Origin of the sequence: Arthrobacter sp. 7Tela_A1 (assembly GCF_049311065.1) — a bacterium.
Taxonomy (GTDB): Bacteria; Actinomycetota; Actinomycetes; order Actinomycetales; family Micrococcaceae; genus Arthrobacter_B.
Genome location: NZ_JAXIOO010000006.1, coordinates 57672 through 112919 on the forward strand (window position 1 = coordinate 57672; position 55248 = coordinate 112919).

The following is a 55248-nucleotide window of genomic DNA, read 5'->3' on the forward strand; positions in this document are numbered from 1 at the left end:
GTACATCAAGGCGAACGGCCTGAAGTACACCTTCCTGAGGAACTGCTTCTACCAGGACATCCTGCCGTCCTTCGCAGGGCGCGACGGCGTCATCCGCGGCCCCGCTGCCGACGGAAAGTTCGCACCGGTGGCCCGCAGCGACGTCGCCCGTTCCGCGGCCCGGATCCTCACTTCGCCGCGGGACCATGAGGACCGGATCTATACCCTCACCGGACCGCAGGCGATCACCATGGAACAGGTAGCCGAAATCCTGTCCCGTGTCACCGGAGAAGACATCACCTACCACGCCGAATCGCTGGATGAAGCAGTTGAGTCCAGGCGCCGTGCGGGAGCCAGTGACTGGCAGGCGGTGGCCTGGGCCACCAGCTATGCAGCCATAGCCACGGGTGAACTCGCGCAGATAAGTGACGACGTCGCCGTGCTCACCGGGGTGGCTCCGCTGAGCTTCGAGGACCATTTGCTGCAGGAAGGATAAAGTTCAGCGGCGGACTCTTCCCAACCGGCAAATGCGTGCCTAGGGTCGAAAATATGGCACACACACCCGGGGACCGCGTTGAGGATTTCCTGCGCGAATGCACTATTACCGGTTTGGACGAGTCCGACGCCACGCCTGCCGCGGACCTGTACGGGATGTACATCATCTGGTGCGAACAGGCCGGGCTCGAACCGGTTTCGACGACACTGTTCTCCCGCAGCGTCCAGGACAGCGGCATCCACCCTACGCGCCGCCGCCGCGAGAACGTGTACACGGGACTGCTGCCCACCGGGCCCATCCCCGTCCAGTACATCCTGGAGACCGACAAACCGCCGAGCCCCAACGGGATGAGTCTTTTCGGCGCCTAGCTTGTTGTTCCAGCGATAGAACGCGTGCTGTTGATAGCGTGGCAGGATGACCACCTATAACAGACTTGGCACTTCCGGCCTCACCGTTTCGACTGTCGGGCTCGGCTGCAACAACCTCGGCCGGTCAGGTACCGCCACCGAATCCCAGGAGGGAACCGACGCCGTCGTGCATGCCGCGGTGGACGCCGGCATTACCCTGTTCGATACTGCGGACACGTACGGCGCTGAGCCGGGCCTCAGCGAAATCCGGTTGGGCAAAGCCCTCGGATCGCGCCGGGCCGACGTCGTCGTCGCGACGAAGTTCGGCATGGACATGCAGGGGGCCAACGGGCCCGACTTCGGCGCACGCGGCTCCCGGCGCTACATCGTGACGGCGGCCGAGGCGTCCCTCCGCCGGCTGGGCACGGACTGGATCGACCTCTACCAGTTCCACACTCCGGACCCGCTCACGCCGATTGATGAAACCCTCGCCGCCCTGGATGACCTCGTGACCAGCGGCAAGGTGCGGTACATCGGGCACTCGAACCGCAGCGGCTGGCAGATTGCCGAAGCTGAGTTCACGGCACGGATCAAGGGAACGACGCGTTTTATCTCGGCACAGAACCACTACAACCTGCTGGACCGCCGGGCTGAGCTGGAAGTCACCCCTGCCGCAGAAGCCTATGGGCTGGGCGTGCTGCCGTACTTCCCGCTGGCCAACGGCCTGCTGACCGGCAAGTACAGCTCCGGCCAGGCCCCCGAAGGCAGCCGCCTGACCCACTCCCGCACCAACCTGCTGCAGAGCGCTGACTTTGACCAGCTGCGTGAGTTCGGCGACTTTGCCAGCGACCGCGGGCTGACCGAGGTCCAGGTTGCGTTCTCCTGGCTCGCTTCCCGTCCTTCGGTTTCTTCGGTCATTGCCGGGGCGACCAAGCCCGAGCAGGTGCAGCAGAACGCTGAAGCTGCGTCATGGGTGCCTTCGGAGAAGGACCTGGAAGAGCTGGACCGGATCTTCCCGCAGACGCCGAAGGTTGCTCTGTTCTAGTTCTTTGTCCCTGTCGCCTTGGGACGGCCGGTGGGTCCGGGACCGGGCCCGCCGGCCTCTTCTGTTGATGCCGCAGGCGCACTCTATACCGGGTCCGCAGCGTCGTTTGACGGGTTCCTCAGTCCGTGATTGGGCTTGGGTTCGGCGTGTCCCAGGACGGCCAGTGCAGCAGTCCCTGGGCCTCCAATTCAACGCTGAGGTCGACGGCAGCGGTGGTTGTCCATTCACTGACGGCTACCAGCGTTCCTGCCGAATACTCGCGCTGCTGCTCGAGAGGAAAGGGCGGGCGCCCGTAAGAGGCCAGTGAAAACCAGTTGAGGTATCCGACGGGAAACTTCCGAAGGAAGTGCTTCTCCAGCTGCACTCCCCGGTCCACCACCGCGGCCGTGACAGCGGTGGATCCCACGGCGGCGAATGCCGGTTGCCAGATGCCGATCAGCCCGCGGAACCATTCTGCCGCTTCTTCAGGGGTGCCGAGGCGGAACCCGTCGGGGAGTCGGAGCGAAATTCGGTTGTGTCCCGCACCTGCTTCAGCCGTGAACTCGAAGATTGTCCCGGTTTCGGGATCGTCGCCCTTATACAGGCTGTAGCGCGCCTCCAGCGTCCCGCACATTGATAGCCCGTCAGGGGCATCTTTTTGGCGCGGACTTTCGATCAGCGCTGCCAGTTCGACGGGATCCTCCGGAACGGGCTGCTGCCTCATCAACCCGGAGGTTCTCCCAGCGCGGATCAGCCACCGCGCCTCATCTGCCGGGAACCGGCCCCGGAGCAGCTGCAGGGTCGGCAGGATCCGGACAGCCACCTCAAGTGCGCTCTCTTGCCGGTTTCCCCAGTGCAGATCCGTCCACACCCACTCGCGCCCGCTGAGGGACAGGGCGTCTGCCACGGTCAAAGTCATGCGGCCCAACCTATCGGATGAATGCGGTTGCCGGCGGGACTGAGCCCCCCCCCACACGCTTGCGTCGTCGATGGCGCGGGGAGCACCTTGGACGAGTGGATTTGCCCGGGCCACTGGGGGCGGGTACCCGCCCCTGGGCCGTCCGGCTGTATTAGGGTGTGGGCTATGGGGGAACACCGGGAAATGCTGCTGGACCTGTCAGTGGAGAATTCCAGTGCTGACGAGCGCATGCGGGAAGTGCGGACGTGGTTCCGTGCCAACGGCTGGAGTTCCCCGGATCCGAACGCCTGTGACTACTTGTATTCCAAGCATCCTGCGGATGCCCTGGGGCCGCGCCTTCGGGAGCTGCTGCCCCCGATCAAACACTTTGCCATCTCCTTCGTTGCCGGGCACGAGCTGTATTTTCCTGGCGGCGGCCCCCTGGGGCCGGTGTGCCCGCAATGCGGCAACGAAAATGACTTTGACGACACGCTTCCCCTGGCCGTGGATTGGTTCGAGAGCCGGGTGGAACCCAGTCTCACCTGCCCCAACTGTGCCTGGCACGCGCTGTGGGGAGAGTGGGAGATCAGCTCCTCGCTCTCTGTATGCTCCTTTGCGGTAATTTTCGGTGACGTGTATCTGGAACCCGACATCAGAGCACTATCTGCCGACCTGAAGGACCAGCTGCAGGCCGAGCTGGGCGGCCGCTGGAAGCTGATGCATTTCTACGACTAGCATCTTGTGTCCGGCTTCGTGCCGCAGGTCGCTGGGCTCACGGTCGGTCTGCACGGCGAAGGCAGGCTAACGGTCCTTATGTTCGGCGCGGAAACCCTCGTTATCTGCGTTCAGGCCCTGCGCGAGGTTTGAATGGACCTCGGTGCGCGGGTCCGACCGGTCCTGGCTTCCGCTGCCGTCCGGTACCTGTTCTCCCAGGTTTTGCATGAGGTTGTCGGCGGCGTTCTCCAACGGATTCGAAGGTTCGCTTTTCGGATCCTTCTCATTCTTGTCGTCCACGAGTCCTCCTCAGTCTTTGACCATCAGCAAACTTACGGTTGTCATGTTAGTGGGAGTTGCCGCCGAAGGGGATGGGGTCCGTGCAAGCCATCATGCCTGCATCAGCCGCAGAACCGCGGCGCCGTCGCCGTCGAGCTCGCCTGCCCGGACCGGGCGGCCGGACACCGCCAGCAGGAGTGCCACGGCGGGTCCGCGTACCTCGTCTCCGGTGCCATGTTCGAAAGCCGCGTCGGACGCAATCAGCCGCAGCCCGTCCGCCAGCTCCCTGCCGCCGCCGACCTTCACCGACGTCTTTAGCTGATGCCGCAGCGCCGCGAGCACAGGCTCAGCGGGATACCGGCGGACAAGGTCCAGCGGCCGCCGGATGTCCTCCCCATGCACCACCGCCTCCACCAGGCGCGTGGCGGGAGGTGCCGGCGGGCCGCTGGTCCGGTGCTGAACGGAGCGAAAAGCCTCCAGGGTTTCAGCCGGGCTGTTTCCCCGGTGCTTCCGGACTCCGGCAGCGTTACTGCGGTCAAAGTCGAAGCGGGCCGTGATCATGCTGTGCAGGAATCCCGTCCGGGTGGTCAGGGCCGTGTCCACCAGATGTGCGAGGACGTCATGGACAGTCCACCCGGGACACAGTGACGGCGTGTGCCAGGCGTCGTCCGGCAGGCCATCGAGGTCTCTGAGAAGGGCGCGGCGTTCCTCGTGCACAGCCCGCCAGACGTCGGAGCTGCTTCGGGATGCCATATCCGGTACTCAATCAGCGCAGGAGCTGGTTGTACAGCCACCGGCACGATGTTCCGCGCAGCTCTGCATCGCCCAGGGCCACCCGCTTCACTGGACAGGACGTGCTCCAACGGGTCCTTCACAGGCTCCGACCTATCTGCTGGGGCGGTGATCACGCCGTTGGTGAAACCCGGGACCTATTCCGTGCCCGGGAGCATGTGTCCTGTTAGCGTCGATGGGTGAGCACTCAACCTGCTGTCAAGTCCGCTCCCAGCCCTGCCCCCGGTCCCTCCGGGAACGGCATGGTCCGTGTCCGGGGCGCCCAGGAAAACAACCTGCGCAGCGTAGACGTCGACATTCCCCGCGATGCAATCGTTGCCTTCACCGGCATCTCCGGTTCCGGCAAGTCCTCGCTGGCGTTCGGCACCATCTACGCAGAGGCACAGAAGCGGTACTTCGAATCGGTGGCACCCTATGCCCGCCGCCTGATTTCCCAGGGCCACAATCCCAAGGTGGAGGCCATTACAGGCCTGCCGCCCGCCGTCGCCCTCCAGCAGCGCCGCGGTACCGCCAGCTCACGCTCCACCGTGGGTACGCTGACCACGCTGTCCAACTCCATGCGGATGCTCTTTTCCCGCGGCGGCACCTATCCGGCCGATGCTGCGCCGGGCAGCCTGGACTCGGACGCCTTCTCGCCCAACACTGCCGCCGGGGCGTGTCGTGAATGTTCCGGCCTGGGCATCGCGCACACCGTGACCGAGGAATCCCTGGTCCCGGACCCGAACCTGAGCATCCGGGACGGCGCCATTGCTGCCTGGCCGGGTGCCTGGCAGGGCAAGAACCTGCGGGACATTCTGATCCATCTGGGTTACGACGTCGATGTGCCCTGGCGGAAGCTGCCGAAGAAAGACCGGGACTGGATCCTTTTCACCGAGGAACAGCCGGTGGTCACTATCACCCCGCAGCGCGACCGCGTGGCCAAGCCCTATAAGGGACGGTTCTGGAGCGCGCGCAGCTACGTGCTGCACACGTTGGCGGATTCGGGCAGCGCGAAGATGCGCGAACGGGTCTTGGAATACATGGTCTCCGGCCCGTGCCCGGTCTGTGGTGGAGCGGGCCTTCGCCCGGAGGCACTGGCTGTTACCTTCGCCGGCCGCAACATCGCCGAACTCAACGGAGCGACCCTGGGCGAGCTCGCGGAAATCATCCGGCCGACGGCGGAGCTCAAGGAAGCGGGTACCGCGTCCCGGTCCGCGGCCTCGAACGAGGACACCGAGGTTGCCGTCACCATCACCCGCGACCTGCTGTCCCGGCTCGAGATCCTGATCTCCCTGGGCCTGGGTTACCTCAGCCTGTCCCGCGCCACACCCACGCTCTCACCCGGCGAGATGCAGCGGCTGCGCATCGCCACCCAGCTGCGGTCCGGACTGTTCGGCGTCGTCTATGTCCTGGACGAACCCTCCGCGGGCCTGCACCCGGCGGATGCCGAGCCGCTGCTGGCCGTCCTGCAGGAACTCAAGGAGGCGGGGAACTCGGTGTTCGTCGTCGAGCACAACATGGACGTGGTGCGCAGGGCCGAGTGGATTGTCGACGTCGGTCCGCAGGCCGGCGACGGCGGCGGCACCGTCCTCTACAGCGGTCCGGTCGACGGGCTGGCCGAGGTGACGGAGAGCGCCACCCGGCCCTTCCTCTTCGGCGAAGCCGAGGAAACCAAGCCGGCCCGGCGCCGCGCTGAGCGCTGGCTCTCCCTGAAGGGCATCTCGCGGCACAACCTGCATGAACTCGACGCCGATATTCCGCTTGGCGTGCTGACCGCCGTCACCGGGGTATCCGGGTCCGGAAAGTCCACCCTGGTCAGCCAGGTTCTTGCCGAAGCCGTGGGTACCCAGGTCAACGGCGCACCGCCGGAAGAGGATGACGACGCCGGTGCGGGCGGTGACGATCCCAGGGTTCAGGTGCGCAGCATCAACGGACTTGAACATTTGGACCGCCTGGTGAAGGTGGACCAGCGTCCCATCGGCAGGACCCCGCGCTCGAACCTTGCCACCTATACGGGGCTGTTCGATGCGGTCCGGAAGCTCTATGCGGGCACGGATGAGGCTCGGGCACGCGGCTACACCGCCGGACGCTTCTCCTTCAACGTCACGGGCGGCCGCTGTGAAACCTGCCAGGGTGAGGGGTTCCTCGCCGTCGAACTCCTGTTCCTCCCCGGCACGTACGGCCCCTGCCCGCAGTGCCACGGAGCCCGCTACAACCAAGAAACGCTCGAAATCACCTACCGCGGAAAGTCCATCGCGGATGTGCTGGCCATGCGGGTGGAGACCGCGACTGAGTTCCTCTCTGATGTCCCGGCCGCGGTGCGCAGCCTGAACACCCTGCTCGACGTCGGCCTTGGCTACCTGCGCCTGGGCCAGCCCGCCACGGAACTCTCCGGCGGCGAAGCACAGCGGATCAAGCTGGCCACCGAGCTGCAGCGGGCACGCCGCGGCCACACGCTCTACCTGCTGGATGAGCCGACCACCGGCCTGCACCCGCAGGACGTGCAGCTGCTGCTTGCACAGTTGAACCGGCTGGTGGATGCGGGCAACACCGTCGTCGTGGTGGAGCACTCGATGAACGTGGTGGCGTCTGCTGACTGGGTGATCGACATGGGACCGGCAGGCGGCGACGACGGCGGCCGGATTATCTGTGCCGGGACCGCTGACGAGGTGGCTGCCTGTGAAGCCTCGCGGACGGCGCCGTACCTTGCTGCCGCGTTGAAGAGACTCTGACAGGGCGGTCGGAGGGTACGGAACGGCGGCTCGGCAATCGGTGTCAGCCGCCTAACCCAAACCCTGCTGCCGTCTAAATCGCAGGCAATACGGTGGGCACAATAACCTTCGGTGACTTGACGCTCTTTGGAGCGGGTTCCGCGAAACGTTTGGGGAGATAACGCTCCATTGCGGCTGTTTTTCCAGCGTTATCTCCACAAAGGTTAAATCCGGACGCTGCTTTCCAGCGTTATCTCCCCGAAGGTTGCGGGCTCGAGCGAAGGAGCGGAGCCCCACAAACGTGTGGTTGACAGCACGAACGGACCTGACGAGCATTGCGCTATGACCGAGCGGGAAGCACTGCCACTCCGTTTTGTCCTGGCGGCCCTGGGACTCTTGGCCCTGTTGTCGCAGACAGTGCTGCTGCCGAGCCTCGCGGGCGAGTACGCCGCAGCGTATCCGCAGATCGCGCACCTCGCCGTCCCGTACGCCATTGCGGCGGTTGCGGCGGTAGCCTGCCTTGGTGCGGCGCTGCTGGCAGCGTGGCGGATGCTCAGCATGGCGGTGGCAGAAGGCGAACTAACTCCCGGGACCCAACCACTGGATGTGAAAGGAAACAGCAGCATGGCCGCAATAAGCACCGGAACCACGGTGAACGAGGTAATGGACCAGTTGGCCTCCTTGGAGGACCCGAAGATGCGGGCGATCAACGAGAGACACGGTGATGACCACGGTGTGAACCTCGGCAAACTCCGCGCCGTCGCCAAGGAGCTGAAAACGCAGCCAGAGCTGTCCCGTCAGCTCTGGCATACCGGTGACACTGCGGCACGGCTGCTGTCGCTGTTGATCTGCCGGCCGAAGTCCTTCGACCAGGACGGGCTGGACTCAATGCTGCGGGAGTGCCGGAGCCCCAAGGTGATGGACTGGCTGGTGAATTACGTCGTCAGGAAGAGCCCGCACGCCGAAGACCTGCGCCGAGCCTGGTTCAGGGACCCGGATCCGGTGGTGGCCAGTGCCGGCTGGGCCCTGACCAGCGAGCGGGTCTCCAAGAGTCCTGAGGGCCTGGACCTGCCAGCCCTTTTGGACACGATCGAGGCGGAGATGCAGGACGCTCCGGACCGGCTGCAGTGGGCCATGAACACCTGCCTGGCCCAGACCGGCATCGCCCACCCCCAGTTCCGCTCCCGCGCCATGGCCATCGGTGAACGGCTCGAAGTGCTCAAGGACTATCCAACGCCGCCAAACTGTACGTCACCCTACGCACCCGTCTGGATTGCGGAGATGGTCCGCCGGCAGGCAGGGGAGTGAACCATGGGAAGGATTTCGCTTGACCTGTTTATGACCCTCGACGGCGTCTACCAGGGCCCTGGAGGCGCGGAAGAGGACACCTCGGACGGTTTCACCCTTGGCGGCTGGCAGGCTGCCTTCGCCGATGCTGAATCCGGCGCCGCGATCATGGCCGGCATTAACCAGATGGATGCGCTCCTGCTTGGCCGCAGGACCTACGACATCTTCGCCGGTTACTGGCCGCAGCGCGGAGACTCTAATCCGATTGCGGAGAAGTTCAACTCGATGGACAAATACGTTGTGTCCCGGACGCTGGACGAGGCCAGCTGGGAAGGAACAGCCGTCCTGTCCGCAGCTGAAGACGCAGCCGCTCTGAAGGACCGGCACGAGGACATCCATATCGTGGGCAGTGGCGCACTTGCCGGATCGCTCCTGGCGGCTGGAATCCTGGACCGGCTGAACCTCTTCCTGTATCCCGTCACGCTGGGTTCCGGGAAGCGCATTTTCGCGGACGGAGCCGGTGTCCCTGCGGCCTTCACACTCGCAGCCGCCCCGCAGTCTTTTTCCACCGGGGTGCTCCGCCTGGTCTATGACCGCAGCGGCTCCCCGGTAACAGGGCTCGACGCCGGTCAGTAGCGGCGGTAGTAACGGTTCCGGGCGGTCAGAATCAAGGCACCGATCGCCGCAGAAATCATCGATCCTACGATGACGCCGACCTTCATGTGGTCTGACGCGTCGCCGGCAGGATCGTAGGAGAGTTCACCTACCAACAGGGATACGGTGAAGCCGATGCCGGCGATGAAGGACATTCCAATCATGTCGATCCACGCCAGGGACTTGTCTATGGTGATCCCGCGGAGCCGCGTAATCAGGAACGTCCCACCGGTAATGCCGATCGCCTTGCCGAGGACCAGGCCCCCGATGATGCCCAGCGCGATGCTGTCTCCGAGGGACTCGAGCAGTCCGCTGAAGCCGCCCACTGTCACTCCGGCGGAGAAGAAGGCAAATACGGGCACAGCGACGGCGCTGGAGAACACGGACCACTTGTCCGCAAAGTGGGCCGCCAGGCCCTCGAAGAGCGGGGTGCCGTCTTCCCGGGTGCCGGCCGGAACCTTGGCGCGGCCCTTGGCAACAACGGGAACCATAAAGCCAAGCAGGACACCGGCCACCGTAGCGTGGATGCCGGAGGCATGGATCAGGGCCCAGACACACACACCCAGGGGAATCAGCACCCACCAGGTCCGGACGCCGCGCTGGACCAGCACAGCGAAGACCGCCAGCGGCAGCAGGGCGGCCAGCAGCGGCAGGAACGCGATGTCGTCGGTGTAGAAGACGGCGATGATGGAGATGGCCAGCAGGTCGTCCACGACGGCCAGGGTCAGCAGGAAGGTCCGTAGTGCCGGCGGCAGCATCCTGCCCACCACTGCGATGACGGCTACAGCGAAGGCGATGTCGGTGGCGGCCGGAATCGCCCACCCGTTGAGTGCATCCCCGCCGGCATTTAGGTTGATCAGCGTGAAGATCAGCGCTGGGACGGCAACTCCGCCCATGGCCGCGACAATGGGCACGACGGCGGTGCGCGGGTCCCGCAGCTTGCCGGCGACGAACTCCTCCTTCAGCTCAAGGCCAACAACGAAGAAGAAGACAGCCAGGAGGCCGTCCGCTGCCCAGGCAGCAACGCTGAGGTTCAGGTGCAGGGCTTCGGGGCCGAAGGAAAACTCCCGTACTGACTCGTAAAGGTCAGCCAGGGGCGAGTTGGCCAGGATCAGGGCAATCACGGTGGCGCCCAGCAGCAGGGCACCTCCTGTTGTGTCCTTGCCGAGGGTCTGGTGGACACCGCGCCAGATGGAGTGCGGCTGCTGATTTTCGGGCAGGGCAGGGGAAGAGTGGGACATGGCTGGTTCTTTCACGCGGGGTACCGGGGCAGGGCAGAGTGCACCTGTCCGTCCTCAGATCAGAACGCAGGTGCTTAGCAGGTGCGTGGCGGCGGGCAGCCGGCGATCTCGCCGTGCGCGTTGGTGCCCCAGGAACTCATCCAGCCGTTGGTTCCGCTGGCCCGCTTGGCCAGCAGCAGCCGCTTCAGGTACGCCGTCAGCACCTGTGCGGAAGCACGGGTAAACAGGAGGCGGCGGGCAGTCATGGCGTGAAGTCTAGCAAGGATGCTGATAAATCCGGCCCGTGTGACGCCGGCTGCCGGGCTCAGGAAGCAGGGGACAGGACAGCAGCAGCCCGTTCCAGGGCTCCCGGGATGATCGCGTAGTACGCCCACACCCCGCGCTTCTCGCGGCGCAGGATTCCGGCGTCCACCAGGATTTTCAGGTGGTGCGAGACAGTGGGCTGTCCCAGGCCAACGGGTTCCGTGAGGTCGCAGACGCAGGCTTCCTTGTTCTCCTGCGCGGCGATGATGGACACCAGGCGCAGGCGCGTCGGTTCCGCTACAGCCTTGAGGAGCTGGGCGAACCGGTGGGCGTCTTCGGTGCTCAGGATCTCCTGGGTCACGGAAGGGCAGCAGCCGTCGGCAACGGGCTCGGGAGCTCTCTGGGCAGTGTCCACCCAACCATTATGCACCTAGATTGACATCCGTCGATATAAGGCGGGATAGTCGACATTGACGGATATCGATATAGGTTCCGGCCGCGTCCCGGCCGCGCCAAACCCCTTCCTGCTGAGGAGCACTGTGCCCAACCCCGCCGCCGCACCAGCAGCCGCCCAGGCCGCCGCACGGCTTTCCACCCTTGACCGGTTCCTGCCGGTCTGGATCGTCGCCGCCATGGCAGCAGGGCTGCTGCTGGGCCGTTTCGTCCCAGGTATTGGAGCCGCGCTGGACTCGGTGAAGGTCGCAGACGTATCCCTGCCCATCGCCGTCGGGCTCCTGGTGATGATGTACCCGGTGCTGGCGAAGGTCCGTTACAACGAGACCGGCAAGGTGGTGGCTGACCGCAAACTCATGGTCACGTCCCTGATCCTGAACTGGGCAGCGGCGCCTGCGTTTATGTTTGCCCTCGCGTGGATCTTCCTCCCGGACCTGCCCGAATACCGCACCGGGCTGATCATCGTGGGGCTGGCCCGCTGCATCGCGATGGTGATGATCTGGAACGACCTCGCCTGTGGAGACCGTGAAGCCGCGGCGGTGCTGGTGGCCATCAACTCGGTTTTCCAGGTCCTCGCGTTCGGAGCGCTGGGCTGGTTCTACCTGCAGGTCCTGCCCGGCTGGCTGGGCCTGGAGACAACCAGCACGGACTTCTCCTTCTGGGCCATCACGCTCAGTGTGCTCATATTCCTCGGCATTCCGCTCCTGGCCGGATTCCTCACCCGTACGTTCGGTGAACGGGCCAGGGGGCGCGCCTGGTACGAGGGCCGGTTCCTGCCGAAGATCGGCCCGTGGGCACTCTACGGGCTGCTGTTCACCATCGTGGTGCTGTTCGCGATGCAGGGCGACGAGATCGCCGCGAACCCGCTCGACGTCGCACGCATCGCCCTGCCGCTGCTGGTCTACTTCGTGGTGGTGTTCGGTGCCGGCATGCTGCTCGGCCGGATCCTGAAGATGGGCTATCCGCGTACTACCACGCTCGCCTTTACCGCCGCCGGAAACAACTTCGAACTCGCCATCGCCGTGGCGATCGGAACCTACGGGGCGGCCTCCGGCCAGGCGCTGGCCGGCGTCGTCGGGCCGCTGATCGAAGTTCCCGTCCTGGTAGCCCTTGTCTACGTCGCCCTGTGGGCACGGAAGAAATACTGGCCTGCTGCTACACCAACCCCCGCAGCTCCGGCAGAAGAGGCACGCCGATGACCTCCGCAGCCAAACCATCCGTCCTGTTCGTCTGCGTCCACAACGCCGGCCGCTCGCAGATGGCCGCCGCCTACCTCCGGGTCCTTGGCGAAGGACGCATCGACGTCCGGTCTGCCGGATCCGAGCCCGCGGACCGGATCAACCCGGCCGCCGTTGCAGCGATGGCCGAAGACGGCATCGATATGTCCGCCGAGCTGCCGAAGGTCCTGACCACCGACGCGGTGCGGGAGTCCGACGTCGTCATCACCATGGGCTGCGGGGACACCTGCCCGGTCTTCCCGGAGAAACGCTACGAAGACTGGAAACTCGACGATCCCGCCGGACAGGGCCTCGACGCCGTCCGCCCGATCCGCGACAGTATCCGGTCCCGCATCGAAGTCCTGGTTGCCGACCTGCTGCCCGGCGACCCATCCCGACCCGCCCCCTTCGCTTAAGGAATCCCATGTCGAAGAACACCGACACCGCACTGTCCCAGCTTCCCGTCGCCGTTATAGGCTCCGGCCCGGTAGGGCTGGCTGCCGCCGCGCACCTGCTCGAGCGCGGACTGGATCCCGTCATCTTCGAGGCCGGCAGTTCACCGGCCGCCGCCGTCAGCGCCTGGGGGCACGTCCGGCTGTTCTCACCCTGGCAGTACGACGTCGACGCCGCCGCCCGCCGCCTGCTCGCCGGTACCGGCTGGCAGGAACCGGACGCGCAGTCGCTGCCCACCGGGAACGAACTTGTGGAGGAATACCTTCGCCCGCTGGCCGCCCAGCCCGCGATAAGCAGCGCTCTGCGGCTGAACAGTGAAGTCCTGGCCGTCACCCGGGAAGGGCTGGACAAGACCCGAACCGGCGGACGGGAAAGTACCCCGTTCCTGCTCCGGGTCCGGGATGCATCCGGCAATGTGGCTGACCACCGGGTCCGGGCCGTGATCGACGCCTCCGGCACCTGGAACGCCCCGAACCCTCTCGGACAAGCGGGGCTTCCTGCCGCCGGTGAAGCGGAGGCCTACGCCGCAGGGTTCATCACGGCTCCGCTTCCGGATGTTCTGGGCCGTGAGCGTGACCTGTTTGCGGGGCGGCACGTCCTGGTGGTGGGGGCCGGGCACTCGGCTGCGAATACGCTGCTGGCCCTGGGGGAGCTGGCTGAACTGGAGTCGGCTACCCGGATCAGCTGGGCGATCCGCAGCAGCTCGCCAGCCGGGGTCTACGGCGGCGGCGACTTGGACGGCCTGCCCGCCCGCGGCGCCCTGGGCACCCGGCTGCGTGCCCTCGTCGAAGCGGGACGAATTGAACTGCACACGTCATTCCGGATCACCGGGTTCAAGACGTCGGACAGCCTCACCGTTGTGGGTAGTACTCCGGCCGGGGAAAGGCAGCTAAACGTGGACCTGCTGGTTCCTGCCACCGGCTTCCGGCCGAACCTGGATATGCTGCGTGAGGTCCGCCTGGACCTTGATTCGGTGGTGGAAGCCCCGCGTCAGCTCGGACCGCTCATCGACCCCGAGTTCCACAGTTGCGGCACCGTGGAACCGCACGGCGCCAGGCTCCTGGCCCATCCGGAAAAGGACTTCTACATTGTGGGCATGAAGTCCTACGGACGCGCTCCCACGTTCCTGATGGCCACCGGCTACGAGCAGGTTCGGTCCATTGCGGCGGCTCTCGCCGGCGACCGGGAAGCAGCGGACAAGGTAGAGCTTGTCCTGCCGGAAACCGGTGTCTGCTCAACGGACCTGGGTGGCAGTTGCTGTGATGCGCCTGCGGCTGAGGACGCCGCACTGGAACAAGCATCCTGCTGTGGGACAGCACCGGAACCGGAACCGGGACCGGAAGAGGCGCAGTCGTCCTGCTGCGGGACGCCTGAGCCCGCGTTCCTAGGCATTCCCACCGGTTTGGCCCACGGGCGCTCTGCCCGGGAGGAGAATTAGGGGCACAGCGTGTGTAACGTCGCGTGGAGCGGCCAGAACTGCGCAGACGGCAGCGGGGTCCCTGAAACGGCTGCCTCCAGGAACGTCAGGTGGGTTATCCAGCCCGGGAGATAGGAAGAGGCGAGATCGCCGAGCTTGAGATGACGCAGCTCGAGTAGGCATCCCTGTTCCGTGGGATGAAGACTGATGTCCAGCTGCGATTCGGGTTCGTCCGGAAAGTCCCAGGTCATCACCAGCAGGTATGGTTCCTGAGCCATGATGACCAGGCTTCGGGACACCATGCCGTCCCCATGGTCGATCACGAGCTCACCTCCCGGCGCGAGATCACACTCGCTCGCGGTGCCCAGCCACTGGGACAACACGGCCGGCTGGCTGAACGCGTTCCAGACGTCTTGGGGATGCGCATCGAACGTCCAGGACACGGCAAGGCTGTCCTCGGCCATGGCGTAGTAGGAAAGCGGCATGGCGACGATTCTGGCACACTGCTGCTTCCGCCGGGGACGTTTATCGGGTCCGCACCCAAGCGTCACTGTTTGGCTCCCGGGACCACGTCTGCCGCGGCGCGTCTGCTTCACGGACGACGTCGGTCAGCCACAGGGTGCTGCCAGGATCCCATCCCGCGAGGACCGTGGCGGTGTCCGTGTCCACTTCAAGTGCCCGGCCCGCGGTCTGCAGATAACCGGAGACGGTCAGGTGCACTGCGTCCCATTCACCGGCAACCCGTTGCCAGTCCGGGATCACCCACGGACCGTCCCGGCCAGTCGTGCGAAACCAATCGTGTCTGCGGGAAGCAGTGACCTCCACAGGATACGCGTGGCAAAGCGAGATCCAGTCCTCCGCGGTGTGTATCTCAAAGGTTCGTCCAACTCCGTAGACCGGAATCACTGTCGCCACCCCCCAATTGAAGGAGTCCTCCACCAGGCTCAGTCCGGCGGGAATGCTGTCTACGGCCCGGGTGAGTGCAAGTGGGAATGACCACCAGTTTCCAGAGAAATTCGCATAAACGCTCTCCGGGCGCGCCCGTGCAGCCTGGACTTCCTCGGCACGTATCTCCTTCGCCCACCGGAGTAAGACCTCCTGCGGCTTATCTTGCAGCGGTGCCGGATCCTCTGCGGAACGCCAGTTGATGGCCCATTGCTCCGTCTGACGCACCTGCGACCAGGCCTGCCATGTCCGGGTAGTGACGATCTGCCCAGCGACCGGCTGGAGGGCTGCGGTGATGGCCGGCAGACCGGCGAGCACGTCTTCTCCATCGGGTTTCTGCCAGTAGCGTGCCGTACCGACAGCTCGTTCCAAGGCCCGCGCGGCGTTCTCGTCCGTGATGCTGGACGTATCGATCGAACGAAGTGCTGCCGCCAGGCCCTCCACGGAGGGGTCTTCGCTTGGTGCACCGGCATCTGAACTGTTGCTGGACAAGGCGAAGAGGACAGTGGATGTTCCCTTGCCGGGGTCCAGCTCATACCCAAGATGGAAGGCGGCGTTTCGAACGCCGGAATCAAGTTCCATCGCGAGTTCAAGACACAGGCGCCGCCCGCGGGGACCCTTAAGCAGCAGGTCAGGCTCGGTTTGCATCCGCTCATCCTTGCATACGGACAGCGGCATGCTCATGCTCCAGGAAAGCTCTACGGCACGGACATGGACTATCGCCGGGCCGCTGCGCGGGTGAGTGCCAGATACCCGCCCAGGAATCCAGCCCCGGCGGCGACGGCGTTTGCCGCGAGGGCAAGGAGGGCGCCGCCTCGGTGACGGCCGCGAAGGCGCGCGATGAGCGAACCCGTCATGAGGAAGATGGCGATGTCCGTGCCCAGGGCATGAATCCCGCCGATCCGGTGCTCGGCGTTCCGAAGCTCTGTCCAGTCGCTGGCGCCTGCGAGGGAAGTCGGTACCGCCGCTGCGATTCCAGCTCCGACCAGGAGGGTGGCACTGCGGCGGGCACGGGCTCCACCGACCAGATCGAGGATCGAAGCGCTGATCCAGCAGCCGAGCGGCAAGTCCGTCAGGATTGGGTGCAGCGAGTGGCCCGCGATGCGGCCGTTGAAGGGGGTATGCCGAACCCAACGAAGAACGGGCCCGTAGAGGTATTCCTGGGTCCTGGCAACGCCTTCGGACACAGGACTCTCACCGACGGCCTGCATCAGGCGTTCGGAGGCTGTTGAACCGTTCACGCATCCCAAGGTACGCCCGTGCGGCACAGCTGCCTAGAGAGAACAGCCGCTCACGTGCAGAGGAATTCCCCGCCGCAAACCTTTGGGGAGATAACGCTCTTTAGGGACGGTTCGGGAAAACCTTTGCTGAGCTAACGCTGCTTTGACCCGCTCATAACAGCGATATCTCCCCAAAGGTTCGTTGGCGGCGGGCGAACCCGGGCGGCCGTGAACGGCGGGATACAGGCATACTGGGTCCCATGGCCAGCGACTCAGCAGGGAATGACAACGAGCACCGTGTCCCAACAGGCGACGCTGAGCCACCGCAGGCCGCTTCCAGGCTTCAGTGGTCCAATAGCGGCATTCCTCGGCGTATTCACCGCTCTGAACATCATTCTTATCGTGGCGGATGCCCCAACGGGGATGCGGCTCATCCCCACAGGACTCGTCTTGGCCGCAGCGCTTGGAGCGTTCATAGCTGTACTGCTCCGCCGCGCACGCCATCACTAGCAAAGAGCAACGGATGCAACGCAAAAGCGCCGGACGGGCCGGGTGAGGCGGCTTTAATATTCCCGGCGAGCTCTGCGAGCAAAGGGAATTTCGTTGCCGCCGTTCCGGTCCGCCCGGCGCGTGCCAAGCATGCCAAGCATGCCAAGCGAATGAAACGGAGATGAGCTAGACAGCAGCCGGAACAGCACCGGCGTTGAACAGCTTTCCGTTCACTCGGTCCGAGGCTCCAACACGGTCCAGGTACGGCGTGATGCCACCGAGGTGCATCGGCCAGCCGGCGCCGAGGATGACGCAGAGGTCGATGTCCTCCGGACCAGCCACCACGCCTTCGTCGAGCATCATGCCGATCTCCTCAGCCAGGGCGTCCTGCGTGCGGCGCAGGACCTCCTCGGAAGTGGACGGCGAATCGCCGAACGTCAGCAGGTCCAGGGTTTCCTGCGGCACGTAGGGCTTGCCGTCCCCGTCCTTCTGCCACAGTGACTTGATACCGGCGTCGATGAGCTTCTGTGAGTTCTCCGAAACGTGGAACCGGTCGCCGAAGGCAGCGTGCAGGGACTCCTGCACGTGCTGCCCAACAGGCAAACCAACCAGGGCCAGCAGGCTGAACGGCGTCATCGGCAGGCCCATGGGCCGCAGCGCGTTGTCCGCCGTGGCGGCATCGGTGCCCTCGTCAAACACCTTGGTGATCTCGCCGAACATCCGGCCCAGGATCCGGTTGACCACAAACGCGGCAGCATCCTTGACCAGCACTGCAGTCTTCTTCAGCTGCTTGGCCAGGACAAAAGCGGTGGCCAGCACGGCGTCGTCGGTCTTCGGGGCACGCACGATCTCCAGCAGCGGCATGACAGCCACCGGGTTGAAGAAGTGGAAGCCTACAACGCGCTCGGGGTGCTGCAGGTCAGCAGCCATTTCCGTCACCGACAGCGAGGAGGTATTCGTGGCCAGGATGCACTCGGGGGAGACGACGGCCTCCACCTCGGCGAAGACCTGCTTCTTGACCGACATTTCCTCGAACACGGCTTCAATCACGAAGTCCGCGTCGGAGAAGGCTTCCTTGGACACGGATCCGGTGACCAGCGCCTTGGTGCGGTTCGCGGCGTCGGGGGAGATGCGGCCCTTGCCCAGCAGCTTGTCCACCTCGGCGTGGACGTAGCCCACACCCTTGTCCACGCGTGCCTGGTCGATATCCGTCATGACCACCGGCACCTTGAGCTGCTTGGCGAACAGCAGGGCCAGCTGGCTGGCCATCAGGCCTGCACCCACGACGCCGACCTTGGTCACCGGACGGGCAAGCTTCTTATCCGGAGCACCGGCGGGACGCTTGCCGCGCTTCTGCACCAGGTCCAGGAACGCGTAGACGGTGGACTGGAACTGCGGGGTCTGCATCAGTTCGGCCAGTGCGTCGCACTCGGCTTCGCGTGACTGGTCGCGGGTCCAGTTCTTGCCGGCTTCGAGCAGGTCCAGCACCTTGGCCGGTGCCGGGGCGGCGTTGGAGGTGCGGGCCTCCACGAAGGCACGGCCGGCAGCAACGGCGGCGTCCCAGCGGTCCGCAACCTCGGCAGGCTCGACGGCGTTGGGACGGTCCACGCTCTCAGCACCGGTGATGATCCGGGAGGCCCAGGCGAGGGACTGCTCCAGGAAATCGGCCGGTTCGAACAGGGCATCTGCCACGCCGAGCTTGTAGGCAGCCGGACCCGAGAGGGTGCGGTTGTTGCTCAGCGGGTTCTCGATCATCACCTTGACGGCGTTCTCGGGCCCGATCAGGCGCGGGAGCAGGTAGACGCCGCCCCAGCCCGGAACCAGGCCGATGAATGCTTCGGGCAGGGCCAGGGCCCCGGCGCCCGTCGACACCGTGCGGTAATCGGACTGCAGGGCAATTTCGAGCCCGCCGCCGAGGGCAACACCGTTGATGAAGGCGAAGCTGGGAACGCCCAGATTGCCGAGTTTGGCGTAGACATCGTGCCCCAGAGCCGCCATGGCGACGCCGTCCTCGTACTCGCCGAGGGTCTTGACCGCGGAGAGGTCCGCGCCGGCCACGAGGTAATGCGGCTTGCCGGTCACGCCGACGCCCACGATCTCACCCTTGTCCGCACGCTCCTTCAGCGCATCCAGCACGTTGCCCAGTTCCAGCAGGGTGTTCGGGCCCAGCGTGGTGGGACGGGAGTGGTCGACGTCGTTGTCCAGCGTGATCAGGGCAAAGGTGCCGGCACCGCCGGGCAGCTCTACGTCGGAGACGTAGGAGTGGGTGACAACCTCGTTCGGGAAGAGCCCGGCGAGGCGCTGGAAATCAGTGGCAGTCATTTACTTCGAAGCCTCCGTGGACTCGGTGTTGTACTCGGGGTGGTTGGGGTTTTCCCAGATGACGGTGGCGCCCATGCCCAGGCCAATGCACATGGTGGTCATGCCGTAGCGCACCGAGGGGTCTTCCTCGAACTGGCGGGCCAGCTGGGTCATCAGGCGCACGCCCGAGGAGGCCAGCGGATGCCCGACGGCGATCGCGCCGCCGTAGCGGTTCACCCGGGGGTCGTCGTCGGCAATGCCGAAGTGGTCCAGGAAGGAGAGCACCTGGACGGCGAAGGCCTCGTTGATTTCGAACAGGCCGATGTCCTCGATGGACAGCCCGGTCTGCTTCAGCGCCTTCTCCGTGGCCGGAACCGGCCCAATGCCCATGACCTCGGGTTCAACGCCGGCGAAGGCGTAGCCGACCATGCGCATCTTCACGGGCAGGCCAAGTTCCTCGGCGGCGTCGGCGGACGCCAGCAGAGCGGTGGTGGCGCCGTCGTTCAGTCCGGAGGCATTGCCTGCGGTGACCCGGCCGTGCGGGCGGAAGGGGGTGCGCAGGGTAGCCAGGTCTTCTACGGTGGTTCCCGGGCGGGGCCCTTCGTCGACTGTGCTGAGGGTCCAGCCGGCACCGGCCTTCTTAGTGGCAACGGGCACCAGGTCCGGCTGGATCTGGTTGCCGGCGTAAGCCTTCGCGAGCTTCTCCTGGCTGGCCGCGGCGTAGGCGTCAGTGCGTTCCTTGGTGATGTCCGGGAACCGGTCGTGCAGGTTCTCGGCAGTGTTGCCCATGTTCAGGGCTGCCGGATCCACCAGGCGCTCGGTAACGAAGCGCGGGTTGGGGTCGGCGCCGTCGCCCATCGGGTGGTGGCCCATGTGCTCCACGCCGCCGGCAATCACGACGTCGTACGCGCCAAAGCCGATGCCCGAAGCAGTGGTGGTCACAGCGGTCATGGCGCCGGCGCACATGCGGTCGATGGCGAAGCCGGGAACCGTGCGGGGCAGACCGGCCAGCAGTGCGGCGGTGCGGCCGATGGTCAGGCCCTGGTCGCCGGACTGGGTGGTGGCAGCAATGGCCACTTCGTCCACGCGCTCCGGCGGCAGCGACGGGTTGCGGCGCAGCAGTTCGCGGATGCACTTGACCACCAGGTCATCGGCGCGGGTATCGGCGTACATGCCCTTCTCGCCGGCGCGTCCAAAGGGGGTCCGAACGCCGTCGACAAAAACGACGTCCCTGATCTGCCGTGCTCGGCTCTGTGGGCTCACGTACTGCTCCTCTTTGAGATGTGGATTAGCTCACGCTCAATGTTACTCGCCAGTAACTTAGGCTGCAAGGGCTGCAGCCGCGTGCCGCGGGCGAACTCCAGCCCAGCAAACTCCGGCAGATACGGCAAGACCCGGAACCAGCGAGTCGCGGATTCCGGGTCATGGAGCCGGGTTGGCAGGGTTAGACGGTTGTGGCGTCCTGCACTTCGCCGACCAGTTCTTCGATGATGTCCTCGAGGAACAGGACACCGGTGGTGTTGCCTTCAGCGTCGAACACGCGGGCCACATGGGCGCCGGTGCGGCGCATGGTGTCCAGGGCGTCCTCCAGTTCGCTGCCGCGGAAGGCTGAGGCCAGGCGCCGGATGCGCTTTGCCGGAACCGGGGCGTTGAACTTCTCCGCCGTGTTCAGGTCCATCACGTCCTTCAGGTGAAGGTAACCGGTGAGCCCGCCGTCGGCGTCGGCCAGGATGTAGCGGGAGTAGCCGTGGAGGCCAACTGCCGCCTGGATGTCCGCCGGGGTAGGCTCGGCCGGGACCAGGACCATTTCGGGCAAGGGAACCTCGACGTCGGCAACGGTCTTCGAGGTGAACTCGAAGGCGTTGGTCAGGGTGCCGGTTGCATCGTCAAGCACACCTTCGCGGGTGGACTGCTCCACGATCGTGGCGACTTCGTCCAGCGTGTAGGTGCTGGTCGCCTCGTCCTTTGGCTCCACCTTGAACAGGCGCAGCACGCCGTTGGCGATGGAGTTCAGCGTCCAGATGACGGGCTTGAAGATCTTGGCCACGAGCACCAGCGGGGGAGCCAGGAGCAGCGCCGCCTGTGAGGGTATGGAGAAGGAGATGTTCTTCGGGATCATCTCGCCCGCCACGACATGCAGGAAGGTCACCAGCAGCAGTGCCACGACAAACGCCGTGATGCTGATGGCCTCCGGCGTCAGCGGCGTGTTCGCCAGTGGGATTTCGAGCAGGTGGTGGATGGCCGGTTCGGAAACGTTCAGGATCAGCAGCGAACAGACAGTGATGCCGAGCTGGCTGGTGGCCAGCATTAGCGTGGCGTGTTCCATCGCCCAGAGTGTGGTCTTTGCCGCCTTGCTGCCCTGGGCGGCCTTGGGCTCAATCTGGGAGCGGCGGGCGGAGATGACGGCGAATTCGGCACCCACAAAGAAGGCATTGACTGCCAGCAGCACGAAGAGCCAGATGAGGCCGGGCAGATACTCACTCATTGGGTGGCTTCCTTCGTCAGGGTATCGACCAGGCGGTCGTGCGCGCTGCGCGGTGATTCCGAACCGGGGTTGGGGGTGAAGCGCAGGCGCTCAACATGCGTTCCAAGGACGCGCTCCACGCGCAGGACGCCGTCGTCGACTTCGACTTCATCGCCCAGTTCGGGCATCCGGTCCAGGCAGTGCGTGACAAAGCCCGCCAGCGTCTCGTAGTCCTCTCCGTCAGGCACAGTGATTCCGGCACGGTCCAGGAGCTCATCCGGACGCAGCGACGCATCGAAGGTGACCGAGCGGCCGGTGCGGACGACGCCGACGCGTGCGCGGTCGTGTTCGTCTTCCAGTTCGCCGACGATTTCCTCGACCAGGTCTTCCAGGGTGACGACGCCGGCGGTTCCGCCGTGCTCGTCGGTCACCACGGCGATCTGCAGGCCCTGGCTGCGCAGGATGCCCAGGAGGGAGTCAACGCCCATGGATTCGGGGACCCGCAGCGGCGGGACCATCACGTCTGCGGCGGTGGTGGTGGCACGTGCGTCCAGCGGCAGTGCGAAGGCCTGCTTGACGTGCAGCACGCCCAGGATGTCATCCGAGTCCCGTCCCAGAACGGGGAAGCGGGAGTATCCGGTGGTGACGGCGGTGGCGATGATGTCCTCGGCCGTGTCCGTTGCCTGGACACCGACCATGCGCACTCGCGGAGTCATGACGTCTTCAGCGGTGTGGTCGCTGAAACGCAGCGTCCTGTGCAGCAGCTCGGCGTGGTCCTGGTCGAGTACCCCTTCCAGCGCGGAGCGGCGGACCAGGAAGCTGAGTTCCTCGGCGCTGCGCGCACCGGAGAGCTCTTCCTTCGGTTCGATGCCGAAGGAGCGGATGACCTTGTTTGCCGTGTTGTTGCACACCAGGATGACGGGTTTGAAGACGGCGGTGAACAGTGCCTGGAACGGAATGACCACCTTGGCGGTGGCCTTGGGCAGTGCCAGGGCAAAGTTCTTGGGCACCAGTTCGCCAATGATCATGGAGAGCAGGGTGGCGACGGCAACGGCGATCACCGCGCCGGTGCCGCCGACGACTGCCTCGGGAACGCCGACGCTCAGCAGCGGTCCGCGAAGCAGTGCGCTGATGGCCGGTTCAAAGGTGTAACCGGAAAGCAGGGTGGTGAGGGTGATGCCCAGCTGGGCGCCGGAAAGATGGGTAGAGGTAATCTTCAGGGCCTTGATGGTGGGACCAAGACGCTTTTCTCCGGCGGCCTGGCGGGCCTCCAGGTCACTGCGGTCGAGGTTGACCAGGGCAAATTCAGAGGCCACAAAGAGGCCGGTACCGACAGTCAGCACGAGGCCAACGCCGATCATGAGCCATTCATACAGATCATTCAACGGAGGTGCCCCCCTAGAACCAAATTGTCTGGCACACAGGAGGGCATGGGTTTATGAGAAGGGTCGTCCATAGTAGCCAAGATCCTACGGCCCTTTCCTAGGAAATTCCTGAAAGTGCCTAGCCAGAGGGATGTTTGGGACAGATTGTTGCCGATCTGTCACAAAACCGGGCCCGGCGGTGTCTTATGTACAGCCGGAACGACCGGTGCAGGAGAACTCGAGGAGCGAGAAATGCAAACGGATACCACCACAGCGGCCACGGTCATCCTGGGCGGCGGTTATGCCGGTGTTATGGCAGCGAACCGGCTGGCCGGACGCGGGCAGGAAACTGTCCTGTTGACTCCCGATCCCCGCTTCACCGAACGGATCCGGCTGCACGAATTCACTGCCGGCGGCAGGGCGGACCCCACGCAGGACTACCGCTCGCTGCTGCACCCGGCGGTGCGCCTGGTGTCCGGCGCCGCCACGGCGATCGACCCCTCGGCGAGGACGGTGCAACTGGCGTCCGGAGACTCGATGGGGTACGCATACCTGGTGTACGCAGTGGGCAGCGGAAGCGCCCCGGCCCCCGCCGGCGCCGTCGCCCCGGACCGGATGGATGGCGCACGTGAGGCGCGGAGACGGCTCAGGGACCTGGCGCGCGGGGAACGGATCGCTGTTGTCGGGGGAGGGCTCACTGCCGTGGAGATGGCGGCAGAGATCGCCGGGCAATACCCGGACAACCCGCTCACCCTGTATGCCTCCGGGACATTGGTTCCGCATCTGGCAGAGAGCACCCGCAGCGGCATGCTGGCGAGCCTGCGCCGGGCAGGTGTTGAGGTGCATGCCGGCAGCGTGGATCCGGACCACCTTCCGGAGGCGCCCCTGGTGCTGTGGTGCGCGGGGTTCGGTGTCCCGTCCCTGGCTGCGCACAGCGGCCTGCCGGTTAACGCTGACGGCCGGCTGGTGGTGGATTCCTCTCTCCGGGTCCCCGGCCAGGACCGGATCTTCGGAGCAGGGGATGCTGCCGTGATTGGAGCGCCGGGCTATGGCTACCTGCCGATGACCTGCGCCACCGCGATGCCCATGGGTGCCGAAGCGGCGTCGAACATCCTCCGGCTCCGGGCGGGAGAGCCGCTGCCGCGGCACGACAGCGGTTTCCAGGCGCAGTGCATCTCGCTGGGCCGCCGGGACGGCGCGGTGCAGTTCCTGACGCCTGGGTTCACCCCGCGGCGGTTGCATGTCCACGGACGGTCCGCTGCCGTCTTGAAAGAGGTAATCTGCCGAATGACACTGCGGTGGATCCGCGGGGAGGCACGAAAGAGCGGAGCCTACACATGGCCGAGGGGCCCGAAGCTGAATCCACAGCCGGTGCCGCGGGCGGCATGGGCCTAACCCGGGAGGCCGACTTCCTGGCCCACCGGGGCATGGTCTTCACTATCGCCTACGACATCACGGGAACCGTGGCCGACGCGGAGGACGTGGTCCAGGAAACCTACCTGCGTTTCTCCGCCGTCGGGCACCCGGTGGACAACCCGCGGGCCTACCTTGCCCGGACCGCGGCGCGGCAGGCGCTGAACTCGGTCCGGGCGTCCGCCCGGCGCCGGGAGGAGTACGTCGGAGACTGGCTGCCGGAGCCGCTGCCCACCGGCGCCAGGGAGCAGGCAGACCCGCAGGTCGCGGCACTCACCGCGGCGGAAGTCTCCACGGCCATGCTGGTGCTGATGCAGAGCCTCAACGGACCGGAGCGGGCAGCCTTTGTGCTGCGCGAAGTCTTCGGGTTCGAATACCGCGAAATCGCGGCCGCGCTCGGTGCCGGCGAGGCTGCTGTCCGCCAGCTGGTGCACCGGGCCGGTGAGAGGGTGCGTTCCGGCCTGCCGCGGACGGTGCCGGACGAGGCAGAGCACAGGACCGCCGTCGAACGCTTCCTGCAGGCCGCGATGACCGGCCAGGTACAGGACCTGCTGGACGTACTGGCTCCCGAGGTCGTGCTGGTCTCTGACGGCGGCGGTAAAGTCAGTGCCGCGCGACGGACGGTGTACGGTCCGGAGCGGGTGGCGGCGCTGCTGCTGGGGCTGGCTGCCAAATACGGCGAAGGGGCGGTGCCGGAGTTCATCGAGTTGAACGGGCTGCCGGCCGTTGCCTTCCGGGAAGACGGACTGGTCACCACGGTGTTCCAGCTTTCCTTCCGGGACGGACTGGTGACCGGGGTCTTCGCCATGCGCAACCCGGAGAAACTGGTCCGGCTGCAGCCCTGAAGACTATTCCTTTTCCGGCAGCGGATCAGGGTCCAGGAAAGCGACGGTCAGGATGGCGGCCGATTCGCGGATCTGCCATTCCCGGGCACCGAGGGAACGCAGCGCCTCGCTGACGGAATCCAGGTCGATCGGAGTCGGCGGGCGCCAGGCGATGCGGCGCAGGTGATCCGGCGTCAGCAGGTTCTCGACCGGCAGGTTGAGCCGTTCCGCCTGGGCTGCCAGGCGCGGTTTGGCGGTATGAAGGCGGGCAGCGGCCGCCGGGTCGTTGCGTGCCCAGACCCGCGGGGGCGGCGGGGCGTGGGTGGGGATATGCAGTGGCGGCAGGTCTTCGGTGTCCGGCGCAGCTGCGATGCTGCGCAGCGAGCGCGGGGCTTCTTTCTGTGCAGCACGCCCGTGGAAACCGGGAGTGCTGAGCAGCGCCGGAACGGTGGAGGGCATGGCCCTGGCCGCAGCGACGATCGCGGAGTCCGGAATCAGCCGGCCAGGGGCGGTGTCGCGGCGCTCAGCCAGCTGTTCGCGCTCAGTCCACAGTTCACGGACCGCGGCCAGCTGGCGGCGGTCCCGCAGCTGATGCATCCCGGAGGTGCGGCGCCAGGGGTCAGTGCGGGGCGGGGCCGGTTCGGCGCTGCGGATAGCCTCGAACTCTTCCTCGGCATACTCAAGCTTGCCGTCAGCCTCCAGGACCTTGATGAGTTCTTCACGGAGTTCCGCCAGCACCTCGACGTCCAGTGCGGCATAGCGCAGCCAGGGTTCGGGCAGCGGCCGGGTGGACCAGTCGGCCGCCGAGTGTTCCTTCGCCAGGCTGAAACCCAGCAGGTTTTCGATGACAGCGGCCAGTCCGACACGTGGCAGCCCGGCCAGCCGGGCCGCCAGCTCCGTGTCGAAGAGCTTATCCGGCCACATGCCCAGTTCCGACAGGCACGGCAGGTCCTGGGTGGAGGCGTGAAGGATCCACTCAACCCCGTGGAGCGCTTCGTTGATGATGCTCAAATCGCGCAGCGGTTCCGGATCAATGAGCCAGGTGCCGGCGCCTTCGCGGCGGATCTGGACCAGGAACGCCCGCTGTCCGTACCGGAAGCCGGAGGCGCGTTCGGCGTCCACGCCGGCCGGGCCGGTGCCGGCGGCCAGTGCCCGCGCTGCGCGTTCGAGCCCCGCCACGGTGTCAATGACCAGCGGCACCCCGTCGCGGGGAGTTTCAAGAACGGGAAGGGGAGGAGCGTCGGCAGCGGGATCGGCTGCTGGTGCTTCGGAAGCGGTTTTGCCGGAAGTTTGCGCGGTCATAAGGACTTCAGTCTATCGAGTACCGGCGGGATTCCCGCTTTCTGCACCCGGGCACGGGAATCCGCGCGGACATTTGTTAGTTCAGGCGCCGACGCGGCAGCGGTGAGACGCCTTCGGGGAGGGGCGGCAGTCCGGCGAAGGTGCAGACCATATCCGACCAGGCCTCAAGATGGCTCTGCACATCGGCGTCGGCCGGAGTCCAGGAAGCCCGCAGCTCAATGTCGATGGCGTCGCTGCGTCCGGCCAGGGTGCCGTAGCTCTCGGAGAGGATCCTCGTTGCGGTGCCGCCGGCAGAAGAGTACCGGGCGCCGTGTTCCTGCAGGGCATCAACCAGCCAGGTCCAGGCCACTGAACCCAGCATCTGGTCGTTGCCCATGTCCGGCTCCAGTTCGGCCCGGATGTACGTCACGATGCGGAAGGTGCCGTTCCATACGGCGCTGCCCTCGGGGTCGTGCAGGAGGATGAACCGTCCCGTAGCCAGTTCCTGGCTCTCGGGCAGCACAGGTCCCACCGGGCCATGGAAGGTCGCCGCGGCGGGAACAGGACCGGAGATGCCGACGTCGGCGGCCAGTGACACGGCGAACGGGGCCAGCCGGGTCGGGGCCGGGATCTCTTCCAGCCGCAGTTCAGGCCGGCACTTGGCACGGCGCAATGCCCCAAGAGCTGTCAGGAATTCGGGGGGCACCTGTGACAGGTCACCAATCGCACTCACCCTCGAAGATTACGGCCGGTCCGGCCTGCTGCCGATCAGGCTCGCCGGTGTGTCCTTTTCGTTACGTGGCTTTAGCTTACGGACCGGCGGGCGCGACCGACAGGGCCAGGGATCAGCGTGCGGCGGAAACCTCTGAAGCGATGGCTGCGGCGAAGGCATCCACGTCCGCTTCGCTGGTGTCGAACGTGCACATCCAGCGCACTTCACCGGTGGCCTGGTCCCAGTCATAGAAACGGAACTGGTCGCGCAGCTTATCGGCCACGCCGGCCGGGAGGGTGGCGAAGACGGCATTGGCCTGGGTCGGTTGGGTCAGCGTCACGCCGTCGATCTGTTCGACGGCAGCGCGCAGGCGGGCCGCCATGGCGTTGGCGGTAGAAGCGGAGCGGTGCCAGAGGTCCGTCCCGTAGAGCGCAATGAACTGCGCGGAGACAAAGCGCATCTTGGAAGCCAGCTGCATATTCATCTTGCGCAGGTAGTCCAGCCCGGGGGCGGCGTCCGGATCCAGTGCGACGATGCACTCGCCGTACATCATGCCGTTCTTGGTTCCGCCCAGGGAAAGAATGTCGACGCCGGCGTCCGTGGTGATCGCGCGGAGCGAAACGCCCAGGGAAGCAGCAGCATTGCCCAGGCGGGCACCGTCCATGTGCAGCTTCATGCCGCGTGCGTGAACGTGGTCGGCGATGGCCTGGATTTCCTCGACCGTGTACAGCGTTCCCAGCTCGGTGGACTGGGTAATGGAGACCGCCAGCGGCTGGGCCCGGTGTTCGTCGCCCCAGCCCCAGGCCTCGCGGTCAATCAGTTCGGGGGTCAGCTTGCCGTCCGGCGTGGGAACCGTCAGAAGCTTCATTCCGCCCACGCGTTCCGGGGCACCGTTCTCGTCGACGTTGATGTGCGCAGTGGAGGCACAGATGACGGCGCCCCAGCGAGGCAGCAGCGACTGCAGGCTGATGACGTTCGCACCGGTGCCGTTGAACACCGGGAAGGCCCGCATCCGGTTGCCGAAGTGTTCGGTGAAGACTTCACGGAGCTTTGCCGTGTAGACATCCTCGCCGTAGGCGACCTGGTGTCCCAGGTTGGCTGCAGTCAGGGCATCAATGATCTCCGGGTGGACGCCTGAGTAGTTGTCCGAGGCGAAAGCACGCAGGGCGGGATCATGAAGGGAGGCAGTATCAGTCACTAAATCAGTCACGAAAATTAGTATCTCTCAGGGTGGGTCTTGGCTGAAATCGGTTCTTAGGCGCGCGGAACCAGATTGATCCGCTTGCCGTTGATCTGTCCCGCCGGCGCAGTGAACAGGCTGGTGGCAGCGCGGGCAAGCTCGGAAACATCGGTATATCCGGGGAACTTCCGCTCCGGGTGCTCCGCCCGCATGGCATCATTCACGAGCGCCTTCACGACGAAGACGACGGCGGCGGCACCGGGGCCGCTGAACTGCGCGGCGATGGCATGGACCCAGGCCTCGGCCGCAGCCTTGGCCGCGGCGTAGCCTGCGTTTCCCGGTGTCGGGGATTCCACCGCGGTGGAGGAGACAATGGCCAGGCGCCCGTGCCCGGACGCTGCCAGCTGCCCAACGAAGCTGCGGCTGACGTTGCGCAGCGTGGTCATGATGTTCTGCTGCAGGAAATCCCAGTCATCGTCGCTCTGGTCCTCGAGGGTGCCCCCGCCCCGCCAGCCGCCGACCAGGTGGATGAGGCCGTCGATCCCGCCGTAGCCCTGCATGTCGGAGGCCAGGGACGCCACATCGCCGGGGCGGCTGAGGTCGCAGGTGCGCAGCTCGACGCCGGCAACCAGGCCCAGGGATTCATCGAGCCGTCCGGCGCTGGAGCCGACGGCAATCACCTGGGCTCCGGCGCGGGCCAGTGCGGTGCAGACGGCGGTGCCGGAGGCAGAGGACGCTCCGGCTACGAGGACCCTCAGGCCCTCAAGTGCGGATGCTTCCCCTGCTCCGGCTGCGCTCATAGTGTGCTGCTCCCTGTGATTCCAGCGGTGGATTCGATGACCGGCGCCATCTTCTTCGACAGCGCTTCGTAGAACATGGACAGCGGGAATTCGTCGTCGAGTACCTGGTCAGTGAGCGCCCGCGGCGGGCCGTCCAGCGGCAGGGCATCCGGCCCCTTGGCCCAGCGCGATGCCGGGTGCGGAGTCACCGTGCCTGAAATCAGAGTGTACGCAGCGAGCCAGTGGGCTGTCTTGGGCCGGTCGATGGAACGCCAGTACAGTTCCTCGATCTCCTCGCCCAGCCGGATCACGACGGCGGGAACTTCGTCCCAGTCGATGCTCAGCTTGCCGTCGGTCCAGTGCAGTACGTGGTTCTGGTGCATCCAGGCAAAAAGAAGCTGTCCGCCGAGGCCGTCATAGTTGCGCACCCGGGAACCGGTGATGGCGAAGCGGAAGATCCGGTCAAAGATCACCGCGTACTGCACCAGTGCCGCGGTGCTGCGCGCCTTGGGGTCGGCGTCGTCGTCGTGCTGGATCTTTACCGCTTCGCGGAACGCTGTCAGGTCGCAGCGCAGTTCTTCCAGCGAGTAGAGGAAGAACGGCATGCGCTGCTTGATCATGAACGGATCGAAGGGAAGGTCGCCGCGCATGTGCGTGCGGTCGTGAATGAGGTCCCACATCACGAAGGTCTCCTCGGTGAGTTCCTGGTTGTCCAGGAATTCCGCCGCAGCCTCGGGAAGCTCCAGCGAGGTGATCTCCGCGGCGGCGCGGAGCACCCGGCGGAAGCGGGCGGCCTCGCGGTCGGCGAAGATGGCACCCCAGGTGAAGGTGGGAGTCTCTCGGACAGCAACGGTTTCCGGGAAGAGCACCGCGGAATTGGTGTCGTAGCCCGGGGTAAAGTCACGGAACCGGATCGGAACGAAGAGCTTGTTGGAGTATTCCCCAGCCTCCAGGCCGGCAATGAACTCAGGCCAGATGACTTCCACCAGCACGGCTTCCAGCAGGCGGGACCGTGAGCCGTTCTGCGTGTACATCGGGAAGACCACCAGGTGGAGCAATCCGTCGGTGCGGTCCAGCTGCGGCTGGAAGGCCAGCAGTGAATCGAGGAAATCGGGCACGCCCAGGCCGGCTTCGAGCCAGCTGTCCAGGTCGCTGATCACCAGCCGCAGGTACTCGGCATCTTGGGGGAAGGCCGGGGCCAGTTCGGCCACGGCATCGCGGACCGTCTCCAGCAGTGCTCCGGCAGCCGTGCGGTGCTCGGCGGGAACCGAACCATCCTGTTCCTGGAACTGCGCAAACTGCGTGGCCGCGCTCTTCAGGCGCTGCCAGGCGGCGCTGGATTCGGGAGCGGCGAGTTCAACGGCGGAGGAGCTGAAGACGGTGGACGACATGGCGGAGACCTTCCAGTTGCACGGACTCCCGAACCGGGAGTGAGTGATGGTCCCAGCGTAGCCAGAAATCAATCAAACTTAGCCTTATCAAGCAGTCAAGTAAGTAATACTTATGCTTCCCGGGTCTCGGCATGGCGTTTGGCCCAGCGGCCCTTCGGGTGGTCAACCGCAACTCCGGCGTAAAACGGAGACCAGGCGCGGGCCGCGCCGCTCACCTGGTAGTAGGTGTTGGCGGCCACGACCAGGATCACCGCTGTTCCTGCCGTCAGTGCCGTCGTCAGGCCCGGAACTGTGTCCACCGGGAGGTTCCAGGCCATGAGGGTGCGAAGGGCGCTGTCCACGCACAGCCCGACGCCCCACGCAATGCTGCTCACCCGCCAGATTCGGCGGAAGCGCGGCAGTTCAGTGAATAGCCGGTCCCAGTTCCCCGGCCACCCGAACCGTCCTTCGAGCACCGGCTTGGACATCACATAGACCAGGGGCCGCCGGGTAGCGGAACTCACGAGAAACCACAGCCCGGAGACTCCCATGACCAGGGCGCCGCGGGCCAGCAGGAACCTCTCATCCCCGGGGATTACGGAGACCACGGTGCTCAGGACCATCAGCGTCAGGGCATACAGGCCAAAGGGGGAAACCTTCCGGGCACGGAGGAGATCCACCAGTGACCCGGCGACGGACACGGCTGCTCCCGCCAGCAGTGCCGTATAGGCATCGATGCCTGCTGCGCGCAGGCCGTAGAACAATGCCACCGGGATGAGGAACTCGATGGCTGCGCGGAGGAGCCGGGCAGCCGGGGATTTCCTGCGCGCGGAACCGGTCCCGGCCGGCACTGTGCGGTGTGCGTTGATCCTGCCCATATACTGCCTCCCGGCATGGATTTCCGGCTGAAGTTCTTAGTATGAGACGGCGTCTGGTGCGTCGAATCGTGTGGCGAGTTCGAACAATTCGGCGAGCTCGCGACCGTAGGCGGCGCAGTCCGTTTCAGGCGCCCGCTCAAGCACAAAGGGCAGCCCGTCGATGCTGCGCTGGACAGCGTGGGCCATCACTGCGGGATCGAAGGAGCGGAACTCCCCGCTCTCCTGGCCCTGCCGGAGAAGGTCCTCGAGCGGGGCGGCTGCCGCGGCGTCGTCGGCGGTTGTGTACTGCAATGCTCCGGCCAGCACAATGCGGGTCAGGGCAGTCATGTCGGACCTGTTGTTGTCGATGAACCCGACCGTTGCCGTGATGTAGGCCTGCAGGGCACGCGCCGCTGTTTCCTCGGCATGCACTGCAGAGCCGGTCCATGCTCCGATCCGCTGGATGACCTGGGCGGCACAGGCGCTGATCAGGTCAGCCTTGCCGGCGAAGTGGTAGGAGATCAGCCGGGTGCTGGAGAGCTGTGCCCGCTCCGCTATGCGGGCATAGGAGGCGCGGTCATATCCCTGTTCGGCGATGACGGACAGCGCGGCGTCGACGATTTGCGCCCGCCGCGCAGCACCCGTGAAGGACGGCTCTTTTACCTGCATGGGTAAAAACTACGCCGCGCAGGTAAACAGGAACAGGGCCTGCCGGAACTTTCTGCGGAGGACCCGCCGGCTGCCTTAGTAGCCGCGGCTGTTGGGTGACTCGGTGCCGATCACGGCCAGCGGAACATCGGGGTGGTTCTTCTCCACCCGGCGCAGCGCCCAGACGTCGTTGAACACGGCCACGTAGGCCCCGTCGGTACGGAGAAGGACTTCGGCTCCGTGTACGTTGCTGAGCACCTCGGCAGCGGAGGCGTCAGTCAGCCGGGCCATGGAGTAGGAGAGCTGCTCCATGCGCATGGGGGCGTTGAAGTCCTGGTTCATCCGGTCTTCGACGACCTCGAACTGCATGGGGCCGACGGCCGCCAGCACCGGAGCCTGGTCACCTCGGCGGTCCGAGCGCAGCACCTGGATGATGCCTTCGTGTTCGAGCTGGTCGATGCCGCGGCGGAACTGCTTGTACCGGCTGGGGTCCTGGGACCGGGCGACCCGGAAATGCTCGGGGCTGAAGAACGGGATGGGCGGGTAACGGACCGGCTCATCGACGTAGAGGCTGTCGCCCACGCGCAGGGCAGAGGCGTTAACCAGCCCGACGACGTCGCCCGGGTAGGCCTGGTCGATCACTTCGCGCTCACGGCCGAACAGGTGCTGGGCGTACTTGGTGGCGAAGGTCTTGCCGGTGTTCGCGTGCGTGACGACCATGCCGCGTTCAAAGATGCCGGAGCAGACGCGGATGAAGGCCACGTGGTCGCGGTGCGCCTTGTTCATGCCGGCCTGGACCTTGAACACAAACCCGGAGAACGGAGCGTCGACGTCGCGGGAGTTGCCGTCTTCGTCCACGCGGGCGCCGGCGGGCGGAGCCAGGTCCACGAGCGTGTCCAGGATCTGCTTGACGCCGAAGTTCAGCGCAGCGGAGGAGAACAGGATGGGCGTGGCCTTCGCGTCCAGGAATGCCTGCCGGTCAAATTCCCGGCCGTCAATGACCAGCTCTGCCTCACCGAGGGAATCGGTCCAGGCATCGCCCTCGGCGGCTTCGGCTTCTTCGGGGGTGAAGTATTCTTCCAGCGCCAGTGAAGCGCCGGAGTTCTGCCGGGTGAAGCGGACGAACTCGTCCTTCTGCAGGTCCCAGATGCCGCGGAAATCGCCGGCGATGCCAACGGCCCAGGTCAGCGGCATGGGTGCCAGGCCGGTGCGCTCGGTGATTTCGTCCATCAGGGCCAGCGGGTCGAGTCCGGGGCGGTCCCACTTGTTGATCACGGTGATGATCGGCAGGTTCCGGGAGCGGCAGACTTCGAAGAGCTTCATGGTCTGGGTTTCCAGGCCCTTGGCGGCGTCGACCAGCATGACGGCGCAGTCCACGGCGGCGAGGACGCGGTAGGTGTCCTCGGAGAAGTCGGCGTGGCCGGGGGTGTCCAGCAGGTTGATGACCGTATCCCGGTAGGCGAACTGAAGCGCGGTGGAGCTGATTGAGATGCCGCGGTCCTTCTCCATCTGCATCCAGTCAGAGACCGTCTCGCGGCGGTTTTCCTTGCCGTTCGTCGCGCCCGCCGTTCCAATGACCCGGGCATGCAGGGCCAGCGCCTCGGTCAGCGTGGACTTTCCGGCGTCGGGGTGGGAGATGACGGCGAAGGTGCGCCGGCGGGCGGCTTCCTTGCCGATTGCCGGATTGGCGCTCGCACGGACGGGAGTCTGGACCTGTGAGGACACTGCCGCTGCTTTCAGGAGTGGGAAGTGGGTGGGGCGCTGCCCAAGGAACAGCCTTTCCATTCTAGCCGCCGATCGCAAACCGGCTTTCCGCGCCGCGGCAGGAGGCGGCCCGGCTGGGTTTAGTGTGGTGCACAGCACAGGCCGCACAGGATGATTGGGCAAGGGAGCCACCATGGCAGAAGTATTCATTGTTGACGCGATCCGCACGCCGGTGGGACGCCGCGGCGGTGGACTGAGCACCATCCACCCGGCGGACCTGGCGGCTGCGGTCATCGGCGAAGCGGTGCACCGCACCGGGATCGCATCGGACGAGTTCGACGAAGTGATCCTCGGCTCCATCGACCAGGTGGGGCCTCAGGCCATGGACATTGCCCGCACGGCGTGGCTGGCCGCCGGACTCTCCGAACGCGTGCCCGGAACCACGGTGGAGCGCCAGTGCGGTTCCGGCCAGCAGGCGGTGTCCTACGCCGCGCAGGCTGTTATGAGCGGAACGGCTGATCTGGTGGTGGCAGGCGGCGTGCAGAACATGTCCGCCATCCCCATCGGCTATTCCAACACCGCGGCTGCCGAGCTGGGCTTCCCCAATCCCTTCGCCGGCTCGGCAGGCTGGGAAGCCCGGTACGGCACACAGCCAATCTCGCAGTTCATCGGCGCCGAGATGATGGCCGAGCGATGGGACCTGTCCCGCGCCGAGATGGAAGATTTCGCCGTCGCCTCCCACGAGCGCGCGCTGGCTGCCCAGGCGGAAGGCCGCTTCGACCGGGAGATCCTGCCTGTGGCCGGGATCCGTGCGGACGAAGGCCCGCGTACCCCGGACCGGGCGAAGATCGAATCCCTGGCCCCGCTGCGGGAAGGCGGAAAACTCACCGCGGCCACTGCGTCGCAGATTTCCGACGCCGCTGCCGTCCTGCTGCTGGCCTCGGTGGACGCGGTCCGCCGCTACGGCCTGCGTCCGCGTGCCCGTATCCACCACATTTCCGCCCGCGGGGATGATCCGGTGATGATGCTCAGCGCACCAATCGAGGCAACCCGCCACGCACTCAAGCGCACCGGCATGTCCCTGGCGGACATGGACCTCATCGAAATCAACGAAGCCTTTGCCTCAGTGGTCCTGGCCTGGCAGCGCGAACTCGACGCTGACCTGGACAAGGTCAACGTCAACGGCGGGGGCATTTCGCTGGGGCACCCCATCGGAGCGACGGGAGCCCGGATCATGACCACGATGCTGCATGAACTCGAACGGACGGGCGGCCGCTACGGGCTGCAGACCATGTGCGAGGGCGGCGGGCAGGCGAACGTCACGATTATCGAGCGGCTCGGCTGAACACCCCATCTTCTCCTAGACTTCGGCCATGACTTTTAGTTTCCTGCCCATGGTGAAGTCCGGCGATGAGACCCGCGCGCTGGTGCAGTTCCTGACCTCAAACCGTTTCCCCTTCCACGTTATGCCGGCCCATTCCGAGGAGTCAGCCAGGAAGCTCGTGGAGGAAGGACGTTTCTGGAGCGGGGAATCAATCGGGTTCTGGATCGACAACGGTCCAGAACGCATTGGCCTGGTGGTCCTGGACGATCTGGAAGAGGACAGCCCCATGTTCGACCTGCGGCTGGCGGAGGAATTCCGTGGCCGCGGCATGGGCGTCCAGGTGCTGAAGGAACTGTGCGCCATGGTCTTCGACCGGTTTCCGGAGATTGTCCGGTTTGAAGGGCAAACCCGTGAGGACAACATCGCGATGCGCAGGACGTTCCTGCGTGCCGGGTTCCTGAAGGAAGCGCATTACCGCCTGGGCTGGCCCACCGCTGACGGCACCCGCGTGGCGTCCGTTGCCTACGCCATCCTGCGGCAGGACTGGGAGAACCAGGAGATCACGCCGTTCGACTGGGAAGACATTTCCGCCTAGACGGCCCCCGCAGCCCAGCGCAGCCGGAGGCTTTCCTCGAGTTCCTGTTCAGCGAGGCTGCGCTGGATGCGTTCGAGTTCCGCTTCGAGCCGGGGAACCCACCGGTTCTCGACGGCGCGCTGCCGGGTGCGGGTCTCGGCGAGTTCCCTGGTGACCAGCAGCAGCGCCCGCGCGTCAGCGGCGTGGACCACGGCAGCGGCGAGCGCTTCCCGATGCGATGCGGCAGCATAGGCGAGCGCTGAGGATCCTGCGGGAGGGACCTGCGCAGGCAGGGTGACCGAGGCGCCCTCGGGGTAGCGGATTCCCATCGCGCCTCCCCAGACGATGCCGGCTGCGGCATACGAATCCGGAACGGCCCCGTGCATGCGCCCCAGCCCGTCCATGGCCAGGGTGCGGGACAGCCACAGCGCTGCGTTCCGGGCCGCATGTTCCCACGCCAGCCTGCTCTGTTCCGCTTTTTCCTGCCGGTTGCTGATCGCGATGCGCAGGATCTGCTGCTTGCGGTCCAGGAGTTCCGCGCCGCGGCGGGCAGTTTCGAGCCTGCGCTCCACTTCGGCCCGTGCAGCCCGGCCCGAGCCGCTCACAGCCGGGCACCGCCGACCGGTCCGGGCAGGTAGCGGTCCAGCAGTTCGGGGGAGAGCATGCTCAGCTCACGCCGCGGAAGAACTGCCAGCGCCGTCCAGGCTATGGACAGGGTGTCTTCCAGCGAACGGTATTCGTCGCGGCCCTGGTTCAGCAGCTTCTCCTCCACCACGGAGCGGAACTCAATGTAGGCGCGGTCAGCTTCACCCAGCGCTGCCTGCCCCACGAGCTCGGCCAGCTCGGAGGCCTGCCGGGCACGGGCCATCGCGGCCAGCACCTGTGCCGCCACGTCCAGGTGGTCTTCCCGGGTCCGTCCCTTGCCCGCACCGGACCGCATCAGCCGGGACAGGGAAGAGAGCACATCCACCGGGGGATAGATGCCGCGGGCGTCGATGTCGGGGGAAAGGACGATCTGCCCTTCGGTGATATACCCGGTCAGGTCAGGTACCGGGTGGGTCATATCTCCCGAGGGCATGGTCAGCACCGGCACCACGGTGACCGATCCTTCGCGTCCCTGGACCCGGCCGCAGCGTTCGTACAGGGTTGCCAGGTCGCTGTAGAGGTAACCGGGATAACCCCGGCGGGCAGGGATCTCCTTGCGCGCCGCGGAGACTTCACGCACGGCCTCGGCGTAGCTGGTCATGTCACTCATGACCACCAGCACGTCGCTGCCCTCCTCATAGGCCAGGTGCTCGGCGATGCTCAGCGCGATCCGGGGAGTGAGGATGCGCTCAATCACGGGATCATCGGCGGCGTTCAGCAGCAGCACCAGTTCTCCGGCGGCGGAGCGCTCCTCCAGCCGGTCCCTGACGTAGGCGATGTCCGCGTGGGTCATGCCCATCGCGGCGAAAACCACCCGGAAGTTCCGCCCGCCGGTGCGTGACTGCGCCGCAATCTGCGTCGCCAGGGTCAGGTGCGGCAGGCCGGGGACGGAGAAGATGGGCAGCTTCTGGCCGCGGACCAGGGTGGTGAGGGCATCGATAGCGGACACCCCTGTGATGACGGCTTCCTGCGGGGGTATCCGGTACACGGGATTCAGCGGCCAGCCGCTCACGGGCTCGGAGGTTTCCGACGTGACGGGCGGCCCGCCGTCGAGCGGCACCCCGCGGCCGTTGCACACCCGCCCCAGCCACTGCGGACCCACCGGGATGTGCAGCGGTTTTCCCTGGAACCGCACCGAGATGCCGCCCGGCTGCAGCCCGCCCGTTCCTTCCAGGACTTGGAGGACAGTTTCCTCACCGTCGATTTCCAGGACGAGTCCGTGCCGTTCTTCGCCGCCGTCGACCTCCACTGTGGCGAACTCATCCCAGCCCACCCCCTGGGTCTCGCCGAGGATCATCAGCGGCCCGCGCAGCTCACGCACGTCGCTGTAGGAGACAAGGTTCCGGGGGTCCGGGTTCATTGCAGCTCCTTCAGTCCGGCCAGGAAGGCTCCGGCGCGCTCGCTGACGCCGGCGGCGTCGTCAGGTCCCGCCGCTTCACGCAGGCGCAGCAGGGGAGAGAAGTCGTAGCTGTCCACGCTGGAGGCAGGCACCCCGGAAGCCACCAGCTGCTGGCAGGCATCGATCGTGTCCAGCACCGCCTGCAGCAGGGCCGCCCCCTTGGCGGCGGAGCAGTAGCCGTCATTGGCGCTCAGGGCGTTCTGCACCAGCACGCCGTCGCGCAGCAGACGCCCGCCCAGCAGGATCATTTGCTCGTGCCCCGGCAGGGAAGCGGCACCGATGATTTCCGCGAGCGCTGAAAGCCGGTCAGCTTCGGCGAGCACCAGGGCGGCCCGGGCACGGCGACCGGCCCATTCCGGGTCGCCGTTGGCGGCGTGCCAGCGGCCCAGGGACTCGGCATCCCGGGAGAAGGAACCCCGCCAGCTGACCGCAGGGTAGTGCCGGGAGTAGGCCAGGTCCCGGTCCAGCTGCCACAGCGAACGGACGAAGCGCTGGGTCCCGGTGGTGACGGGTTCGCTCATGTCGCCTCCCGGGGGTGAGACGGCGCCGATGACGGTCACTGACGCGGTCGCCCCGCCCAGGGTGGTAGCCAGCGACGCCCGCTCGTAGAACGCCGCAAGCTCCGAGGCCAGTGAGGCAGGATAGCCTTCCTCCGCCGGAAGATCCCCGTTGCGGTTGGCGAACTCGCGCAGCGCCTCGGCCCAGCGTGAGGTGGAATCGGCGATGACCACCGCGTGGTATCCCATGTCCCGGAAGAATTCGGCGACGGTGACTCCGGTGTTGATGCTGGCTTCGCGCGCCATCATCGGCATGTTGGACGTATTGGCGATGATCACCGTCCTGTCCAGCAGTGCGCCGCCGGTGCGCGGGTCCTCCAGATGGCTCAGGCCGTCCAGCACGTCGGCCATTTCGTTGCCGCGCTCGCCGCAGCCCACATAGATGATCACGTCGGCGTCGGACCATTTGGCGATCTGCTGCAGCAGCAGCGTCTTCCCGGTACCGAATCCGCCCGGGACGGCCGCAGCCGATCCCCGCGGCAGCGGATACATCAGGTCCAGCACGCGCTGGCCGGTGTGCATGGGGACCGTGTCGGAGAGCCGGGAGGCAACCGGGCGCGGCCGGTGCACCGGCCAGCGCTGGGAGAGCGGGACATCCTGTCCGCCCACCACCGCCACGCGGTCCAGAGGTCGCAGCTGACCGGAGGCCAGGAAGCTCACCTCGCCCGAAGTCCCCGGGGGAACAGTGACGCGGTACTCCACGCTGCCCGCTCCGGGAACAGTTCCCAGCACGGCTCCGGCAGCGACCGTATCCCCAACCACTGCCCGCGGCTCGAATGTCCATTCCCGGTCCAGGACCAGGCGGTCTTCAGCCGATGCTTCCCGGTCCGCCGTCAGCCACATCGGGGCGGAGGAAAGCGGGCGCAGCAGCCCGTCGAACACTTGTCCCAGCAGGCCGGGTCCCAGCAGTGCGGAAAGCTGGTACCCGGTGCCCACCGCCGCATCGCCGGCCTTCAGCCCGCCGGTGTATTCATAGGCCTGCAGGGTGGCTTCGGTGCCGTTGATGGCAATTGTCTCGGCTGATATCCGGGAGGGGCCCAGGGAGACCAGTTCGAGCATGGACACGTTCGGGAGACCGCTGACTTCAACCAGCGGTCCGCTGACGCGCCGTACCCGCGCGGTCTGGGGTCCGGTGTCCCTGCCGTGATCCTCAGGATTCAGTTCTGCCACAGGGTGCGCACCTCCCCGGCGTGCCGTTCCAGCGCCGCGTCCGCGAGCGCCGGAAGTGAAAGATTGACGCTCCGCGAACCAAGCCTGCCGATGATTCCGCCTTCCGGAGCTTCTTCCAGCTGCGCCTGCCGGCCGAGCAGTGTCCGTGCCTGGTCCCGCAGGGCATCGAGAAGCCGCGGATACCGCGGGTCGCTGCGCAGCTGTTCCATCTCCGCAAGGACCTCGGAGCGCAGCTGTTCGCGCAGCTCCTCTTCCTGCGAGAGGACGATTCCGCCTGCCCTCCGGCGCAGGCGTGCCGAGCGGAGCGCTGCCTCGGTGCGGGCGGCGTCACGGCCGGCGGCGTCTGAACGGCTGCGGATACTGTCCGCTTCCTCCCGCGCCCGTCCGCGGATGTCCCCTGCCTGCCGGGTGGCCGTGTCCACGATCTCCCGTGCACGTTCCTCCGCGTCCCGCCGAATGGCTTCGCGGACAGGTTCCAGCGCGGGTCCGGCGCTGCGCGGCAGGGCGCTCATGAGGGCAGCGTGATCGTCAGCGGGCGGTCCGGATCGTCAAGGAGTCCGGCAAGGGCGGCAGCGCAGGGGGGTGTCAGGAGGACGACGGCGGTGTCCTCGGGCAGGTGCTCCCAGGCCAGTCTTGCTTCCACGGGCGTGCGGGCGGCGTGCAGCCGTGCCCCGGCGAGCTCATAGCCTGCCAGCACCTCCGGTTCCCCCAGGGCCGCCACGACGCCGGCAGCCGGGGACGTCATGCCTGTCCAATCAGGATGATCGAGATAATCAGTCCGTAGATGGCGATGCCTTCGGCGAGGCCTACCACCACCATGGCCCGGCCGAAGATCTCCGGCCGTTCACTCATGGCAGCCAGCGCAGCCGAACCCGTGTACGCGACGGCGATGGCCGCCCCGATAGAGGAACCGGCGACGGCGATGGCCGCCCCGATCAGGGCCGCACCGGAACTGTCACTGCCGTCGGTGGCCATGGAAACCGCTGCTTCCGCGGAGCCACCCGAGGCGGAGGCCGGGGCAGCCGCGAAGGCTGCGGCCAGCAGGGCCAGCGCACCGGCCATGATCAGGGCATTGACCCCGAGCATGACCTTGATGCCGGCGCGCTGCCGGCGGCGCAGGACATACAGTGCTCCTCCGGCCAGCAGGACGGTAACGATGAGTGCCAGTGGTATTCCGGCAAACCAGGGATTCATGGCGTTTGCCTTTCGGGGTGGGGAACAGCGGGCGGCTCGGAGGATGGACCGGGGTCAGCGGACTCCGGCAATTCAGGGCTCCACGGTTTGAAGGGCCGTCCTTCCTCCGTGAAGACGCGGGAAAAAAGTTCGTAGTACTCCAGCCGCAGTGCCTGGATGCCGGCGACCAGGCCTTCCAGCGCGAAGGTGATGGCGTTGCCGATAAGGAAGACCAATACGGCGAGGACGGCACGCCAGTCCGGGTGCCACAGCGCCGTCGTGCCCTGCCAGACAATGGACATCAGCGCTGCGTGGGTGAGGCCGAAGGCCGCCAGACGGGTAAAGGAAACCAGGTTCGAGCCGAGCTGGATGACCGTGTCCACCAGCTCCACGGAAGCCTGCACGCCGCCGGTGGCACCGCCTCCGGCTTCCACGAAGAGCCCGATGAAAATCAGCACCAGGGCCAGCCCGGCCAGCACGGCGGCGGCAATGACCATGGCGGGTATCCCGGCCAGGAGCCCGCCAGCCAGGAGTCCCACGGCCAGGAACAGCATGGCTCCGGCAAGCCCGCTGCGGGCGTAGAGGGCATACGCCCAGCCCCCTTCCCGGACACGGTTGATGGTGCCGACGGTGTACGCGCCTGCGAGCAGCACGGCACCGAAAATCAGCGCTGCGATGAGCAGCGGGATGGGATTCTCCACGGGTTCGAGCCAGAGCACCGGAATGACGTGGGTGGGCCCGAAGAATTCTCCGTAAAGGATGCCGAAGAACACAGCGGCCATCCCTGCCCCGAAAATGAAGAGCCATGTGCGCTGGAATCTCCGCAGTGCCGGGACCAGGCCGGAGCGCACGAGCAGCCCAAAGAGGACCAGCAGCAGGCCCTGGCCGGCGTCGCCGAACATCATCCCGAACATGACCACGTACGCCAGCCCGGCCAGCCGGGCCGGATCCAGGTCCGCGTACGGAACAGTGGTGTACGTGTCCACCAGGAGCCGTGACAGCCTGGGTGCCTGCCGGGGGCGCCTCTCGTTGCCGGTCAGCAGCGTGGGGGGCTGCACGCCCCGGGGGGTCTTCAGCGGAACAACTCCGGCTCCCAGGGGTGCCAGCGTCCCCTGCAGTTCGCGCAGCCGCCGTGCCGGCGTCCACCCGACCAGTCCGGACACCGGGCCGTTTTCCACGGCAGCTTCCGCTGCCCGGTCCAGTTCCTCCGGACCGTTGCCCGGGGTGTAGGGCAGGTCCAGTTCGACGGCGGAGCTGCGCGCGACTTCGGTGAGGGCCTCCCGCCTTCTCTCGGTGGGGGTTATGACGGCTACCCGTTCCATCCGGACCGGGCTGAGGGTTTCACGCCACGGCATCGAGCACCTCGCTGCCTCCTCCTGCGGACGCGGCCGCGAGCGCAGCCCGCATCCGCCACGCATCGACGGCCAGGACAGCTACGGCTCCCACTGCGGTGTCTGGGCCGGGCAGCCCCGACCTCAGCAGACGGAAGGCGTCTCCCTCGACCCGGACCTGCAGGGCCGCTTCGGCGCGCCAGAGCCCAGTGGGGTCCTCGACGCCGTCCAGTACCGGAGCGGCTGCCGCCGGAAGGGCGGCACGGAAGGACGCGACGTCGTCCGCCGTGGACCAGGTGCCCCCAATCAGGGGCTGCAGCAGCATGCCCAGCCGGTCCGGGATCTCCGGCATGTTTCCGGTTCCCGTTGCCTGCGGGACCAGTATCCGGCGGGCTGCGAGCAGCGCCGCTTCGGCGACGGCCCAGCTCCGCGCCTGCGGAACAGCAGCGGCCAGCCTGCGGAGCCAGACGGCCGTCAGGGTATCGGCCATCGTGTCCGGGCTGCCGGGATTGCCCCAGGGGCTGGTCCGGAGCAGCTCCGCAAGCTCCGCTGTCGAGCCGGCAGCGGAAAGCCGCGGCCAGGCGGTCGCCAGTCCGCCGAGTTCGAAATATTCGGGAAGCGGAACACTGCGGTGGAGCTCCCGGGCGCCGTCCTCGCCGGCGGACTGGTCGGTGGACTCCGCGAGGCGGCGGGCGAGGAGCAGGATGTTCACCAGTTCAAACGCGGCTCCGGCCGCATGGACCATGCGTGCCCCCGAGACAGGGACCCAGCCTGCCAGGACCCGCAGCTGCCACAGCACGCTGCGGCGGGTCGCGTCCTGGGCTGCGGCCAGGTCCCTGGCTCCTGCCAGGTCCGCCGCATATGAGGTGCTGCTCAGTACTTCCAGGGCCTGATCGAGGCTGGGCTGCGCCGCAGCTTCGCGGCACAGGCCCGCCCCGGCACGCCGCCGCGCCATCGCTTTGGCCCGGACCGTCGCCGCCACCCAGTCGGACCTCATGGGCCCTGCCTCGGTGCGGCGTCCGGGCCCAGGTAGTCCTGGACCACGGAGGCGGCGATCCTTTCGGCCAGCTGGGTGATCCGGCCCGCTGCGCCCTCCGAGATGCTGGCCGCGCGTTGCCGGGCCTGGTCCAGGCGTTCCTGGTCACGTACCGCAGCCGCCTGCGAGACCTGTTCGGCGGCCCGCGCCCGGACCGCACCGGAATCCAGCCGGGCCTGGGCGACGTCGGCGTCCGCCTGGCGACGGGCACCGGCGAGGACGGTGCGTGCCTGTTCCCCGGCCGCTTCAAGGAGCTGCCGCGCCGCTTCGACGTCGGGCTTCAATGCTTCGAAAACCGGGAGCAGTTCGGCTGCGGTTCCTTCATCGTCCGCTGAGGGCACTCCTACCGGTCCGGAGGGACCGGGTGCCCCGACCGGCCGGAACCGATCCAGGATGGTTGGCCGCGCCATGTCTCATGCACCTCCCAAGGATTGGCATGCGCTCGAGCGTTGTGCCGGACGGTTTACTCCTCCTTGGCTGCTGCCTCTTGGCGAAGGCTGGGCCGCATCTCGGGGTCTTGGGGCCTCCGCACCGGACGCAAAAGCCCGCCGTACGCTGGTCCGAAAACGTGTTTGACCGTCATTCGAGCGTACGGCGGGCTGCAGGGGCGCACAATGGCAGGGCAGCAAGTGCCCGTCCGGGCGTCAGTTCCCGCCGGTGTCCTTGGGGACAAGCTTGATGGAAATCGAGTTGATGCAGAAGCGCTGGTCGGTGGGGGTGTTGAATCCCTCGCCTTCGAAGAGGTGGCCCATGTGGGAGTCGCAGTTGGCGCAGCGCACCTCGATGCGGTCCATCCCCATGGAACGGTCGTGCAGGTAGCGGACCTTTCCTTCTGCCAGCGGTGCGAAGAAGGACGGCCACCCGCAGTGGGAGTCGAACTTCTCGTTGCTGGTGAACAGTTCCGCACCGCAGGCACGGCAGGCGTAGACGCCCTCAGTCTTCGTGTCCCAGTACTCCCCGGTGTACGGACGTTCTGTTCCGGCCTTGCGGAGGACCTGGTACTCGGCCGGCGTGAGTTCGCTGCGCCACTCGTCGTCGGACTTCTGGACGGGGACTTGGACCCCGGCTGCGCCTTCAGGCTTGCTTGCGTTGATTCCTGTATCGCTCATAACCGCCTCAACGTTCCAGGGGCTGCAATAATTTCGCGTGCCGCCAGCTACGAACCTCCGATGAAGCTCGAGCCGGAGTACAGGTGGAGGACCGGCACTCCGAGCCGTTCCTGTGCTTCATTGGCCCAGTCGGTGCGGAACGTGTCCTCGACGGCGTGCGGTGTCGTGATCACGACGACCTGCTGGGCGCTGGAGTTCTTGGCCTCCTCCACCACCGCCTGCACCGGGTTCTCGCCGGTAACCCTGCCGTCGGCGTCGAACCCCAGCCCGCGCAGCAGGTCCAGGGACTCGGCCAGTTCCTGTTCGGCTGCTTTTACTTCCTGCTTCGCGGTCGGATGCGGCCCCGCAATGTTCCGGTACGCCGCAGCGAAATCGAGGAGGCTGAGGTTATCCAAGACGTCCACGAGCATGTTCCGCCCCGGATCGGACGGAACCAGGACCTCAAAGCGGACGGGATTGTTTTCAGCGAGGTAGCCCAGGTTACGGGCATCTGCTTCGTTCAGGGGTTCTTCGGTGAGCACCACGATCGTCGGATTCATCCCGCCAGCCTAGCTTCAGCGCCCGTCGGGTGAGAAGGACCAGCTGCGGCACGGGTTTTCCGCCCCTGCGGCAAAGTCAGTCACAATGTAGGCATGCAACTCTCAGCTTCCGCAGCGCCCGCACAGGCCGTCTCAGCCCAGACCGCGTCCTGGGTGAAATGGACCGCCTTTGGCGCCGGCATGGGAATGGCAGCCTCGACTGCCGTCCTGGCCGCGACGTCCGGCCTGGCCGTGTATTTCGCCCGGCAGATTGTCACGCCGCGCCGTGCCCGGGATGAGAATCTCGAAATCCTCGCTGTGATCGATACCCCCGAGGGACAGCAGGTCATCCTTCCGGCTAATGCCGACACCACGGCTGAGGGCTCCTACGGCCTGTATTTCGACGGCGGCACCGGCTACGCACGGATCGGAGCCATCCGCTCCTACGTTCCCCGCGAAGGGACAGTGCAGCGCGACGTCGAACGTGTCTACTCAGGGGACCTGGCCACCGCCGTACGGGGCTGGTGGTCCGGGACTATCCATCCCACCCCGTCGGACGCCGGTTTCCCGCAGGAAGACGTGGAGATCGACGTCGAGAACGGCAAGGCTCCCGCGTGGCTGGTGCGCTCGCTGGATGCAACGGACACCTGGGCCATCATGGTGCACGGCAGGGGAGCCCAGCGCACGGAGACGATCCGGGGACTCGGTGCCGCCCGCAGTGCCGGCATGACGAGCCTGCTGATTTCCTACCGGAACGACGGCGAAGCGCCCTACACCTCGGACGGCCGCTACGGCCTGGGCCTGACCGAATGGCGCGACGTCGAAGCAGCCATCCGCTATGCCCTGGACCACGGTGCGCGGGACGTTGTCCTGTTTGGGTGGTCCATGGGCGGAGCGATTGCCTTGCAGACCGCTGACAAGTCCCCGCTGGGCCGGCACATCCGGGCACTGGTGCTGGACGGTCCGGTGGTGAACTGGGTGGAGGTTCTGGCCCATCACGCCCGGTTGAACCGGATCCCCGCACAGGTAGGCCGGCTCGGGCAGTGGCTGATTTCCAACGCAGCCGGGCGGACGCTGACCGGACTTGCTGCTCCGCTGGACCTGAAGAGCATGGACTGGGTTGCCCGTGCCGAGGAGATCCGCACACCGGTGCTGATCGTGCACAGCGAGAGGGACGAGTTTGTTCCGGTGGGACCGTCTGCCGACCTCGCCGAAAAGAACCCGGATCTCGTGACATTCGTGCGTTTCCCCGACGGTGGACATACCCGCGAATACAACACCGACCCCGTGCGCTGGGAAGAGGCCGTTGCAGGATGGCTGCAGACCGCGCTGGGCCGGACCCGGCGGCCCGGGGAGCACCGCTAGGCAGGGGAGCACCGCTAGGCAGGGGAGCACCGCTAGGCAGGGGAGCACCGCTAGGCAGGGGAGCACCGCTAGGCAGGGGAGCACCGCTGGGCCTGGCGGTTCTCCGCTGGGGCAGCGGGATTTGCAGCGCCTGAACCGGGTTTGCGGCGCCTCATTGTGGCGGCCGATGCCGGATGCGAGCATGAGGGAAGCCGGAAGGGTTCTCCGACACCGGTAGGAGGAACCATGCTCGTAGCTGCATCGGTCTTCGCGCTTATTGCCGCTGCCATCCACGTCTACATCTTTGTGCTGGAGTCCATCAGGTGGACTGCCCCGGCAACCATGGAGCTGTTCCGGATCCCGGACGCAGAACAGGCAGCCCACACCCAGGCGCTCGCCTATAACCAGGGTTTCTACAACCTATTCCTTGCCATGGGCGCAGTCGTGGGAGTTCTCCTTCTGGCCAGGGGGAACATCCCTGTGGGTGCTTCGCTGATCGGGTTCGCTGCCGTGTCGATGATGCTGGCCGGTGTTGTGCTGCTGGTGAAGGACCGCCGCATGCTCCGGCCTGCGCTCATCCAGGCCGTTCCGGCGTTTTTGGCGCTGGTGTTCCTTATTGCGGGGATTTGAGGCGCGCAGGTTTCCTCCGCAACCCCCTTGCCGGCCCACCGCTCACTGGCGCCCCCCCTGGCGCCGCCGTCGGGCCTGAGGACAGCCCGTGCTAGATTGCGCCTGGTAATGAGCGTGTCCGGGAGTCCGCATGCACATGTGGGACTTTCGGGGGATCAACAGGGGGAACTGGTGGGGGCGGGACCTGTGAGTGGAACATCAGCGGGAGCGATGCCGCCGGCAGGGACAGCTGCCGGGGCGGATGGCGGAGCGTTGGCCGCTGACTCCGAAGAGGCTGGAAGGGCTGCCGATGCTGCTGCGGGCGCCTGGCTGATGTGTGCAGTGGGTACAGGCGCGGTGCTGGCACTGCTTCATGAACTGAGCGGCAACGGCGTCTTTAGGCCGCTGTGGGCTCCGGTTGACCTGTCAGCGGTCCTGCCCGGGGCGTTGTATCCGCTTCGCGTCATTCTGCCGTTGCTGGTGCCTGCGTTGCTGATCTTCTGCGCGTACTTCTTCGTCGCTCGTCTGGAGAGCAGTCTGAACGCGCGCCGGCAGCGCGGTGCACTGGCCCTGCTTGGGTTTGCTGCTCTGTTCATGTCGCTTCTGCTCGGCAGCGTGACGTTCAGCGGGGTGTATGGCATGGCGCTCCTGGCACTGGCAGTTCGTACGCGGGACACCCTGACGTCGGCCACCGGCGTGATGGCCCTCGCTGCGTATGCCTGGACGTCGTTTGTGCCTATTGGGTGGGAGGTCCTTCCGGTTCTTTGCTTTATGGCCGTGGCGGCGTTTAGTGGGGCCTGGCGTGTCGGGAAGGGATACCGGGCGTCCGCGGCTGTGCATGGAGTTGGTTAGCTGGGTGGTTGGGTGAGCTGTTGAAGTTCGGGTGCCTGGGTGCCTGAGTGCCTGGGTACTGAGTGCCTGAGTGAAGTTAGGTGAGCTGGGCGGTGACAGTGCCCGGTTGCAGCCTAGGAAGGATTAGCGGCGGGGCCGAGCCGGATTGTGCCCAGGTTCGCCTCGTTGCGACTAGCCATTAACCTTGGTCGGACCGTGCCTGGATGGGTCGAGCGCGCCGAGCATCCCCGTGCCAGACTGGGGTCACAGGGCCGGTATGCATCTTGTCGGTTTTCCCGTCCTCCACAGTTCCAGTGCCGGCCGTTGGTCCCAGGCATTATCCCCAGCTCTGGTGGACACTCTCCCATTGAGGCGCGAGGTCACGCCTGCGGGAGGGGAGGGGGAATCGCAGGGGACGAAACGGGTAATGGAACCCGTAGGTTTCCGTCTGTCGGAGTGCACATTCAGCTCATAGACTCGAACACATGTTCGAATCATTCACGGTAAGTCCTGCTGGCCCGAGTCCAGGTGTCTTGAGTTCTGATGGCCCGAGTGCTGGCTGCGACCGTGCTGCCCGGGGACTTGGATTCAGCGGAGATTCCTCGAGCACCGTCTCCCGGGCATCGCTTTCATCCGAGAAGGTTAGGGCCTTCTCCACCGCGCTCGCAGATGCCGACCTTTCAGAAACGGCGGACCCGCAGCTCATTGATTTGATGCGGGTGTTGGAGGAGCTGAAGTCTGCTGCTGCAGCGGTGCAGGCCCGGGCAGCGGCAGCGTTTGATACCTCCCAGCGCCGGGCGCAGTCCCGTGCCGGTGTTCCGGCTGAGCATCTTGGCCGCGGCGTCGGAGCGCAGGTAGCCCTGGCCAGGCGCGATTCCCCGCACCGGGGAAGCCGGCACCTGGGTTTTGGCAAGGCACTGTCCAACGAAATGCCCCACACCCTGGCGGCCCTGTCTTCCGGAGTGCTCAGTGAATGGCGGGCCACACTGCTGGTCCGGGAAACCGCCTGCCTCGATGTGGAGGACCGGCGCCGGGTCGATGAGCTGATCTGCAAGGACCCTGCCTCCCTGGAAGGTGTTGGCGACCGCAGGCTGATTGCCCGGATCCGCTCCATCACCCAGGCCATTGATCCTGCGTCCCAGGTCCGCCGCAACGCCAAAGCCGTGTCCGACCGGTATGTTTCCTGCCGTCCGGCGCCGGACACCATGTCCTACCTGACCGGTCTGCTGCCGGTGGCCCAGGGAGTGGCGGTGTATGCGGCACTGTCCCGGGCAGCGGATTCCCTGCGTGCCTCCGGGGATGAACGCGGCCGGGGACAGATCATGGCCGACACCCTCGTCGAACGCGTCACCGGTCAGGACACTGCGGACCGGGTACCGGTCGAGGTGCAGCTCGTGATCACGGACCGGACCCTGCTCTCTGGCGTCCTGTTCCCTCAGTGCCAAACCGGTGCGGACCGTGTTCCGGGTACACCGGCGACCGGACCCGATACACCGGCGTATTTCCCTGGGTACGGGATCGTCCCCGGTGCGTGGGCGAGGGAAGTGATCCGCTCCGGACTAGGAATTGGGACCGGAGCAGGCAAGGAGACTTCACCACCAGATGAAGGTTCATCCAGCCACCCGTTTCGGGACACATCAGGGTTGCCGAAAGCGGAAATCTCCAGCGGGGCACCTGCGCCGGAGCATCCGTCCTTGGTTAGCCTGCGCCGCCTGTATCTTGATCCGGACTCCGGAGAACTGGCTGCCATGGAGTCCAAGGCCCGGGCTTTCCCCGCCGGACTTGCACGGATGATCCGCACGCGGGACCAGACCTGCCGCACCCCTTGGTGCGATGCACCGATCCGGCATATCGACCACATCCAGCCCCGCGCCGACGGCGGACCCACCAGCTACGCCAATGGGCAGGGACTCTGCGAAGCCTGCAACCAGGCCAAAGAGGCACCCGGCTGGAACGCAACCGCTGTCAGCTGGGGCGACATCAGTGCCAGCGAACACAGTGCAAGCGAACAACCTTCAGGTTTTCCGGGACGAGGCAGCTGCTCAGCAACAGCTACAGCCGCACCGGCCCTGTCCCGCCCCGGCAAGACGCCACGCCGACACACAGTCCGAATCACCACGCCTACCGGCCACGCCTACACCTCCTCGGCGCCTCCGTTGCCGGGGGCAGCGATCACAGCTGGCTAGGCGGGACCTGTAAGCTTTTCCCATGATCGTTTCGGTAACCGTCTGCGGAAGTGCAGCGGAAGGGCTGGTGGGCTTCGGGCCCTGCTGTGCGGCACGCTCCTAGCCCGCACACCACCAATTGCAGGTTCAGCCCCCAATAGCGGGCTGGCAGCCCGTGCCACACCACCTGTACGGCAGCCTGCACCAGCGCTCCCTGAGCAACCCGAAACGAAAGCCTGTTACATGAAAGCCCTGACCCAAGCTGCCATCCGCAAGTCCTTCATCAACGCCAGCCGGTCCCAGACCGCGGCAGTGAACTTCCCCTCCGACTTCGATTCGATCGACTGGGAGAACATTGACCAATACGGCTGGCGGGACCACAAAATGCCCCAGCGCGCCTATCTGGTCCTGGATGTGGACGGCAAAACCACCACTGTCCTGCTCCGCGCCCCCGAACTGGTCTCGGCCAGCAAGAAAGCACTCTGCGCCCTCTGTGAGGACCTGGAAAGCGACGACGACGTGTTTATGTTTGTTGCGCCCAAGGCAGGGCCCGCCGGAAAGAACGGCAACTCGGTGGGAACGCTGATCCACAGCAACTTCTCCTGCGCACAGAACGTCCGCTCCGAGCCAAAGCCGGATCCGATCCACCCCGACCCCGAACTCGTCAAGGCCGAGCGTGCACGGCGCCTGCAGGAGCGGACCGTACAGTTCGTCCGGAAAATCCGCAGTTAGTCCCTGTACACCGCGATCGGCCCGGTCTGCGCTTCCGTGAGGCGGATCAGGTCGAAAGGGGAGAGCTCGATCTCGAACCCGCGGCGGCCGCCGGAGACGTAGATGGAGTCCAGCAGTTCTGCGCTGGCATCAATAACCGCGGGGGAGTGGTGGCGCTGCCCCAGCGGTGAGATGCCGCCCACCACGTAGCCGGTACGCCGTTCTGCCTCCGCACGGTCGGCAAGGGAGACCTTCCGCACCCCCAGCATGGACGCGACCTTCTTCAGGTCGAGCATGGCAGCAACGGGAACCATAGCTACCGCAAGGCGGTTCTCCAGCGACACCATGAGTGTCTTGAAGACTGCTTCCGCCGCGACCCCGAGCTTCTCGGCTGCCTCAAGCCCATAGGACGGGGTGGACGCGTCGTGGTGGTAGCTCATGGTCCGGTAGGCGACGCCGGCAGCATCCAGGGCATGGGTGGCCGGCGTCGCGCCGTGCCCGCTTTTCCTGCTGCTGCCGGCCATCGCCTTACCTCCCCAGTCCGGCGGCGGAAGCGTCAGAGGACCCGGCGTTTGCCAGCTCTGCGACCTTCCGCTTGATCCGGCCCAGCATGGCCGACATGCCGCGCATCCGCAGCGGAGTGATCGCCCGGGTCAGCCCCAGCCGGTCCGGCACATCGGCCGGGACTGCCAGAATCTCGGCAGCGGAAAGCCCGTTCAGGCCCTCGTGCAGCACACCGGCAAAGCCGCGCGTGGTGGGCGCTTCAGGCGGAGCCGAGAAGAACAGCTCAACGGCATGCTCGGGACCGTCGGCAACCTCGACCGTCAGGAACAGCGGGGACTGGCATTCGACAACCTGCTCCAGCATTTCCGGGTGGTCCGCCAGGCGGGCCGGAAGAGCCGGAAGCGACCGGGAGAACTCAAGCAGCAGCTCAAGCCTCTCCGGCTCAGCCATGGCCTGAAAATCGTCAATAATCTCTTGAAGGGCGGCCGGAACGGCCGAATCAGCGGAGGAAGGAACAGCGGTGCTCATAAAACCAGTTACTTTCGGTTGAGGAGTGCAGGTAGCGATCTATCGCCGGGCCGGCGCGGGACCCGGTTCGGTGCCCCGGACGATCGGAACGCGTACTGCGTTGCCCCACTCCGTCCAGGACCCGTCGTAGTTGCGCACCGAATCGAAACCGAGGAGGTGCTTGAGTACAAACCAAGTATGGCTGGAACGCTCACCGATCCGGCAGTAGGCGACGACGTCGTCCCCCTCCTTCAGGCCCGCTTCGCCGCCGTAGAGATCCTGCAGTTCCCGGCGGTCGCGGAACGTGCCGTCCTCGGCTGCGGCTTTGCCCCAGGGTACGGACACGGCAGTCGGGATGTGCCCGCCCTTCATGGCACCTTCGTCCATGTAATTCGGCATGTGCGTCCGTTCGCCGGAGTACTCGGCGGGGGAGCGGACGTCGATCAGCGGTCCGGTACCAAGATGGGCCAGGACATCGGGCAGGTAGGCGCGGATGGGCGCATCATTGCGTTCGACAACGGGATAGTCGACGGCGGTGACCAGAGGCTTGTCTGTGGTGATCTCGCGGCCTTCGGCGATCCACTTGTCACGGCCGCCGTCGAGCAGCCGGACGTCTTCGTGGCCGAACAGGGTGAACACCCAGAGGGCGTAGGCAGCCCACCAGTTGCTCTTGTCGCCGTAGATCACCACGGTCGAATCGCGGCTCACGCCCTTTTCGCCCATGAGTTTGGCGAAAGCTGCGCCGTCGACGAAATCCCGGGTATCGGCGTCGTTCAGGTCTGTGTGCCAGTCGATCTTGCGGGCTCCGGGGATGTGGCCGGTGTCGTAGAGCAGGATGTCCTCGTTGGACTCCAGCACCACCAGGTCCGGTGAATCCAGGTTCGCGGCCAGCCATTCGGTGGACACGAGCTTTTCCGGATGGGCGTACTCGGCGAACTTCGGATTCGGATCTGCGGGCAGCGGCATGGATGTTCCCCTTTGGGTCAGGCGGCAGGTTTACTACCAAGCCTAACGATCTGTACGTCCTAAAACTTCCTTGGGGACCACTCATCCGCCGCAGTGGCGTATCGTTGCTACGGCAGCAAATGCCGGTACCCCTAGCAGAATCGGATGGATAGTTTGGGCGCAGCAGGACAAGTGGAGCAGCTGACAAAGCGGACTCCCCAGGTTTCCACGGACGAACTCCTGCAGGGCTTCTTCCCCTCGCCCAGGTTCGGAGAAGTCTCCTTCGACAGCTACATTCCGGATCCGGCACAGCCCTCGCAGGCCGAGGCAGTCGCCGCGATGCGTGCCTTCGCCCAGAACGTTGATACTCCCGCCCCGAGCGGCTTCCGCAAGCTGTTCGGCGCGAAGAAGCCTGAGACGAAGGCCGGGTTCTACCTCGACGGCGGCTTCGGTGTGGGCAAGACCCACCTGCTCGCCTCACTTTTCCACGCGGTGGAGGGGCCTAAGGCCTTCGGTACCTTCGTGGAGTACACCAACCTCGTGGGCGCGCTGTCTTTCCGCAAGACGGTTGAGGCCCTCTCGACCTACAAGCTGGTCTGCATCGACGAATTCGAACTCGACGATCCCGGAGACACGGTCCTGATGTCCCGCCTCATGCGGGAACTGTCCGACGCCGGCGTCAAGCTCGCGGCGACGTCCAACACCCTGCCCGGTTCCCTGGGTGAGGGCCGCTTTGCGGCCGTCGACTTCCAGCGCGAGATCCAGGTACTGGCGGACCAGTTCGACGTCGTACGGATCGACGGCGAAGATTACCGCCACCGCGGCCTGCCGGAGTCACCGCCGCCGCTCGACGACGCCGGCCTGGCTGACCGGATCGCCGCGGAGTTCGACGGAAAGACCGTAGCCGAGGACGACTTCGCCGACCTGGTGGCCCACCTGGCCGACGTGCACCCCAGCCGCTACCGCCAGCTGATCGACGGAATCGACGCTGTGGCCTGGCACAACGTGCACACCATCTCGGAGCAGTCCGTGGCGCTGCGCTTTGTGGTCCTGGCCGACCGCCTTTATGACAAAGACGTTCCGATCCTTGCCAGCGGCGTTCCCTTCGACCAGCTCTTCACCAAGGAAATGATGGCCGGCGGCTACATGAAGAAGTATTTCCGTGCCGTCTCCCGCCTGACGGCGCTGGCCCGCGAAGGCCAGACCGGCGAGGCATCCTAGCCAAAAGCCCAGTCGAAGCAGCCGCAGCCGGTGCTTAAACGACGAAGGTCCTGATCCCGCGAAAAGCGGGACCAGGACCTTCTGCCGTGCTCTGAGACTTATACGGCCGGAGGAGTCTGTCCGGTTTCGGGTCCCTTGCCCGGTCCCTGGTTGCGGTCGATGTTCTCTACCGCTTCAGAGGCCTTGGCCTGGAAGCCATCGATTTTGTCGGAGTACTTGCCGCCGGTCTTCTGGTCAACAAAGTTCCCCGCATGGTCGATGCCGCCCTTGATCTTGTCGGCGTTCTCGCCCACAAGCTCGGTGGCCCTGTCCTTCAGCTCTCCGGCCTTGCCTTTGAGCCCGTCAAATACAGACACGGATCACCTCCCTTCCAGCCGGGGAGGCCCTTACGCCTCCCGTTCGCTTCAATGCTAAGCCTCCTGATGGATTACACCAATGGATTCAGCTGAGGGAATATCCGGTTCCAGGACCGGCGCATTCAGTTCGGTAATGTCCCGGTGGAGTTTCCAGCTTCCGGAGACCCTCCGCCAAGATTCCATCAGCAGCGCCCGGGCGATGACCTGTGAGTCCCTGCGGTAGCTCATCTCGTAAAAGACCACGGCTTCATCCTCGCCGCGCATCCCCACGGTGCGGTGGCTGGCATGGACGGTGGATCCCTGCATTCCCCGGACTACCTGCGCGAATCCGTCCTTTGCTTCGGCAGTCTCAAACTCGGAAATGGATGTGGCGTCCTGCCCTACCCACCCGTGGTATTTCGGTGCCAGGAACGCGTAGACGGGTGTGGCATCCCCAGTTGCCATCCCCTCGTTCCAGGCAGCTATGTACATGTCGTGAAAATCGTCCGTTTTCCCCATGGCGCCGAATCTAACACGCTGTTGTCCCTAGTCAGCGCTACAAACCGGTATGTGAAGACAAAAAAGAACCAGGCCCGGAAGGGGCCTGGTTCCTTTTTCGTGGAGCGGACGACGGGATTCGAACCCGCGACATCCACCTTGGCAAGGTGGTGCTCTAGCCAGCTGAGCTACGTCCGCAGAGTGCGCGATACTGGGATCGAACCAGTGACCTCTTCCGTGTCAGGGAAGCGCGCTACCGCTGCGCCAATCGCGCCTGATACTGACTGGTTCCGAAAGAATTCCGGTGCCTTCAGTACAGGAGAGCGGACGACGGGATTCGAACCCGCGACATCCACCTTGGCAAGGTGGTGCTCTAGCCAGCTGAGCTACGTCCGCAAATGAATATCCAACACACAAGGTGCTGAACCTCGTGCGCGATACTGGGATCGAACCAGTGACCTCTTCCGTGTCAGGGAAGCGCGCTACCGCTGCGCCAATCGCGCCCATAAATGGGTTGTGCATGTAACCGAGGTGGGGACGGGATTCGAACCCGCGTATACGGCTTTGCAGGCCGCTGCCTCGCCTCTCGGCCACCCCACCGTGACCAGCTTTTTGAGGGCCGGAAATACAGTGACTTGCGAGCGGACGACGGGATTCGAACCCGCGACATCCACCTTGGCAAGGTGGTGCTCTAGCCAGCTGAGCTACGTCCGCATGTTGGCGTTCCAGCGGCGAACTCCCGCTTTCCAACGAAGAAAAACTCTATAGGACGTTTCGAAGTTCGTCCAATCGGCGCGCTTTGCGCATTCACCCCCAAGCGGGTTTTGACGAGGCACGATTGTGGGCTAGCATCTTTAGACGTTGCAGCACTTCAAAGGCAACTCCCGCAAGGGCGATTGGCGCAGTGGTAGCGCGCTTCGTTCACACCGAAGAGGTCACTGGTTCGAACCCAGTATCGCCCACAGAAATACGCAGACAGGCACCGGAACAGCTCCGGTGCCTGTTTT

At 65.9% G+C, this 55248-nt stretch carries 57 protein-coding genes and 7 tRNA genes (1 of these 64 cut by a window edge); 21 read left to right on the forward strand and 43 right to left on the reverse strand.

The window, feature by feature from the left end; all coding sequences use genetic code 11:
- The 3 genes in view from TVB01_RS04090 to TVB01_RS04100 are tightly spaced (at most 53 nt apart) and all read left to right on the forward strand, a layout consistent with a single transcriptional unit that may run on beyond the window.
- Window positions 1-475, forward strand: partial view of an SDR family oxidoreductase gene (locus TVB01_RS04090; protein ID WP_422454332.1) — the 3' portion only. 377 nt of this gene lie to the left of the window's left edge; only the last 475 of its 852 coding nucleotides appear in the window; its start codon lies beyond the left edge, outside the window; it ends in the stop codon at window positions 473-475.
- Between the two features lie 53 nt (window positions 476-528).
- Window positions 529-843: a primase-like DNA-binding domain-containing protein gene (locus TVB01_RS04095; protein ID WP_422454333.1), complete on the forward strand. Its 315-nt coding sequence runs from the start codon at window positions 529-531 to the stop codon at window positions 841-843.
- A 46-nt stretch (window positions 844-889) separates the two neighbouring features.
- Window positions 890-1867: an aldo/keto reductase gene (locus tag TVB01_RS04100; protein WP_422454335.1), complete on the forward strand. Its 978-nt coding sequence runs from the start codon at window positions 890-892 to the stop codon at window positions 1865-1867.
- A 118-nt stretch (window positions 1868-1985) separates the two neighbouring features.
- Here the strand turns inward: TVB01_RS04100 and TVB01_RS04105 are convergent, their stop codons facing one another.
- Window positions 1986-2765, reverse strand: coding sequence for a hypothetical protein (locus tag TVB01_RS04105; RefSeq protein WP_422454337.1), 780 nt, complete (start codon window positions 2763-2765; stop codon window positions 1986-1988).
- A 165-nt stretch (window positions 2766-2930) separates the two neighbouring features.
- On the opposite strand from TVB01_RS04105, the gene TVB01_RS04110 reads away from it, so the two are divergent.
- The gene (locus tag TVB01_RS04110; RefSeq protein ID WP_422454338.1) at window positions 2931-3479 is read left to right on the forward strand and encodes a hypothetical protein; all 549 of its coding nucleotides are present in this window, start codon (window positions 2931-2933) and stop codon (window positions 3477-3479) included.
- 66 nt (window positions 3480-3545) lie between these two features.
- Here the strand turns inward: TVB01_RS04110 and TVB01_RS04115 are convergent, their stop codons facing one another.
- Entirely contained in the window at window positions 3546-3758 is a 213-nt protein-coding gene (locus TVB01_RS04115) for a hypothetical protein (protein WP_422454340.1), read from the reverse strand.
- A 90-nt stretch (window positions 3759-3848) separates the two neighbouring features.
- Window positions 3849-4490, reverse strand: a complete 642-nt coding sequence (locus tag TVB01_RS04120; protein WP_422454341.1) for a maleylpyruvate isomerase family mycothiol-dependent enzyme — start codon at window positions 4488-4490, stop codon at window positions 3849-3851.
- 281 nt (window positions 4491-4771) lie between these two features.
- Here TVB01_RS04120 and uvrA point away from each other — a divergent pair, with 281 nt between their 5' ends.
- From uvrA to TVB01_RS04135, 3 genes are all read left to right on the forward strand, one after another.
- Entirely contained in the window at window positions 4772-7240 is a 2469-nt protein-coding gene (gene uvrA / locus TVB01_RS04125; protein WP_422454445.1) for an excinuclease ABC subunit UvrA, read from the forward strand.
- A gap of 603 nt (window positions 7241-7843) precedes the next feature.
- On the forward strand, window positions 7844-8527 hold the full coding sequence (locus tag TVB01_RS04130) for a DNA alkylation repair protein (protein WP_422454447.1): 684 nt from the start codon (window positions 7844-7846) through the stop codon (window positions 8525-8527).
- 3 nt (window positions 8528-8530) lie between these two features.
- On the forward strand, window positions 8531-9142 hold the full coding sequence (locus TVB01_RS04135; RefSeq protein ID WP_422454343.1) for a dihydrofolate reductase family protein: 612 nt from the start codon (window positions 8531-8533) through the stop codon (window positions 9140-9142).
- On the opposite strand, the gene nhaA is transcribed toward TVB01_RS04135, so the two are convergent.
- From nhaA to TVB01_RS04150, 3 genes are all read right to left on the reverse strand, one after another.
- On the reverse strand, window positions 9136-10401 hold the full coding sequence (gene nhaA / locus TVB01_RS04140) for a Na+/H+ antiporter NhaA (RefSeq protein ID WP_422454345.1): 1266 nt from the start codon (window positions 10399-10401) through the stop codon (window positions 9136-9138). The two genes, TVB01_RS04135 and nhaA, sit on opposite strands and share 7 nt — an antisense overlap.
- 74 nt (window positions 10402-10475) lie before the next feature.
- Window positions 10476-10646: a hypothetical protein gene (locus TVB01_RS04145; protein ID WP_154577943.1), complete on the reverse strand. Its 171-nt coding sequence runs from the start codon at window positions 10644-10646 to the stop codon at window positions 10476-10478.
- Between the two features lie 59 nt (window positions 10647-10705).
- Complete coding sequence (locus TVB01_RS04150; RefSeq protein ID WP_422454347.1) at window positions 10706-11059, reverse strand: ArsR/SmtB family transcription factor; 354 nt, start codon at window positions 11057-11059, stop codon at window positions 10706-10708.
- A gap of 124 nt (window positions 11060-11183) precedes the next feature.
- Between TVB01_RS04150 and arsB the strand changes: the two genes are divergently transcribed.
- Genes arsB through TVB01_RS04165 form a run of 3 tightly spaced genes read left to right on the forward strand, consistent with a single transcriptional unit; the run spans window position 11184 to window position 14205 of the window.
- On the forward strand, window positions 11184-12296 hold the full coding sequence (arsB, locus tag TVB01_RS04155) for an ACR3 family arsenite efflux transporter (RefSeq protein ID WP_422454349.1): 1113 nt from the start codon (window positions 11184-11186) through the stop codon (window positions 12294-12296).
- Entirely contained in the window at window positions 12293-12730 is a 438-nt protein-coding gene (locus TVB01_RS04160; RefSeq protein WP_422454351.1) for an arsenate reductase ArsC, read from the forward strand. Before arsB ends, TVB01_RS04160 begins: the two co-directional genes overlap by 4 nt.
- 8 nt (window positions 12731-12738) lie before the next feature.
- Window positions 12739-14205: an FAD-dependent oxidoreductase gene (locus tag TVB01_RS04165; protein ID WP_422454353.1), complete on the forward strand. Its 1467-nt coding sequence runs from the start codon at window positions 12739-12741 to the stop codon at window positions 14203-14205.
- Here the strand turns inward: TVB01_RS04165 and TVB01_RS04170 are convergent.
- The 7 genes from TVB01_RS04170 to TVB01_RS04200 form a co-directional block, all read right to left on the reverse strand.
- Window positions 14202-14669: an SRPBCC domain-containing protein gene (locus TVB01_RS04170; RefSeq protein ID WP_422454355.1), complete on the reverse strand. Its 468-nt coding sequence runs from the start codon at window positions 14667-14669 to the stop codon at window positions 14202-14204. The genes TVB01_RS04165 and TVB01_RS04170 overlap by 4 nt on opposite strands.
- Window positions 14670-14709: 40 nt before the next feature.
- Window positions 14710-15777 (reverse strand): hypothetical protein, encoded by a 1068-nt coding sequence (locus TVB01_RS04175; RefSeq protein ID WP_422454356.1) that lies wholly within the window; start codon window positions 15775-15777, stop codon window positions 14710-14712.
- 68 nt (window positions 15778-15845) lie between these two features.
- Window positions 15846-16370 (reverse strand): DUF2231 domain-containing protein, encoded by a 525-nt coding sequence (locus TVB01_RS04180; protein WP_422454358.1) that lies wholly within the window; start codon window positions 16368-16370, stop codon window positions 15846-15848.
- A 654-nt stretch (window positions 16371-17024) separates the two neighbouring features.
- Complete coding sequence (locus tag TVB01_RS04185) at window positions 17025-19160, reverse strand: 3-hydroxyacyl-CoA dehydrogenase NAD-binding domain-containing protein (protein ID WP_422454360.1); 2136 nt, start codon at window positions 19158-19160, stop codon at window positions 17025-17027.
- On the reverse strand, window positions 19161-20402 hold the full coding sequence (locus TVB01_RS04190) for a thiolase family protein (RefSeq protein ID WP_422454362.1): 1242 nt from the start codon (window positions 20400-20402) through the stop codon (window positions 19161-19163).
- Window positions 20403-20583: 181 nt separating this feature from the next.
- Window positions 20584-21624 (reverse strand): hemolysin family protein, encoded by a 1041-nt coding sequence (locus TVB01_RS04195; protein WP_422454364.1) that lies wholly within the window; start codon window positions 21622-21624, stop codon window positions 20584-20586.
- A complete protein-coding gene (locus TVB01_RS04200; protein WP_422454448.1) occupies window positions 21621-22979 on the reverse strand; it encodes a hemolysin family protein in 1359 nt (452 codons plus the stop codon). Before TVB01_RS04200 ends, TVB01_RS04195 begins: the two co-directional genes overlap by 4 nt.
- 240 nt (window positions 22980-23219) lie before the next feature.
- Between TVB01_RS04200 and TVB01_RS04205 the strand changes: the two genes are divergently transcribed.
- Both TVB01_RS04205 and sigJ read left to right on the forward strand, forming a co-directional pair.
- Entirely contained in the window at window positions 23220-24362 is a 1143-nt protein-coding gene (locus TVB01_RS04205) for an NAD(P)/FAD-dependent oxidoreductase (protein ID WP_422454365.1), read from the forward strand.
- Window positions 24305-25225, forward strand: a complete 921-nt coding sequence (sigJ, locus tag TVB01_RS04210; protein ID WP_422454367.1) for an RNA polymerase sigma factor SigJ — start codon at window positions 24305-24307, stop codon at window positions 25223-25225. The genes TVB01_RS04205 and sigJ overlap by 58 nt, the downstream gene beginning before the upstream one ends.
- 3 nt (window positions 25226-25228) lie before the next feature.
- On the opposite strand, the gene TVB01_RS04215 is transcribed toward sigJ, so the two are convergent.
- From TVB01_RS04215 to TVB01_RS04250, 8 genes are all read right to left on the reverse strand, one after another.
- Window positions 25229-26506, reverse strand: coding sequence for an HRDC domain-containing protein (locus TVB01_RS04215; protein ID WP_422454369.1), 1278 nt, complete (start codon window positions 26504-26506; stop codon window positions 25229-25231).
- A 76-nt stretch (window positions 26507-26582) separates the two neighbouring features.
- Window positions 26583-27209, reverse strand: coding sequence for a DUF3000 domain-containing protein (locus TVB01_RS04220; protein WP_422454450.1), 627 nt, complete (start codon window positions 27207-27209; stop codon window positions 26583-26585).
- Window positions 27210-27330: 121 nt separating this feature from the next.
- On the reverse strand, window positions 27331-28407 hold the full coding sequence (locus tag TVB01_RS04225) for a threonine aldolase family protein (RefSeq protein WP_422454371.1): 1077 nt from the start codon (window positions 28405-28407) through the stop codon (window positions 27331-27333).
- A 44-nt stretch (window positions 28408-28451) separates the two neighbouring features.
- Window positions 28452-29177 (reverse strand): SDR family NAD(P)-dependent oxidoreductase, encoded by a 726-nt coding sequence (locus TVB01_RS04230; protein WP_422454373.1) that lies wholly within the window; start codon window positions 29175-29177, stop codon window positions 28452-28454.
- The gene (locus TVB01_RS04235; protein ID WP_422454374.1) at window positions 29174-30547 is read right to left on the reverse strand and encodes a DUF6421 family protein; all 1374 of its coding nucleotides are present in this window, start codon (window positions 30545-30547) and stop codon (window positions 29174-29176) included. The genes TVB01_RS04230 and TVB01_RS04235 overlap by 4 nt, the downstream gene beginning before the upstream one ends.
- A gap of 110 nt (window positions 30548-30657) precedes the next feature.
- Window positions 30658-31404 (reverse strand): VC0807 family protein, encoded by a 747-nt coding sequence (locus TVB01_RS04240; RefSeq protein ID WP_422454376.1) that lies wholly within the window; start codon window positions 31402-31404, stop codon window positions 30658-30660.
- Window positions 31405-31440: 36 nt separating this feature from the next.
- Complete coding sequence (locus TVB01_RS04245) at window positions 31441-32052, reverse strand: TetR/AcrR family transcriptional regulator (RefSeq protein WP_422454378.1); 612 nt, start codon at window positions 32050-32052, stop codon at window positions 31441-31443.
- A 75-nt stretch (window positions 32053-32127) separates the two neighbouring features.
- Window positions 32128-33756 (reverse strand): peptide chain release factor 3, encoded by a 1629-nt coding sequence (locus TVB01_RS04250; protein WP_422454379.1) that lies wholly within the window; start codon window positions 33754-33756, stop codon window positions 32128-32130.
- Window positions 33757-33928: 172 nt separating this feature from the next.
- Between TVB01_RS04250 and TVB01_RS04255 the strand changes: the two genes are divergently transcribed.
- Both TVB01_RS04255 and TVB01_RS04260 read left to right on the forward strand, forming a co-directional pair.
- Window positions 33929-35080, forward strand: a complete 1152-nt coding sequence (locus TVB01_RS04255) for an acetyl-CoA C-acetyltransferase (protein ID WP_422454380.1) — start codon at window positions 33929-33931, stop codon at window positions 35078-35080.
- 28 nt (window positions 35081-35108) lie between these two features.
- Entirely contained in the window at window positions 35109-35654 is a 546-nt protein-coding gene (locus TVB01_RS04260) for a GNAT family N-acetyltransferase (RefSeq protein ID WP_422454381.1), read from the forward strand.
- Here TVB01_RS04260 and TVB01_RS04265 read toward each other — a convergent pair.
- The 11 genes from TVB01_RS04265 to TVB01_RS04315 all read right to left on the reverse strand — a co-directional run bounded on the left by TVB01_RS04265 (window position 35651) and on the right by TVB01_RS04315 (window position 44592).
- Window positions 35651-36238 (reverse strand): V-type ATP synthase subunit D, encoded by a 588-nt coding sequence (locus TVB01_RS04265; RefSeq protein WP_422454382.1) that lies wholly within the window; start codon window positions 36236-36238, stop codon window positions 35651-35653. The two genes, TVB01_RS04260 and TVB01_RS04265, sit on opposite strands and share 4 nt — an antisense overlap.
- Window positions 36235-37638 (reverse strand): V-type ATP synthase subunit B, encoded by a 1404-nt coding sequence (locus tag TVB01_RS04270; RefSeq protein WP_422454383.1) that lies wholly within the window; start codon window positions 37636-37638, stop codon window positions 36235-36237. The genes TVB01_RS04265 and TVB01_RS04270 overlap by 4 nt, the downstream gene beginning before the upstream one ends.
- Window positions 37635-39404 carry a V-type ATP synthase subunit A gene (locus TVB01_RS04275; protein ID WP_422454385.1) on the reverse strand — a complete coding sequence of 590 codons (1770 nt, stop codon included), beginning with the start codon at window positions 39402-39404 and terminating at the stop codon, window positions 37635-37637. Before TVB01_RS04275 ends, TVB01_RS04270 begins: the two co-directional genes overlap by 4 nt.
- Window positions 39392-39916, reverse strand: a complete 525-nt coding sequence (locus TVB01_RS04280; protein WP_422454386.1) for a hypothetical protein — start codon at window positions 39914-39916, stop codon at window positions 39392-39394. The genes TVB01_RS04275 and TVB01_RS04280 overlap by 13 nt, the downstream gene beginning before the upstream one ends.
- A complete protein-coding gene (locus TVB01_RS04285; RefSeq protein WP_422454388.1) occupies window positions 39913-40149 on the reverse strand; it encodes a hypothetical protein in 237 nt (78 codons plus the stop codon). Before TVB01_RS04285 ends, TVB01_RS04280 begins: the two co-directional genes overlap by 4 nt.
- Window positions 40146-40598 (reverse strand): ATP synthase subunit C, encoded by a 453-nt coding sequence (locus tag TVB01_RS04290; RefSeq protein ID WP_227896954.1) that lies wholly within the window; start codon window positions 40596-40598, stop codon window positions 40146-40148. The genes TVB01_RS04285 and TVB01_RS04290 overlap by 4 nt, the downstream gene beginning before the upstream one ends.
- Window positions 40595-41932, reverse strand: coding sequence for a V-type ATPase 116kDa subunit family protein (locus tag TVB01_RS04295; protein WP_422454390.1), 1338 nt, complete (start codon window positions 41930-41932; stop codon window positions 40595-40597). The genes TVB01_RS04290 and TVB01_RS04295 overlap by 4 nt, the downstream gene beginning before the upstream one ends.
- Window positions 41919-42905 (reverse strand): hypothetical protein, encoded by a 987-nt coding sequence (locus TVB01_RS04300; protein ID WP_422454391.1) that lies wholly within the window; start codon window positions 42903-42905, stop codon window positions 41919-41921. The genes TVB01_RS04295 and TVB01_RS04300 overlap by 14 nt, the downstream gene beginning before the upstream one ends.
- Window positions 42902-43354, reverse strand: coding sequence for a hypothetical protein (locus TVB01_RS04305; protein WP_422454393.1), 453 nt, complete (start codon window positions 43352-43354; stop codon window positions 42902-42904). The genes TVB01_RS04300 and TVB01_RS04305 overlap by 4 nt, the downstream gene beginning before the upstream one ends.
- A 234-nt stretch (window positions 43355-43588) precedes the next feature.
- Window positions 43589-44053, reverse strand: coding sequence for a peptide-methionine (R)-S-oxide reductase MsrB (msrB, locus tag TVB01_RS04310; protein ID WP_422454394.1), 465 nt, complete (start codon window positions 44051-44053; stop codon window positions 43589-43591).
- A gap of 47 nt (window positions 44054-44100) precedes the next feature.
- Window positions 44101-44592 carry a hypothetical protein gene (locus TVB01_RS04315; RefSeq protein ID WP_422454396.1) on the reverse strand — a complete coding sequence of 164 codons (492 nt, stop codon included), beginning with the start codon at window positions 44590-44592 and terminating at the stop codon, window positions 44101-44103.
- A 93-nt stretch (window positions 44593-44685) separates the two neighbouring features.
- Here TVB01_RS04315 and TVB01_RS04320 point away from each other — a divergent pair, with 93 nt between their 5' ends.
- From TVB01_RS04320 to TVB01_RS04340, 5 genes are all read left to right on the forward strand, one after another.
- On the forward strand, window positions 44686-45936 hold the full coding sequence (locus TVB01_RS04320) for an alpha/beta hydrolase family protein (protein ID WP_422454397.1): 1251 nt from the start codon (window positions 44686-44688) through the stop codon (window positions 45934-45936).
- Between the two features lie 225 nt (window positions 45937-46161).
- Window positions 46162-46545: a DUF1304 domain-containing protein gene (locus TVB01_RS04325; RefSeq protein ID WP_422454399.1), complete on the forward strand. Its 384-nt coding sequence runs from the start codon at window positions 46162-46164 to the stop codon at window positions 46543-46545.
- Window positions 46546-46731: 186 nt separating this feature from the next.
- Window positions 46732-47376, forward strand: coding sequence for a hypothetical protein (locus TVB01_RS04330; protein ID WP_422454401.1), 645 nt, complete (start codon window positions 46732-46734; stop codon window positions 47374-47376).
- Between the two features lie 512 nt (window positions 47377-47888).
- The gene (locus tag TVB01_RS04335; RefSeq protein ID WP_422454402.1) at window positions 47889-49541 is read left to right on the forward strand and encodes an HNH endonuclease; all 1653 of its coding nucleotides are present in this window, start codon (window positions 47889-47891) and stop codon (window positions 49539-49541) included.
- 222 nt (window positions 49542-49763) lie between these two features.
- Window positions 49764-50252: an FBP domain-containing protein gene (locus tag TVB01_RS04340; protein ID WP_422454404.1), complete on the forward strand. Its 489-nt coding sequence runs from the start codon at window positions 49764-49766 to the stop codon at window positions 50250-50252.
- Here the strand turns inward: TVB01_RS04340 and ybaK are convergent.
- The 3 genes from ybaK to TVB01_RS04355 are packed head-to-tail and all read right to left on the reverse strand — an operon-like array spanning window position 50249 to window position 52208.
- The gene (ybaK, locus tag TVB01_RS04345; RefSeq protein ID WP_422454406.1) at window positions 50249-50755 is read right to left on the reverse strand and encodes a Cys-tRNA(Pro) deacylase; all 507 of its coding nucleotides are present in this window, start codon (window positions 50753-50755) and stop codon (window positions 50249-50251) included. The two genes, TVB01_RS04340 and ybaK, sit on opposite strands and share 4 nt — an antisense overlap.
- Window positions 50756-50759: 4 nt before the next feature.
- A complete protein-coding gene (locus TVB01_RS04350) occupies window positions 50760-51263 on the reverse strand; it encodes a SufE family protein (RefSeq protein WP_422454408.1) in 504 nt (167 codons plus the stop codon).
- A 39-nt stretch (window positions 51264-51302) separates the two neighbouring features.
- On the reverse strand, window positions 51303-52208 hold the full coding sequence (locus tag TVB01_RS04355; protein WP_422454409.1) for a sulfurtransferase: 906 nt from the start codon (window positions 52206-52208) through the stop codon (window positions 51303-51305).
- 144 nt (window positions 52209-52352) lie between these two features.
- On the opposite strand from TVB01_RS04355, the gene zapE reads away from it, so the two are divergent.
- The gene (gene zapE, locus TVB01_RS04360; RefSeq protein WP_422454411.1) at window positions 52353-53408 is read left to right on the forward strand and encodes a cell division protein ZapE; all 1056 of its coding nucleotides are present in this window, start codon (window positions 52353-52355) and stop codon (window positions 53406-53408) included.
- A 98-nt stretch (window positions 53409-53506) separates the two neighbouring features.
- Here the strand turns inward: zapE and TVB01_RS04365 are convergent, their stop codons facing one another.
- From TVB01_RS04365 to TVB01_RS04400, 8 genes are all read right to left on the reverse strand, one after another.
- Window positions 53507-53764, reverse strand: coding sequence for an antitoxin (locus TVB01_RS04365; RefSeq protein WP_227896908.1), 258 nt, complete (start codon window positions 53762-53764; stop codon window positions 53507-53509).
- A 54-nt stretch (window positions 53765-53818) separates the two neighbouring features.
- On the reverse strand, window positions 53819-54262 hold the full coding sequence (locus tag TVB01_RS04370; RefSeq protein ID WP_227917136.1) for a hypothetical protein: 444 nt from the start codon (window positions 54260-54262) through the stop codon (window positions 53819-53821).
- A gap of 100 nt (window positions 54263-54362) precedes the next feature.
- Window positions 54363-54439 (reverse strand) — tRNA-Gly (locus TVB01_RS04375).
- A 4-nt stretch (window positions 54440-54443) separates the two neighbouring features.
- A tRNA-Val gene (locus TVB01_RS04380) sits at window positions 54444-54515 on the reverse strand.
- A gap of 48 nt (window positions 54516-54563) precedes the next feature.
- Window positions 54564-54637, reverse strand: a tRNA-Gly gene (locus TVB01_RS04385).
- A gap of 35 nt (window positions 54638-54672) precedes the next feature.
- A tRNA-Val gene (locus TVB01_RS04390) sits at window positions 54673-54744 on the reverse strand.
- A 26-nt stretch (window positions 54745-54770) separates the two neighbouring features.
- Window positions 54771-54841: transfer RNA gene (locus tag TVB01_RS04395), tRNA-Cys, on the reverse strand.
- Window positions 54842-54881: 40 nt separating this feature from the next.
- Window positions 54882-54955 (reverse strand) — tRNA-Gly (locus TVB01_RS04400).
- A gap of 176 nt (window positions 54956-55131) precedes the next feature.
- On the opposite strand from TVB01_RS04400, the gene TVB01_RS04405 reads away from it, so the two are divergent.
- Window positions 55132-55203: transfer RNA gene (locus TVB01_RS04405), tRNA-Val, on the forward strand.
- Window positions 55204-55248: the final 45 nt, after the last annotated feature.

Excerpts from the sequence above, each read along its gene's own strand:
- TVB01_RS04285 (WP_422454388.1), bottom strand. The coding sequence starts at position 40,149 with ATGACGTCCCCGGCTGCCGGCGTCGTGGCGGCCCTGGGGGAACCGGAG.
- TVB01_RS04120 (WP_422454341.1), bottom strand. The coding sequence starts at position 4,490 with ATGGCATCCCGAAGCAGCTCCGACGTCTGGCGGGCTGTGCACGAGGAA.
- TVB01_RS04325 (WP_422454399.1), top strand. The coding sequence starts at position 46,162 with ATGCTCGTAGCTGCATCGGTCTTCGCGCTTATTGCCGCTGCCATCCAC.
- TVB01_RS04170 (WP_422454355.1), bottom strand. The coding sequence starts at position 14,669 with ATGCCGCTTTCCTACTACGCCATGGCCGAGGACAGCCTTGCCGTGTCC.
- TVB01_RS04205 (WP_422454365.1), top strand. The coding sequence starts at position 23,220 with ATGCAAACGGATACCACCACAGCGGCCACGGTCATCCTGGGCGGCGGT.
- TVB01_RS04215 (WP_422454369.1), bottom strand. The coding sequence starts at position 26,506 with ATGACCGCGCAAACTTCCGGCAAAACCGCTTCCGAAGCACCAGCAGCC.
- TVB01_RS04270 (WP_422454383.1), bottom strand. The coding sequence starts at position 37,638 with ATGAACCCGGACCCCCGGAACCTTGTCTCCTACAGCGACGTGCGTGAG.
- TVB01_RS04295 (WP_422454390.1), bottom strand. The coding sequence starts at position 41,932 with ATGCCGTGGCGTGAAACCCTCAGCCCGGTCCGGATGGAACGGGTAGCC.
- TVB01_RS04110 (WP_422454338.1), top strand. The coding sequence starts at position 2,931 with ATGGGGGAACACCGGGAAATGCTGCTGGACCTGTCAGTGGAGAATTCC.
- TVB01_RS04235 (WP_422454374.1), bottom strand. The coding sequence starts at position 30,547 with ATGTCGTCCACCGTCTTCAGCTCCTCCGCCGTTGAACTCGCCGCTCCC.
- TVB01_RS04135 (WP_422454343.1), top strand. The coding sequence starts at position 8,531 with ATGGGAAGGATTTCGCTTGACCTGTTTATGACCCTCGACGGCGTCTAC.
- TVB01_RS04280 (WP_422454386.1), bottom strand. The coding sequence starts at position 39,916 with ATGAGCGCCCTGCCGCGCAGCGCCGGACCCGCGCTGGAACCTGTCCGC.
- TVB01_RS04315 (WP_422454396.1), bottom strand. The coding sequence starts at position 44,592 with ATGAATCCGACGATCGTGGTGCTCACCGAAGAACCCCTGAACGAAGCA.
- TVB01_RS04165 (WP_422454353.1), top strand. The coding sequence starts at position 12,739 with ATGTCGAAGAACACCGACACCGCACTGTCCCAGCTTCCCGTCGCCGTT.
- TVB01_RS04230 (WP_422454373.1), bottom strand. The coding sequence starts at position 29,177 with ATGAGCGCAGCCGGAGCAGGGGAAGCATCCGCACTTGAGGGCCTGAGG.
- TVB01_RS04095 (WP_422454333.1), top strand. The coding sequence starts at position 529 with ATGGCACACACACCCGGGGACCGCGTTGAGGATTTCCTGCGCGAATGC.
- uvrA (WP_422454445.1), top strand. The coding sequence starts at position 4,772 with ATGGTCCGTGTCCGGGGCGCCCAGGAAAACAACCTGCGCAGCGTAGAC.
- sigJ (WP_422454367.1), top strand. The coding sequence starts at position 24,305 with ATGGCCGAGGGGCCCGAAGCTGAATCCACAGCCGGTGCCGCGGGCGGC.
- TVB01_RS04175 (WP_422454356.1), bottom strand. The coding sequence starts at position 15,777 with ATGCAAACCGAGCCTGACCTGCTGCTTAAGGGTCCCCGCGGGCGGCGC.
- TVB01_RS04145 (WP_154577943.1), bottom strand. The coding sequence starts at position 10,646 with ATGACTGCCCGCCGCCTCCTGTTTACCCGTGCTTCCGCACAGGTGCTG.
- TVB01_RS04300 (WP_422454391.1), bottom strand. The coding sequence starts at position 42,905 with ATGAGGTCCGACTGGGTGGCGGCGACGGTCCGGGCCAAAGCGATGGCG.
- nhaA (WP_422454345.1), bottom strand. The coding sequence starts at position 10,401 with ATGTCCCACTCTTCCCCTGCCCTGCCCGAAAATCAGCAGCCGCACTCC.
- msrB (WP_422454394.1), bottom strand. The coding sequence starts at position 44,053 with ATGAGCGATACAGGAATCAACGCAAGCAAGCCTGAAGGCGCAGCCGGG.
- TVB01_RS04240 (WP_422454376.1), bottom strand. The coding sequence starts at position 31,404 with ATGGGCAGGATCAACGCACACCGCACAGTGCCGGCCGGGACCGGTTCC.
- TVB01_RS04350 (WP_422454408.1), bottom strand. The coding sequence starts at position 51,263 with ATGAGCACCGCTGTTCCTTCCTCCGCTGATTCGGCCGTTCCGGCCGCC.
- TVB01_RS04105 (WP_422454337.1), bottom strand. The coding sequence starts at position 2,765 with ATGACTTTGACCGTGGCAGACGCCCTGTCCCTCAGCGGGCGCGAGTGG.
- TVB01_RS04255 (WP_422454380.1), top strand. The coding sequence starts at position 33,929 with ATGGCAGAAGTATTCATTGTTGACGCGATCCGCACGCCGGTGGGACGC.
- TVB01_RS04290 (WP_227896954.1), bottom strand. The coding sequence starts at position 40,598 with ATGAATCCCTGGTTTGCCGGAATACCACTGGCACTCATCGTTACCGTC.
- TVB01_RS04185 (WP_422454360.1), bottom strand. The coding sequence starts at position 19,160 with ATGACTGCCACTGATTTCCAGCGCCTCGCCGGGCTCTTCCCGAACGAG.
- TVB01_RS04260 (WP_422454381.1), top strand. The coding sequence starts at position 35,109 with ATGACTTTTAGTTTCCTGCCCATGGTGAAGTCCGGCGATGAGACCCGC.
- TVB01_RS04355 (WP_422454409.1), bottom strand. The coding sequence starts at position 52,208 with ATGCCGCTGCCCGCAGATCCGAATCCGAAGTTCGCCGAGTACGCCCAT.
- ybaK (WP_422454406.1), bottom strand. The coding sequence starts at position 50,755 with ATGGCCGGCAGCAGCAGGAAAAGCGGGCACGGCGCGACGCCGGCCACC.
- TVB01_RS04245 (WP_422454378.1), bottom strand. The coding sequence starts at position 32,052 with ATGCAGGTAAAAGAGCCGTCCTTCACGGGTGCTGCGCGGCGGGCGCAA.
- TVB01_RS04160 (WP_422454351.1), top strand. The coding sequence starts at position 12,293 with ATGACCTCCGCAGCCAAACCATCCGTCCTGTTCGTCTGCGTCCACAAC.
- TVB01_RS04320 (WP_422454397.1), top strand. The coding sequence starts at position 44,686 with ATGCAACTCTCAGCTTCCGCAGCGCCCGCACAGGCCGTCTCAGCCCAG.
- TVB01_RS04195 (WP_422454364.1), bottom strand. The coding sequence starts at position 21,624 with ATGAGTGAGTATCTGCCCGGCCTCATCTGGCTCTTCGTGCTGCTGGCA.
- zapE (WP_422454411.1), top strand. The coding sequence starts at position 52,353 with ATGGATAGTTTGGGCGCAGCAGGACAAGTGGAGCAGCTGACAAAGCGG.
- TVB01_RS04370 (WP_227917136.1), bottom strand. The coding sequence starts at position 54,262 with ATGGGGAAAACGGACGATTTTCACGACATGTACATAGCTGCCTGGAAC.
- TVB01_RS04100 (WP_422454335.1), top strand. The coding sequence starts at position 890 with ATGACCACCTATAACAGACTTGGCACTTCCGGCCTCACCGTTTCGACT.
- TVB01_RS04130 (WP_422454447.1), top strand. The coding sequence starts at position 7,844 with ATGGCCGCAATAAGCACCGGAACCACGGTGAACGAGGTAATGGACCAG.
- TVB01_RS04305 (WP_422454393.1), bottom strand. The coding sequence starts at position 43,354 with ATGGCGCGGCCAACCATCCTGGATCGGTTCCGGCCGGTCGGGGCACCC.
- TVB01_RS04340 (WP_422454404.1), top strand. The coding sequence starts at position 49,764 with ATGAAAGCCCTGACCCAAGCTGCCATCCGCAAGTCCTTCATCAACGCC.